Origin of the sequence: Novimethylophilus kurashikiensis (assembly GCF_003112435.1) — a bacterium.
In the GTDB taxonomy this organism is placed as follows: Bacteria; Pseudomonadota; Gammaproteobacteria; order Burkholderiales; family Methylophilaceae; genus Novimethylophilus; species Novimethylophilus kurashikiensis.
This window is the reverse complement of the sequence record NZ_BDOQ01000006.1, coordinates 115,343-171,861: the sequence shown is the minus strand read 5'-3', so window position 1 is coordinate 171,861 and position 56,519 is coordinate 115,343. Positions and strand designations below refer to the sequence as shown.

The window sequence follows — 56,519 nt, the reverse complement described above, 5'->3', positions numbered from 1 at the left end:
CAAGCCTTCCCCGGTTTTGGCGATGTAATGAGCCCCGACGAACTGGCAGGGCTGGCCTGCGAGGAGGATGCACAGTCGCGGCTGGTGCTGGAAAACAGCGGCAAATGGCAAGTGGAGAATGGGCCGTTCGAGGAAGCACGTTTCGCTTCCCTGCCCAAGAAAGGTTGGAGCTTGCTGGTGCAGGGCGTCAATCATTTTCTGGAGGATGGCCAGGAACTGCTGGGAAAGTTCGATTTTATTCCCACCGCCCGGCTCGACGACCTGATGGTGAGCTACGCGCCGGATGGCGGCGGGGTGGGGCCGCATTTCGATTCTTATGATGTGTTTTTGCTGCAAGGCTATGGGCAACGCACCTGGCGCGTCAGTGAACAGCAGGACCTGGAACTGGTCGAGGGCGCGCCGCTACGTATTCTCAAGCGCTTCGATACGTTGGATGAGTGGCTGCTGGAGCCGGGCGACATGCTCTACCTGCCGCCACGACTGGCTCATTGGGGCATCGCTGTCGGGCCATGCATGACGTGGTCGGTGGGTTTTCGTGCGCCTTCGGCGCAAGAACTGGGAAGCCAATTTCTCGGTTACATGCAGGAGCATATGAAGCTGGAAGGTATCTACGCCGACCCCGACCTTGAGTTGCAACTGCATCCCGCTGAAATATCGGACCAGATGGTGGATAAGGTCGAGGCAATGCTCAATGCCATCCGCTGGAACAAGGCTGACATCGCCAGTTTTCTCGGGGAGTATCTTACCGAGCCCAAGTCGCATATCGTATTTGATCCTCCGCGTCGCATGACGCTTGCCAAGTTCCGCGAGCAGTTCGCCAAGAAAGATCTGCGTCTGGATTTGCGTAGCCAGATGCTGACCCGGGAAAACCAGGTATTCATGAATGGCGAGAAGGTGTCCGTGGAAGGCGGCCTGGATTTGTTGAGGACATTGGCCGATCACCGGATGTTGCCGGCTAGTGATGCACTTCCCGATGCCTTGGTCGAACTGCTGTGGCCCTGGTACTCGGCCGGTTATCTACACTTCGATTGATCCTGGAGAACAGCATGAGCGAAACCAGGCAGCCGGTACACCGCAATCTGGAAGGCGAGCAGGAGTATGTGGCTGCGATTTCCGAAGTGATCGAAAAGGCGCAACGTACCTTGCATATTTTTGATATCGATCTCTCATCGGCAGGCTATCAGTCGGTTCAGCGCTACGAGGCGTTGCGTGACTTCATGGTGCGTAGCCGCAATTCCACGTTAGTGTTTGTATTGCACGATACGGCTTATTTTGAGCGGTACTGCCCCAGGTTGATGAATCTGCTCAAGCTGTACAGCCATCGTATCAGCGTGCTTCAAACCCAGGAGCAAGGCCGGTCGGCGAACGATCCTTTCTTGATCGCCGACGAGATGCATTATGTGCACCGATTTCATGCGGACGGCACGCGCAGCAAGGTGGGTTGGGACGATCATGCTGGCGCATCAGCGTTGGATGAGCGGTTTCAACAATTGCTCGAAACTGCGCAACCTGCTGTTTCTGCGACGACCTTGGGTTTATAGGTATTTGTGCCGGTAGTGCTGTTTTGCTTCTTAAAATCCAAAAAGTCCTTTAAAAATATAAACCACTGGTATTTTTATAAAGGCGTGTATAAAATATTGATGCTCGGAAAATCCTTGAACGCAAAGGAGGCCGATAATGATTTTTTGTGACTACTTCATAAGGGAAATAAAATGATCCGTTCCGCTCTGCTCGCTACCCTGCTGGCTCTGGCTCTGACCGCTTGCGGCAAGAAGGAAGAAGCTGCTGCTCCTGAAGCTGCACCCGCTGCTGCTCCTGAAGCTGCTGCTCCTGCTGCTCCCGCAGCACCGGCCGCTCCTGAAGCTGCTGCTCCGGCCGCTGCTCCTGAAGCCGCTGCTCCTGCTGCTGCTCCGGAAGCTGCTCCTGCAGCTCCTGCTGAAGAAAAGAAGTAATCAACGCTTCTTGAGCTTCACAAAAAAAGCCGGCGCAAGCCGGCTTTTTTATTGCCTATTCATTTCCTTTAACCCTTAATTTCTCAGTCTTGAGTGGTTACTCAAGATCAAGCCAGCCGGTACCCTCTGTCTGCGTTGCCACGTTAATCCAGTCTTCGCTGCAGTTAAGTGCCTCACTTAATGCAGCCCTTGCCAATTCTGGTCGATTGTTTTTCTCGCTCAAGTGAGCGGCTACTATATGGCGTAGGCTGCTGTTATCTAATCGCGATAGCAAGGCCTTGGATGTCATGTTGTCCAGATGGCCATAGTCGCCGCGGATCCGTTGCTTGAGCGGATACGGGTAACGCGGGTTGGTCATCAGCATGTCGATATCGTGGTTGCATTCCAGCACCAAGGCGTGACAACCGGTCAGCATGGATTCGATATGCGGCGTGCTGTTGCCGGTGTCGGTAAGCACACCTAATCTTGATTGGCCGTTGCTGAATACATATTGGGCTGGCTCTCTCGCGTCGTGAGGCACAGGATAGGGATGAACCTCAATGTCCTGTACGGTAAAGGTGTCATGCACGTCGATGATACGGAGATCGAGGTGGTCTGGTGGCGGCTCTAGCATGACGCGCGTGCCATGTGTTATGTAGAGGGGCGCCTTGAAGTGACCGGAGAAGCGGTAGGCACCGCGAGAATGGTCTACGTGCTCATGTGTGAGCAGAAGCCCGGATACTTGCTCCGGCTCCAGCCCAAGGCGTGCGAGGCGCAGAATAGTCTCGCGCAGGCTGAACCCGCAGTCTAACAATAGGGTGGTGTGACCTTCTTGCACCACCAGGCTGTTACCGGCGCTGCCGCTGCCTAATAAGGCGAATCGCATAAGGATAGAACGGCCTAGAAACAAAAAAGGCGAGGTGGCTTGTTGCCGACCTCGCCTGGGTGGTCATGCTTGTTACTTGAGTTGCTCGTAGAGCATGTTCAGGATGCGACCGGCCGTCGCGGTGCGGTCGGTCTTGTTGTTGCTGTCCAGGACCGAGACCGATGTGCCGTCGCCCGAGCGTTCCAGCTTGACACGATATTGAAGTTCGGTAGCAGGCTTGTCTTTCTCGCCGCTATCCCAGAACTTGAGCTTATCGACAACACCCTTGTCTTCCTTCTTGGGCTCGGGCTTGGGGGCTTCCTTCTTGTCTTCTTCGTCATCGCCCCAGAACTTGAGCTTGTCGAGCAAGCCCTTCTTCTTGCCGGAATCTTCCGGTCCAGAGTCTGTTGCCAGGTCCGAGTAGCGAACGTAGTAAATGCCTTGCGAGCGGTTGCGGTCTTCCACCACGAAACCGATACGGTCCAGGGCGAGGCCGACACGGCGCCAGGCGCGGTCGAATTGGTCGTTCATGGCAAGAGTGACAGTGCCGTCAGCCGACTTGCCAATGGTCGCGCGTTTTTCCTGCGATGGGTTGGCAATGACGTTACGAGACTGTTTCTCGGCTACGCCCAGTTTCACCATGAGGCGGCGCAGCAACTCAGCGTCGATATCCTCTGCCACAGCACGTGCATCCTGGCTCTTCTTCTTATCGAAGTCTTCACGCTTGTAGCCGGTTTCGACTTCACCGTAGATGGTACGAACCCGTACCTTGCCATCGTCCGGCACATTGTTGAGCGAGCGATGGCTCATATAGATTTCGGTCACACCTGTATCTTCGCCACGATCCAGACGGGTGCGGAATTTTTGACGATTATTAAGGCCTTCCAGCTTGTCGAGCCAGCCCTGGAATTTTTCCAGGTAATTGCCTTTCTCGTCTTTGGTCAAGGTGGAGGGGTCTACCCATTCGGTTTCCATCACGCCGGTCTTGGGGTCTTCCACTCGCACCGCAAAGCCGAGGTCAGTCCAGAATTCACGCACCACCGGCCAGATTTTTTCCGGCGGGGCCTTCACTACGAGCCAGCGCTGGGAGCCAGCACGCTCGTAACGTACGCTGTCCGGCTCTGGAAGTAGCACTTGCGTCTGGTCTTCCTGCTGGCCCTTGTCCTGACTGTATTCGGAGTAGGTCATGCTGCCCGGTACCGAATACGCATCGTCGGTCGAGAGTGCGGTCAGGTCCGGCGGGACTTCCAATGGCCGGCCGCGGCTAGCGCCCTTGTAATCGGAGGAGTTGTCGATGAAGGGGATGGAGTCGCAGCCGGTCAAGGTGGCTGCGAGCAGCATCAGCGCAACGGTTTTATGGGCGTTGAGTTTCAGCATGGAAGTCCTTATTGAATGTCAGCCGCTTGCATGGCGGCGCGCAGCGCTTCGTGATGTGCAGCGGAGAGCGGGGTGAGCGGCAGGCGGATACCGCCGCCGATGCGCCCCATTTGATGCAGAACCCACTTCACAGGAATCGGATTGGCTTCGATGAACAATTTCTTGTGCAAGGGGAAGAGCGCCTGATTGATCCTGCGAGCGGTGGTAAGTTCCCCAGCGAAAGCCGCCTCGCACATATCGTGCATCAGCTTGGGTGCCACATTGGCCGTGACGGAAATAACCCCGTGGCCACCCATCAGCATACAGGCTAGGGCGCTTGCGTCGTCGCCGGTGTAGATGGCGAAATCGGCGGGCGCACGCATAATTAAATCGGTGTTGCGCTCGATACTGCCGGTGGCATCCTTGATCCCGACGATGTTGGTGATTTCGGCGAGACGCAGGGCGGTATCGTTGGACAAGTCGCAGCCCGTACGTCCGGGTACGTTGTAGAGGATTTGGGGAATATCAACGGCTTCGGCAATCGCCTTGAAGTGCTGGTACAGGCCTTCCTGAGTGGGGCGATTGTAGTAGGGGGTGACCAGTAGCGTGGCGTCGGCACCCAGGTTCTTGGCATGCGCGGTGAGCTCGATAGCTTCCTGCGTGCTGTTGGCGCCGGTTCCGGCAATAACAGGGACACGTTCGGCGACTTGTTGCACAGTCACGCGGATGAGCTCGCAGTGCTCGTCTACATCTACAGTCGGGGATTCGCCAGTGGTGCCGACGATGACGATGCCGTCGGTGCCTTGGTCAATATGCCAATCAATCAAAGAACGGAGTGCTGCGAAATCCAGGGTGCCGTCGTCGTGCATGGGCGTCACGATGGCAACAAGACTACCTTTGAGCATGAAAGCGTCCAGAATCTAATTATTTAAATCAGATTATTCTACAGTAAAGCCGTATTTGGCGTGTATAGGATTAGCGCCTTTACATATAAGTCATAGGTATAAGCCATAACCATTTATTCTTTTTTTAATCGAACGTCTGCTGGTATATTCGCTCAAACTCGTTCCCGGGGCTCGTGAATGTTGCGTTGTGAGCCCTTGAAGGGGGATAATTTCGTCCTTTTAGCGAATTGCTCGGCAATGCTGGAAAACTACCTACTTATTCTTTTCGGCACGGTGTTCGTCAATAACATCGTACTGGTCAAAATCCTCGGCTTGTGCCCTTTCATGGGGGTTTCCAAGAAGCTCGAGGCCTCGATTGCCATGGGCGCGGCGACTGCTTTCGTGCTGACCATCGGTTCGGGGACTAGCTATCTGATCAACGAATACCTGCTCGGTACGGATCTCTTCTATCTGCGCACCTTGTCTTTTATCGTGGTCATCGCGGGCGTTGTGCAATTCACCGAAATGGCCATCGAGAAAACCAGTCCCGTGCTGCATCAGGTGCTCGGTATTTATTTGCCGTTGATCACGACCAATTGCGCGGTGCTGGGCATTCCGCTGCTTAACGTGCAGGCCAAGCACGGTTTTGCAGAATCCCTGCTGTTCGGTTTCGGTGGCGCGGTGGGCTTCTCGCTGGTGCTGGTGCTGTTCGCCTCCATCCGGGAACGCATGGAGGCTGCCGATGTGCCCGCGCCTTTTCAGGGGGCGGCGATTGCAATGGTGACGGCCGGCCTGATGAGCCTCGCGTTCATGGGTTTTGCGGGATTGGTACGCTAAATGTTGATCGCATTGTTAGTCATGGCTGGGCTGGCGCTGGCGCTGGGCGCGGTGCTGGGCTATTCGTCGATCAAATTCAAGGTCGATGGAGACCCCTTGGTCGACAAGATCGACGCTATCCTGCCCCAGACGCAGTGCGGCCAGTGCGGTTTTCCCGGGTGCAAACCTTATGCGCAGGCTATTGCCAGCGGTGAAGCCGATATCAATCAATGCCCGCCGGGAGGGGAGCCTGGCGTCAAGGCGCTGGCAGACCTGCTGGGCGTAGAACCCAAGCCGCTCAATGCCGAGCATGGTACGCCTAAGCCAAAATCAGTGGCGGTGATCGACGAAAATACCTGCATCGGCTGCACGCTTTGCATCCAGGCTTGCCCGGTCGATGCCATCCTCGGTGCGGCCAAGCACATGCATACCGTCATCGCTTCCGAATGCACGGGCTGTGAGCTTTGCGTGGCCCCGTGCCCTGTGGATTGCATCAGCATGCAGCCCATCGGCGAGCACGTCGATAATTGGAAGTGGCGCTATCCGGTGTTCGAAATCAAGCAGGCAGCCTAACCCAACATGCTTTCAAAAATCTTCAAGTTCAACGGCGGCGTTCATCCGCCGGAAAACAAGCTGGAATCGACCGGACGGCCGATCCAGAAGCTCGGCATTCCAGACCAACTGGTACTGCCGCTGCGCCAGCACATCGGCAATTTGCCCAAGTTGCGTGTGCAAGCGGGCGACCATGTGCTCAAGGGCCAATTGCTGGCCGAGGCCGAAGGTACGATTTCCGCTGCGGTGCATGCCCCGACTTCCGGCACGATTGTTTCCATTGAAGAACAGCTGATCCCTCACCCCTCCGGTTTGCCGGACGTGTCCATCACGCTCAAGACGGATGGCCAGGATCAATGGCTGCCGCACCAGGCTATCGATTGGCAGCAACTGGCGCCTGCCGATTTGGCGAAAAGCCTGCGCGAATCCGGCATCGTCGGTTTGGGCGGGGCCGCGTTTCCGACGCAGGTCAAGCTGCGTCCTGCCAGCGGTCCTGGACTTAAATACCTGATCGTCAACGGTGCCGAGTGTGAGCCGTATATCACTTGCGATGACTTGCTGATGCGCGAACGCGCCGACGAGATCGTCAAGGGCATCGAAATCGCCCAGCATCTGCTCAAGGCAGAAAACTGCATCGTCGGTATCGAGGACAACAAGCCCGAAGCCGAGCGTGCCATGCGCGAAGCCTGCGCCAAGAGCAGCCTCAAGATTACCGTGGCTGTCGTCCCAACGCTGTATCCGAGCGGCGATGCCCGTCGCTTGACGGCGCTGGTGACCGGCATTGAAGTGCCGAGCGGGAAGCGCTCTACCGATGTGGGCGTGCAGGTATTCAACGTTGCCACGCTGCTGTCCGTCTATCGCTACCTGACCTTCGGTGAAACGACGACTTCGCGCATTGTGACCGTGACGGGCAACGTGCGGAATCCCGGCAACTATGAGGTATTGCTGGGTACGCCAGTCGAGTTCCTGCTTGAAGCCGCTGGCGGTGCCTTATCCGACACCAACGGCTTGATCATGGGCGGCCCCATGATGGGCTTCCAGTTGCCTGCCGCCAAGGTGCCAGTCATCAAGGCGACCAACTGCATCATTGCTTCTGCACCGCGTCTTTTCCCAGAGCCGCCGCCGGCCATGCCGTGCATCCGTTGCGCACGCTGCGCCGATGCTTGCCCGGTTAGTTTGCAGCCGCAGGAGCTTTACTGGTTCTCGCGTGCCAAGAACCTGGAAAAGGCGCGGGATTACCAGTTGTTCGACTGCATCGAGTGCGGTTGCTGCAGCTATGTCTGCCCGAGCGATATTCCTCTGGTGCAGTATTACCGCTTCGCCAAGAGCGAGATCATCGCGCAGGACAAGGCCAAGGAAGCCGCCAATTTGGCGCGCGAACGCAACGAATTCCGTCTTTCCCGCATTGAGCGTGAGAAACAGGAACGTGCGGCCAAGCATGCCCAGAAGGCCGCTGGTGCCAAGGCTGACGCTGCGCCTGCGGACGATGCCAAGAAAGCTGCTATCCAGGCCGCCATGGCGCGTGCCCAGGCGCAAAAGACCGAAGTGACGCCGCAGAACACGGAAAACCTGAGCCCTAAGGTGCAGGCTGAAATCGCCGAAGCGGATGCTCGTCGTGCCGAGGCGGAGGGCGCCTCTGCCGTCGATGCGGCTAATCAAGAACAACAGGAAGGTTGATCGTGGATCGTTCCCCTTATGTGACCGAAAGTCCCAGTGTGAGCGTCATCATGCTCAAGGTGATGCTTGCGCTGGTGCCGGGCATCGTCGCTTATGTCTGGATGTTCGGCAGCGGCGTGTTGATCAGCCTGGCCCTGGCGAGTGTGACAGCGCTAGTGGCCGAAGCCGCCATGCTCAAGGTGCGCAGCCGTCCGGTGATGCCTTTTCTACTCGACGGCAGCGCCATGGTTACGGCCTGGTTGCTGGCCTTGGCCTTGCCGCCGCTCGCGCCGTGGTGGCTCATCGTCGTAGGTACTTTGTTTGCCATCGTCGTCGCCAAGCAGCTCTACGGGGGGTTGGGCTACAACCCGTTCAACCCGGCCATGGTGGGCTATGCCGTGCTGCTGATTTCCTTCCCGGTGCTGATGACGCAATGGCCTGCGCCGCTGGCCATTGCCGGTGCCAAGCTGTCGTTCATGGATCAGTGGAACTACATTTTTAATCGCGTGTTACCCGGCGGTATCGGCCTGGATGCCATCAGTAGCGCCACGCCGCTCGATACGCTGAAGACCCAGCTGCGCTTGCAACACAGCATGGAAAGCATTACCTCTGCACCGTTGTTCGGCCAGTTCGGTGGAAAAGGCGGCGAGGTGGTTGCTGGAGCGTACCTACTGGGAGGTCTCTACATGTGGCAGCAGCGCATCATCACTTGGCACATTCCGGTTGCGTTTCTCGGCGCGCTCGCCTTGATGTCCGGTGTGGCGCATGTGGTCAATCCCGAGCACTATGCCGGCCCACTGTTCCATTTGTTTAGTGGCGCTTCCATGCTGTGCGCGTTCTTTATCGCGACGGATCCGATCAGCGGACCCACCACGCCGCGGGGCAAGTTGATTTTTGCCGCGGCCATCGGTGTGCTGACATGGCTGGTCCGGGTCTACGGCGGCTATCCTGACGGCGTGGCCTTTGCGGTGCTGCTGCTCAATATTTGCGTGCCGCTGATCGACGCCAATACCCAACCGCGTGTTTTCGGTCATCCCAAATGAGCGAATCTTTAATTAAACATACGCTGAGCACGACTGGTGTGATGATCGGTTTCACCATCATCGGTACCGCCATCCTGGCTTTCACCTTCAGCACCACGCGTGCGCCTATCGCCAAGAGCGAGGCGGAAGCACGCATGGCTTTATTCCGCCAGATTCTGCCGGAGTCGATGCACGACAACGATTTGCTGAAAGACGTGAAGAAAATTCCCGCCGGTGGCGAACTCGGCAACCGCGATGAGACGGAAGCCGTGCGCGCTCGATTGAACGGCCAACCCTCGGCGGTGATCCTGGAAACCACGGCGCCGGACGGCTATAGCGGCGATATCAAGATGCTGGTAGCGCTCAAGGCCGATGGTGAGATTGTCGGCGTGCGTGTGTTGGCTCACAAGGAGACGCCGGGGCTAGGTGATTACATCGATATCGGTCATAGCGATTGGATCAAGAAGAACTTCGACGGCCAATCGCTTGCCAAAACGCCTGACGACGCATGGAAAGTGAAGAAGGACGGCGGCACCTTCGATTACATGACCGGCGCCACCATTACGCCGCGCGCAGTGGTCAAGGCCGTGCATAAGACCTTGCAGTATTTCGGCGCGCATCGTGACGAATTATTCGCCGCGGCCAAACAAGGAAACGCATCATGAGCCAGGGAACCAATCAGTATCAGGAAATCGTCCAAAACGGCCTGTGGCGGCAGAATCCCGGTGTCGTCCAGCTCTTGGGCCTGTGCCCCACGCTGGCGGTGACCACCAGTGTAGTCAACGGCTTCAGCCTGGGCCTGCTGACGGCACTGGTGATGGCGGCCAGCAATGCGTCGGTATCGCCGGTGCGCCGTTGGGTACCGAGCGAGATTCGGATTCCCGTATTCATCCTTATCATCGCCGCGCTGGTGACGGTGGGCGACTTGGCTATGCACGCCTACCTGCACGCGCTGCATCTGGTGCTGGGAATTTTCATCCCGCTCATCGTGACCAACTGCATTGTGCTGGCACGGGTGGAGGCCTTCGCGGCCAAGAACAATACGGCGCCTTCCGCATTGGATGGCTTGATGATGGGCCTGGGCCTGGCGTTGGTGCTGGCGATCCTGGGAGGTATCCGCGAAGTCATCGGCAAGGGGACGCTGTTCTCCGGCATCGATCTCGCACTCGGTCCGGCAGCCAAGCAGTTCGTGATTACCGTGGTGCCGCATTATCAAGGCTTCTTATTGGCCGTGTTGCCGCCCGGTGCCTTCATGGGCCTGGCATTGCTTGTTGCCACTCGCAACTGGCTGGAACAACGCCGGCAGGCAAAGGCCGGCAACGCGAGCTCTGCGCCGGTGGATACGGCGATGGCGCACGGCCACTAATCGCTGAATGAAGGCCGCCACCGTCCGCGAGATTTTCCGCCGGCTGGCGGTCGCCATTCCCAATCCCACCACCGAGCTTAACCACTCCAGCACGTTCGAGTTGCTGATTGCGGTGATCCTTTCCGCGCAGGCGACTGACAAGGGCGTCAACATCGCGACGGCCAAGCTGTTTCCGGTCGCCAATACCCCCGCTGCCATCCTGGCGCTGGGTGTAGAAGGGCTAGAACAATATATCCGTACCATCGGCTTGTATCGCAGCAAGGCCAAGAACGTCATCGAGACCTGCCGCATTCTGGTCGAACAACACGGCGGCGAAGTGCCGAATACACGGGAGGCGCTGGAAGCCTTGCCCGGCGTGGGGCGCAAGACCGCCAACGTCATCCTCAACACCGCCTTCGGCCAACCCACCATCGCCGTCGATACTCATATATTCCGCCTCGGCAATCGCATTGGTCTCGCGCCGGGAAAAACGCCGCTGGAGGTCGAGCAAAAACTGGTGAAAGTCGTGCCCAAGGAATATCTGCACGATGCCCATCACCTGCTTATCCTGCATGGGCGCTACGTTTGCATCGCTCGGCAACCCAAATGTCCGGAATGTGTGCTGGTCGAGCTTTGCGAATACAAGGCCAAAACGGGCTTCATGGCATGAACGTCGGCACGGGGCTGGCACTGGGGCGCGAGCACAAGCCGGAATTGGCGCGGCGCGCCGTCAGCGAGGCGCTGGCAAACGCCGATCTCCAGGTGGCCAACAGCGTCCTGCTGTTTTTAACTTCCGAATTCGCTCGCAACCCCGAACCTGCACTGATGGCCGCTGGGGCTGCCGCGAGTTGCGTGCAGGTTGTGGGGTGTTCCGCACCCGGAATCTTTACCGAGCAGGACTGGGTGCTCGACGCTCCTGCCGCTGCTGCCATGGTGTTCGGCAATGGCTACGGATTGGCGGCCGAGCCGCGCCCTGAGGCCCAGCAGTTATTGCTGTCGCTGGCTGCGCCCAATGCGGTCAATACGACTTGGTTGGCTACCCCCGGGCGCCGTTTCGGTGGCATTTCGGGCGATGCCACCGGGCAAGGGCCGTTTTCGATCTGGCGGAACGGTAAAGGCGTCGCCGACGGACATTGCGAACTGGCCATTCAGGGAGCGACAGGGGCGGTGGGGGCGGCACACGGCGTGCGCGTCTTGAGCGAACCCAAGCCGGTGACAGCTGCCGTCGGCCACGACATCGTATTTCTCGGCGGCAAGCCGGCACTGGATACCCTGCAACGCGCATATCCAGACCAACCGGACTTGCCTTTACACCGGCTGATGGCGGGTATTGCTGACTCCCTTGAGGCTTTCAAGCATGGCAACTATCGACTGGCGCCCCTGGTATGTGCAAACGAGACCGACCGAACGGTGACGTTGGCACGCTTGGTGGAACCGGAACAGTTGGTATTCTGGGCGCTGCGCGAGGCCGATGCAGCCGAGGCCGACCTCGCCCATACCATCGATAAGCTAGCAGCAGGATTAGGCGCAGCCCCGCAGTTCGGCCTGTTGTTTTCGTGCCTGGGGCGTGGGCCGTATCTCTACAGCGGCATCGACCGCGATCTGGAGCGCTTGCAACAACGCTTTCCGGGCATGCCTTTCATCGGGTTCTACGGCAACGGAGAAATCGCGCCGATTAATGGGACCAACGAGTTGCTGCAATATTCGGCCGTCTTAGGCCTGTTTCATTAGGATTTATGCATGGCCCTGTTCAACCCCAGTCGCGACGAAGTCCGCCAATTCTTCTTTGAAGCCTGGCGCAAATATCGCGTTTCCGAGCCCTTGACCGCATTGGAAGGCATGGCCGTCGAAGTGATTGCCTTGCATCCGGAATACCATGCCGTGCTGGATGCGCCGGATCGCTATCGGGACCAGGACTATTTCCCAGAAATGGGCGAGACCAATCCTTTCCTCCACATGAGCCTGCATCTTTCTATCCTCGAACAGCTTTCCATTGACCAGCCGCCCGGCATTGCCGCGGCCTACCGCGCCTTGCAGCAAAGGCTTGATGATCAGCACGAAGCGCTCCACGGACTGATGGAATGCCTTGCCGAAACAGTATGGCGTGCCCAGCGGGATAAGACTCCACCCGATGCCGGCGCATATCTGGAATGCATGCGCAAACGGGCTGCCGAGTAAGCTAGCCACTGGGCATTCGATGCGGCCCGCCTTGCTGGTATGCTTGCCGTATCTCGATCTCAGGTATTCACGGTGACCCACATTTCCGGAGACGCTTTGCTTGTCGAGCACGGCGATTATCTCTACCGCTACGCCTTGCTGCGCCTGCGCGATCCGCACCTCGCCGAAGACGCCGTGCAGGAAACCCTGCTTGCGGCATTGTCTGCGAAAAACGGCCAGGGTTTTGCCGCAAAATCCGCCGTTCGCACTTGGCTGACCGGCATCCTCAAACACAAGATCATCGACCACTTCCGCCGCGCTCAACGCGAAGCGCCCTTGCCCGATGGGGAATTTTCCGATGGTGACTTGCCGCCGGGCATGGATGATTTCTTTCTGGAAGACGGACATTGGACGGAGCCGCCGTCATCGTTGGGCAACCCGGCTGCGTTGCTGGAACAGCAGCAGTTCTGGGGCGTGCTGCAGACCTGCCTCGACCGGTTGCCCAAAGCGTTGGCGCGGATTTTCCTGCTGCGCGAGATCGAGGAAAAAGAAAATGAAGAAATTTGTAAGGAACTCGAAGTCAGCACGACCAATGCATGGGTGATGCTGTATCGCGCTCGGATGGGCCTGAGGAAATGTCTGGAAATGAACTGGCTGGGAGATCGTAATGCTGAGCTGTAAGGAAGCCAGCCGGCTCGTTTCGCAGTCGCAGGATCGACGGCTCGGCTGGCGTGAACGTATGGCGTTGCGGCTGCATCTGGCGGTGTGCGACGCCTGTCGCGAGTTTTCCCGGCAGATGGCGTGGTTGCGTCAGGCGCTGCGGCATTTTGCGCTGCGGGCTGAACAGGATGAAACAGTGAGGCTGCCGTCAGAAGCCGCAGAACGCATCCGTCGAGCCTTGCACGGGCATGATTGAGCGATTACCCGATCTTTTAACATCAACAAGGAGTTTGCAATGAAGGTACAGAAAAAGATGGTGGCAGTTGCATTGGGCGGAGCGGTCGCTGCATCACTGAGCATGGCGCCTGTCGCCCAGGCCGAACAGAATCCGTTCTCCATGCAACCGCTTGCCCATGGCTACATGGTGGCTGACGCAGAAAAGGCCATGGACAGCGCCGACGGCAAGATGAAGGACGGCAAGTGTTCCACCGGCAAGTGCGGCAGCAGCAAGAAAAAAGCAATGAAGGAAAAGCAGGCTGAAGCCGATGCCAAGGCCAAGGAAGGTAATTGCAGCGCCGACAAGAAAATGAAGGACGGCAACTGCAGTTCCGATATGAAGCACTAATCGGGGAATGCAATGAAACCCCGTGGACTCACGGGGGCTGGCCTTGGCTTGAAGCGGGAACTGATGAGCCCGCTTCAAGCGGGCGTTCCCCCTGTCATCGATTTCTTCGAAATCGCTCCCGAGAACTGGATCGGTGTAGGTGGGCGTCGAGCCGAGCAGTTAGCGTGGTTCATAGAACGTTATCCCTTCGTTGCGCATGGTCTATCGTTATCGCTGGGTGGGCCTGATCCGCTCAATGAAGCCTTTTTACGGCAGACCAAAGCGTTTCTCGATCGGCATGGGATTGCGCTCTACACCGAGCACCTGAGTTATTGCAGCGCCGGGGGGTATCTCTACGATCTGCTGCCTATTCCATTTACTGAAGAGGCTGTCCGTCATGTCGCCGCCCGTATTCGACGGACCCAAGACATCCTGGAGCGGCGCATTGCAGTCGAAAATGCTTCCTTCTATGTCGCGGCACCCATCGCTGAAATGAGCGAAATCGAATTCGTGCTGGCCGTGCTGACCGAAGCGGATTGCGATTTGCATCTGGACGTGAACAACGTCTACGTCAACAGCGTCAATTTCGATTTCGATCCTTATGAATTCCTGAATGCCATCCCTGCCGAGCGTGTCGTCTACATACATACCGCCGGGCATTGGCAAGAGGCGCCGGACCTCATCATAGACACCCATGGCGAACCGGTGATAGAGCCGGTGTGGGAGCTGTTGGCAGAGGCTTACCGCCTGTTCGGTGCAGTTCCGACCTTGCTTGAACGCGATATCAACATTCCGCCGCTCCCCGAGTTAATCGGCGAGGTCGGGCGGATTGCCAGTCTACTAACCGCTTCAGACCAATGGGCGAGCAGGGACGCGGCATGAGAACGCTCGACTTTCAACAATATCAACACGCCTTCACAGACTATATTCGCGATCCGCAGCAGGTCTGTCGACCGGCAGGGACAAAGGCACGTGGCATGAAAGTCTATGCCGAGATTGTCCATGCCAATTTCGACGAAACTTTATCAGCGTGTTTTCCGGTCTCGCGCAAAGTGCTTGGCAAGCGGGTGTGGACGAAGCTGGTACGTGCATTTATCGCCGAGCATCGGTGCGCCACGCCGCTGTTTCGGCAGATTCCGGAAGCGTTTCTGGATTATTTGCAGAGCGCACCGTGTGAGGATGCGCTTCCTCCATTTCTTGCTAACCTCGCCCATTACGAGTGGGTTGAATTGGCGTTGGCGCTTTCCGATGCCGTTTGTCCTGATGATGCATGGGAACCTTCCGGGAGCTTGCTGGATGGTATACCAGTCCTGGCATCGGCGCTCATGTTGTTGACTTACGATTTCCCCGTCCACCGCATCGGGCCGCGCTATAAACCTACGCAAGCCGATACTGAGCCTACGCATATCGTAGCGTTCCGTCGGCCGGATCATGAGGTCAAGTTTATTGTGCTGAACCAGCTAAGCATTGGTTTGTTGCAACGCATCCAGCAGGGCGAATCGGGTAGGAAGGCGCTTATGAATATTGCGGAGGAGCTGAATCATCCTCAGCCTGAGGTGATTCTCCGTGGAGGGCTCGCCATTCTTGAAAATCTGCGGGCAGAGCAGGCTATTTTAGGAGCAAGGACAACATGACGATGCCAAAAGTAATTTCATTTTATCTTGTGCTTGCTGCATGGATGCAGCGCATTGCCCCCGTGATTCCGCCCCTGGCCTTGCGCTTGATCCTCGCCTGGGAATTCGGGGAATCCGGCTATGAGAAGCTGATGGGGACAAACTGGTTTGCCGATGTGACGTTTCCCTTTCCTTTCAGCTTGCTGCCTGCCGATGTGAGTTGGCAGTTGTCGATGTGGTTCGAACTGGTCGGTGCATTGGCGCTGCTGTTGGGGGTGGCAACGCGATTTTTTGCGATTTCGCTGATGGTCCTGACGACAGTGGCAATCGCGGCTGTCCATTGGCCTGAGCATTGGCATACCGTGGGCGAGTTGCTCAAGGGCTATCGTATCGTCGATGAAGACGGGGACGGATTTGGAAATTACAAGTTGCCTGTTATTTATTTGGCGATGTTTCTGCCGTTATTGTTTGGAGGAGCGGGGTACTTGAGCCTGGATGGCTGGTTATCCCGTTATTTTTTAAAGGGGCATAGGGCATCGCTCGTGCAGTAACTGACGGTGTTTCCCGTCTTTTGGAACGAGTTTTGATGTCGGTCGAAAGCGCTTGTATTGTAAGGAAAAGCAGAGGCCAGCAAGAATCCGGTAAATGTGCTTTTTGTGCCCGTTTTCCCGTGTTAAACTTGCGCAGACATGGCGGCGCAAATTTCAACCACGTCCGATTTAACCCGTGAGCGTTCGTTGGTAACGCAACAGGGTCTTGTCCTCTCGAAAAAGGCCCTATGAACGTTAGAAAATTCTTCGGCTCCAATACTCGCGACGCGCTCAGGCAAGTGCGAGATGCCCTCGGGGCCGATGCGCTCATCCTCTCTAATCGCAAGGTGGACGGCGGTGTCGAGATCATGGCAGTGGCCGATGGTGAAGTTGCTGCACTCACCTATGAAAATCCCCGTCAACACTTGACGACCAAACAACCTTCCCAACCAACCCAGGTCAAACCTGCAGAGCCACGTTCATCTCAGCCGGTCCCGGCGATTGGTGCCGAAACCATTGCTGCGATTCTGCATCGTCGTCAATCCGAGTCGAACAGCAATATCGGTCCGGCGCAAACGATTCGTGCGCCGGTATTCGAGACCATACGCACGACGCCGCAACCAGCTGCAGCTGCTCCGGACCAGGAAGACGAGCCGCCGACCTATTCTCGCCCAACTATCGCCCGCGATTTCACGCCGCCCCCACAGGCCGAGCCTGAACCCGAACCGCAGCAGCGTCAGGAAGACCCTTTCCGGCTGAATCAGCGAGAGCCGTTGCGCGAGTTGGATTTCGATATCCCTGCCAATTCTTCCGAAGCCCTTGTCGCCGAAATGGCGCGAGAGCTGAAACGCATGCGCAACTTGCTTGAAGGGCAATTGTCCGGTTTTGCCTGGGGCGAACTCGCACGCAACGATCCGCTTAAGGCCGAGTTGCTGCGCGCCATGTTCTCGGCCGGATTTAGCCCGACCTTGTCGCGCAAGCTAACCGATGCAATGCCGCGCGGATTGGATTTCGAAAGGGGCATGAAGTGGCTGCGTGCCGCCGTTACACACAATCTTCGGGCAGTCGAACCAGGTGCTGATGTCATCGAGCGCGGCGGCATCATTGCCTTGGTTGGCCCTACCGGCGTAGGCAAGACCACCACGGTCGCCAAGCTCGCCGCGCGCGCCGTGCTGAAGTTCGGCGCACAAAACGTGGCCTTGCTGACGACTGACAGCTACCGGATCGGTGCTCACGAACAACTACGCATTTACGGCCGAATCCTCAACGTACCGGTCCATGCCGTGAAGGACGAAGCCGAGCTTGAATTGACCCTTGCCGATCTGCGCCGCAGTCATCTGGTGCTGATCGATACTGTCGGCATGAGCCAAAGGGACAGACGCATCGCAGAGCAGATCGAGTTCCTCTGTGGACGCGGCAATCGCGTGCAGCGACAACTGTTGTTGCCGGCAACGGCGCAGGGTGTGACGCTGGACGACATCGTACGGGCCTATCGCGGCGCCGGCATGGACGGTTGCATCCTGACCAAGATCGACGAGTCCGTATCCCTTGCACCGGCGCTGGATTGCCTCATCCGCTACGGACTCGACCTGCATTACGTCACCAACGGCCAGCGCGTGCCAGAAGACATGCACCTCGCTAACGCCGCGTATTTGGTCGATCGCGCATTCAAGGGCCGGGTGGGCGCTGCCGGACTGACGCCCGAGGAAATGGCCTTGCAGGATGCCTGGGCCGGAAGCGACGCGCCATGAACCGGACGGTCATCGATCAAGCCGAGGGATTGCGCCGCATGTTCGCAGCCGACGCTGCACACATGGTGGCCATGCTTGGCGATGACCAGGACGATATTGCCGCAGCCTTGGCAGTCGCGCTGTGCGGCCAGGGCAAAAAAGTCTTGTTGCTGGATGAAGCGCTACGCGCCGGCGACAATCACACCTTGCTCTCCTCGTTCGTCCGTCACGACATCAGTAGCGTGCTTCGCAGTGAAAAAAGCTTGCAGGAAATCGCCATTCCCACGGCGGGCATCACGCTACTTCCGGCGGGTATCACCCGTGCGGTGCAAAACGCAGACGCCGCCCGAGTTCGCTTGCTTGCCGCATTCCATGCCTTGATCGGCATGTTCGACGTGGTGCTCATCCACGCCGCACCCTCTGCGCTTAATCGTCCCAGCTTTGGTTTTGCCTTGGCGGCCCCCGAAGTGATCGTGCTGTGCAAGGGGACTTCCGAAGGTATTACTGCTGCTTACGCACAAATCAAGACGACGGCGGGAACGCCCGGGGATCGGCACTTTCGCTTGTTGTTCCAGGGGACGGAAGAGGCTATGGCGAAAATCCTGTTCCGTAATCTCGCCGCAGTATGTCGACAACATCTGAAACTGATGCCGGATTTTGCCGGCGTATTGCCTGAGCAGCGATTTGCTGCCGCCGATACGCTAGAGGCGTTGGCTGCCGGCATGACTGCCTGGCCTTTGCCGGAGCGCGACGATAGCCGCTTCGAAGCTTTTATGCGGCGACTGCTTAGCGTGACCGGTAGTCGTCGCCCAACAACAACAGAACATTAGGCGATTCCATGCTCATTCTACTGCCTTACAGCAGATTCACCGTGCCTGCGTCTTCAGTAATGTCGCAGGTGGCGGGCATGATTGCGAAAACGGCAGATTGACGATGCCCCTTCATTACGTAGAAAACCGCTCGGCCGTTGAATTTGCCCCGCTGGTCAAGAAAATAGCTTATCAATTGGCGGCCAAGTTGCCGGCTAGTGTGCAGGTTGAAGACCTCATGCAAGCCGGCATGATCGGTCTGCTGGACGCAATCGGCCACTTCGATGCCAACCAAGGCGCCCAATTCGAAACCTATGCATCACAACGCATCCGCGGTGCCATGCTGGACGAGTTGCGGGAAATCGACTGGGTGCCTCGTTCGGTGCGCAAGAATGCGCGCGGCATCGAACGTGCCATGACCGCACTGCAGCAAAACCTCGGGCGTGCGCCGACAGAGCAGGAAATCGCCGAGCATATGCAGGTTCCTCTGGCTGAATACCAGGACATGCTGGCTGATGCACGGGGGCATCAACTGGTTTATTACGAGGATTTTCACAACGACGATGGCGATCCGATCGAATTGAACTTAAGCGACGGACGGCCGAATCCTTTCGAAACGATTCAGGACGAGGGGATGCGCCGGGCGCTGATCGAGGCTATTGATGAATTGCCTGAGCGCGAGAAACTCATGATGGCGATGTATTATCAGGAGGATCTCAACCTCAAGGAAATCGGGGCTGTGCTCGGGGTCAGCGAATCGCGGGTGTGCCAGATACACTCCCAGGCCGTCATGCGGCTACGCAGCAAGCTCAGGGATTGGATAGGATAACAATTGAAAAATCTTCCGATCGAAATCACGACATTCGTCGGTATCGTTATTGCGCTGTCTGCCATCCTGGGTGGGCAAATGCTGGAGGGTGGACATGTCGGTACGCTGATGCAACTGACTGCGTTCATCATCGTCATCGGCGGGACGCTGGGTGCCGTGATGATCCAGTATTCGCTACCGGTTTTCCTGCTAGGGCTGAAACTCATCGGTTGGGGGTTCATCCCGCCCAAGATCGACCTTGAGGAGGTTGTCGATCTGATTATTAACTGGGGCAATACTGCCCGACGTGGTGGCCTGCTTTCGCTGGAACCTTTCCTGATGGAAATGGATGATCCATTCATCAAGAAAGGCTTGCAGATGCTGGTGGACGGAGCGGAGCCGGAAAAACTGCGTGAAGCGCTGGAGGTCGAAATGGACGCGTACGACGAACATTATCGTTTGGCTGCCAAGGTGTGGGAGTCAGCAGGCGGATACTCGCCGACCATTGGGATTATCGGCGCTGTCATGGGGCTGATCCATGTCATGGAGAACCTTTCCGATCCTTCCAAGCTGGGCGCAGGGATTGCGGTCGCTTTTGTCGCCACGATCTATGGCGTGGGTTCGGCCAACCTGTTTTTCCTGCCGATTTCCAGCAAGATCAAAACCATCGTCGGCCGAGAGATGGTAAAGCGCCAGATGGTGGTGGATGGCCTGGTGTCTATAGCCAACGGCGAGAATCCGCGTCTGATCGAGACCAAGCTGCGCGGCTTCATTGCCTGATCATCCCGTCCCATGGCGCGCAAACCCAAGCACGAAGAACACGAGAACCACGAGCGCTGGTTGGTTTCCTACGCCGATTTCATTACGCTGCTCTTCGCGTTTTTCGTGGTGATGTACGCCATTTCATCCATCAACGAAGGCAAGTACAAAATCCTCTCGGACTCCATCGTCGAGGCTTTCAAGAGCGCGCCTACGAGTGACAAGATCATCTACGTGCAATCTCCGATGCCGCAATCCGCCCTGGATACCGGCAAGCCTATTCCGCAAATCATTCCCATGCAGGTCGATCCGAGTTCTCCGGTAGAGACAGAGAAGCAACAACGCCGCGAGAATATGAAGTCCGTTGCCACGGATATCCTCAAGGTGATGGATCCCTTGGTTAAAGGTGGGCAAGTCAAGGTGACTGAAAGCAATCGCGGCATCGCGATTGAAATCAATGCCAGCTTGCTGTTCGACGTTGCCAAGGCTGAGCTCAACCGTAGTTCGATTTCCGTGCTGACTGCTGTCGCTAAGGTATTGGCCGGGGATAATCATCAGATCCAGGTCGAGGGTCATACGGATAATCAACCGATCAACTCGCCGGTCTTTCCCTCCAATTGGGAATTGTCCGCGGCGCGGGCCGGTAGCGTTATCCGCTTGTTTGCAAGCGCAGGGGTAAGTGGCGATCGTATGGTGGCGATCGGTTATGCCGACAATCGCCCTGTGGAAGATAACGCTACCCCCGAAGGTCGCGCCAGGAATCGCCGGGTAACAGTCATGATCCTGGCCGAAAACCAGGGCAATATCCAGGATGTGAAACTCGATCCGGATACCCGCCCTGCGCCAATTCAAACACCTCCGCCATTGCCCACTGGTACGGCCGTCCCTCAGCCGGTCTCGGCGACAACTACTCCTACAGCACCCATCGCTCCGGTGCGGTAACTTCCAGATAAAAGCAGGAATTAGAGTAAGAGGAAAGCAGGAAGAGCTGTTTAAGCTTTGCCGATGATGCTGCGCCCCGAGCTTGCAGGGTTGGCCGTCGTGGTTTTTTGGCCGTCGGGTCCGTATAGGCTGGCTTGATTCGCGGCGGCGAGCAGGGCCGCCAGCGCTTGCTGATTATGCTGCAGATGGGTTTGGATCAACGCGCCGTTAAAGCTGTTCGCTTGCTGCGCTTCCTCTGCTGCATGGAGGAGGGCGGTCCAGGCTTCACGCGCCTGATTGCCGGTATTATCTGCCCATTGCTGCATGCTGGCACGATCTGAGCCGATGCCAAGCGAAATGATGAATTGTTGCCGTTCGGCGGAGAAACGATTGAGCTGCTCGACAAGCTGTAGCTTGGATTGAGCAATGTTTTCCAAAGATTCGACTTCGCCCGCAAGGATAGCTTGCTGCTCGGAATTGAGCAGTGATTTGAACGACCGAAGGACTTCGGCTTCCGAAAGCAATGTGGCGATGAGCCGATCAGAAGCCGAATCGTGAGACTTCAATACGAGGCCTTATTGCTGGGAGACGAGGTCGCGGGAATAGGAAAGCAGACCGTCTGCGATGCGTTCCGGATTGATCTTGAAGCGGCCTTCGCTGATGGCCTGCTTGATCGCCTCGACCTTGGCGGTGTCGAAGCCGGATGATTGATTAACGCTGGTTTCGAGCGCGTTCAATTGTGAGGATGCATCGGAAAGACTGACGCTGTCCTGCTTAGTCGTGGTGGTCGTATTGCCTTTGGCGCGCGTGGCAGCCTGGTTGACACCGGTGCCGGCGAGGGGTGTTCCGCGTAGTGATCCGTCGATTTTCATGGCGTACCTCTTAATTTACCTGCATTCTAGCATACCCTGCTATCGGCATTGCCAGCGATAACTTTAAGAAAATTATGAAGTTTTATCAGTGCCCAACCGCTGGGAACAGCTTGCCCGGATTGAGGATGTTCGCCGGATCGAAAGTGCGCTTGATATTGCGCATGAAATCGAGCGTCACAGCATCGATCTCGCGATCCACGAACGGTCGTTTCGCCATGCCTACCCCGTGCTCGCCAGATAATGTGCCATCCAGGCCGAGCACCAGCGAGAACACTTCGTCCAGGCATTTCTCGGCGCGCTGCATTTCTTCCGGATTATCGGGGTTGACCAGCAGGTTGACGTGAATGTTCCCGTTGCCGGCATGGCCGAAATTGACGTTGGCGACTTGATATTGCGTCGCTAGTTTCTCGATACCACCCAACAGTTCCGGCAGTCGCGATACCGGCACGGCCACGTCCTCGTTGATCTTCTTCGGTGCGATGTCACGCAATAGCGGGGAAAGCGCCTTGCGTGCCGCCCACAGCGACTTGGTATCGTGCGCCTCTTTGGCTTCGATAAGCCCATCGACTTCGCATGCCTTCAAAATAGCAGCTCTAGCTTCTGCAATCTCCTGTTCCGAGCCGTCCACTTCGATCATCAGCAAAGCCCGCATATCCTCAGGCAGCATGCCGGGATGACGGTTGCGGATCAGGTTGAGGGCATTGTTGTCCAGGAACTCAAGTGCTGAGGGCACAAACGATTGTGCCATGATGGCGGCAATGGCATGGGCGCAACTCGTGGTATCGCGATATTGCGCAGTCAAACCGCCGACAGCACGCGGCAGCGGAGTGAGCTTCAAGGTCGCCTCGATAATCACTGCCAAAGTCCCTTCCGAACCAACGATGAGACGCGTCAGATCGTATCCGACGACCCCCTTGGTGGTGTAACAGCCGGTCTTGATCAAATCACCGCTGCCCGTGACAGCCTTCAGACCAAGGATGTGATCCCGAGCCACGCCGTATTTGACGGCATGCGGACCAGCCGCACAGGTAGCGAGGTTACCGCCCACGCTGCAATAAGGCGCGCTGGAAGGGTCTGGCGGCCAGAAAAAGCCTTGGGGGCGAATGGCGTCCTGCAACTCCTGGTTCAACACGCCTGGCTCGACAATCGCCATGCGATTGTCAGGATCGATGGAAAGAATGCGGTTCATGCGCTCCAGCGAGAGTGCCACGCCGCCTTGTTCGGGCACGCTGCCCCCCGCCGTTCCCGTGCCGCGACCACGCGGCACCAACGGGACTTTATGCTCATTGCACAGTCGCACTACCGCTTGCACTTCTTCCGCCGTCAGCGGAAACACCACTGCAATGGGCGGACGGAAATTACGGGAGTTATCATAGCTGTAGGCGTAGCAATCGACCGGGTCGGTAAACATACGATCGGAAGGGAAAAGAGCGCTTAATCGATCAAGAAGGTGAGAATCTAGCATCTCGTGAATCTAGCATATTGAGGCGGCTTATTACACCGCCTCCAGGATGAAAATTAAGGTTGAGGCTGTGCCTGTGTAGATGCTGTTTCCGTGGATTTTAACGGAGTAGCGCTTGCAGGGACGCCTGCCATTGGCTGGTTTTCCACTTCGACCTTACGGTCGAAAATCAAGGTTTCACCCATGATGATTCGAATCCAGGAGGGGTAAGTATATGCAGTACCCTTATTGTGATCGATGATGGCACCTATACCACCGCCGAATACGATGTTGCCAAACATGCCGCCGTTGGCGCGAGAGATTACCGTGCCTTTTCCTGGTTGTTCGCCATCTTTTTCACAATTGACGATGAGATTTTCTCCAGATCGATGAACGCTAATGGTTCCTGGCGCAGAAGTATTCCATTGACCGCGGTCGTTTTGAGCAACACATTTTGCACCTGAAACCGGCTGATTATCCTTGGAGTAAGTTTCAATCTGGACGCTTTGATTGGCATCCTTTGTGATGGTGGCACAGCCGGTTAAAGAAGCTGCAATCAGAAAAACCAGTGGAGACGTGCGAAAAATTATTTTCATTATTGTTCCTTATTAGTTTTGTTTTTACGAAATGCGGATAGCAGTCTACAGGATTGAGAACTTGGACTGGACATAAAAATCGGCGCCAAAGCGCCGATTTTTTCTTACCAAGAACAGAAGGATTTACCGCTTTTTAGGCGGCAGCAAATCGGTAATCGTACCTTCCGCCATTTCCGCCGCAAAACACACGGTTTCCGATAGCGTCGGATGGGCATGGATGGTGAGGCCGATGTCTTCGGCATCTGCGCCCATCTCGATGGCCAATACCGCTTCCGCAAGCAGTTCGCCCGCGTTCGGACCGACGATGCCGGCGCCGATGATGCGACGGGTGTCCTTCTCCATGATGAGCTTGGTCATGCCTTCGGTACGGGCAATAGAAAGTGCACGGCCGCTGGCGACCCATGGGAAGCTCGCTTTTTCGATCTCGATGCCTTTGGCCTTGGCGTCTGTCTCAGAAACACCAGCCCAGGCTACTTCCGGGTCGGTATAGGCCACGGACGGAATTGCCAGGGCCTGGAATTCCACCTTGTGGCCGTCGATGACTTCGGCTGCGACCTTGCCTTCGTGCACGGCCTTGTGGGCGAGCATGGGCTGGCCCACAATATCTCCAATCGCAAAGATGTGCGGCACGTTGGTGCGCATCTGCTTGTCGACCGGGATGAAACCGTATTCGTTGACGAATACGCCGGCCTTGTCGGCGCCGATGTTCTTGCCATTGGGGCGGCGGCCGATGGCCACGAGCACCTTATCGTAGACCTGCGGCTCGACGGCTTGTTCGCCTTCGAAGGTCACGTGGATGCCGTCCTTCTTGGGTTCCAGCTTGGAGACCTTGGTCTTGAGCATGATCTTCTCGAAACGCTTTTCCATGCGCTTGTGCAGCGGACGGACGAGGTCGCGGTCGCAGCCGGGGATCAGGCCGTCGGAAAGTTCTACCACGCTCACCTTGGCGCCGAAGGCGTCATACACCGTGCCCATTTCCAGGCCGATGATGCCACCGCCGACAACCAGCATGCGTTTGGGGATGCCTTCCAGGGCCAGGGCGCTAGTGGAATCCAGGATGCGCGGGTCGTTTTGATGTTCAGGAGCCAAGCCTGGCATCTTGGTGGCTTGCGAACCGGCGGCGATGATGGCGTAGTCGAAGGAAACTGTGGTGACTTTGCCGTCCGCACTGGTCACGGCAATCTGGTTCGGATTGGTAAATTCGCCGCGGCCGTTGACCACGGTCACATTGCGCTGCTTGGCCAAGCCGGAAAGACCACCGGTGAGCTTACCCACCACGTCTTTTTCTTTCCAGGCCGTGAGCTTCTCGATATCGATCTGCGGTTTGCCGAAGGAAATGCCGTGCTCGGCCATTTCTTCCGCTTCGGTAATTACCTTGGCCGCGTGCAGCAGGGCCTTGGACGGGATGCAACCCACGTTGAGGCAGACGCCGCCCAGTGAAGGATAGCGCTCGACCAGCACGACCTTCTTGCCGAGGTCTGCTGCGCGGAAAGCGGCGGTATAGCCACCGGGGCCGGCACCCAGTACAAGCACTTCGGCATGCAAGTCGGAAGAGCCGGAAGCGGCAGGCGCGGGCGTCGGTGCAGCAGGCGCGGGGCTAGGCGCAGGGGCTGCAGCAGCGCCTTCCATGGTCAGCGTCAGGATAGGGGAACCCTTGGCAACCTTATCGCCGACCTTCACTTTGACTTCCTTGACCGTACCGGCGTGAGTGGACGGAATGTCCATCGAGGCCTTGTCGGACTCCAGGGTGATCAGCGAATCGTCGACACCGATGCTGTCGCCGGGCTTCACGTGGACTTCGATGACGTCCACCGAATCGAAATTGCCGATATCCGGCACGTTAACTTCAATTATTTGGCTCATAACAACCTCTTGAACCACGGAGCTCATTCAGAACCACAGAGACAACACGGAGGCTCCGTGCGCTCCGTGTTCTCCGTGGAAAAATTACAGCAGCAGGCGGCGTACGTCGGACAGCATCATACGCAGGTGGCTGGTGAAGCGGGCTCCGTCGGCACCGTCGATCACGCGGTGGTCGTAGGACAACGACAGCGGCAGCATGAGGCGCGGCTCGAACGTCTTGCTCTTGGCATCCCACACTGGCTCGATGCTGGAGCGGGAAACGCCGAGGATGGCGACTTCCGGGCAATTGATGATGGGCGTGAACGCCGTACCACCGATGCCGCCCAGGCTGGAGATGGTGAAGCAGCCGCCTTGCATTTCTTCGAGCTTCAATTTCCGCTCGCGTGCCTTGGCCGAGAGTTCGCCCAGTTCGCGGGCAATGTCGAGTACATCTTTCTGGTTGACGTCGCGGATCACGGGCACAACTAGGCCGTCCGGCGTATCGCAGGCGAAGCCGACGTGGAAGTATTTCTTCGTGATCAGGCTTTCTCCGTCGGGCGACAGCGAGGCGTTGAAGTTGGGGTAGGCGCGCAGGGCGTTGACCACGGCCTTCATCAGGAAAGCCAGCATGGTCAGCTTGACGCCGCGCTTGGCCGCTTCGTCCTGCATGGACTTGCGGAAGTCTTCCAGGTCGGTGATGTCGGCGGCGTCGAACTGCGTGACATGCGGCGCGGTCACCCAGTTACGATGCAGGTTTGCACCCGAAATCTTCTTGATGCGTGCCAGCGGCTGGATTTCGGTGGCGCCGAATTGGCTGAAATCGATCACCGGCATTTGCAGCGCGCTCAAACCACCGCCGGTGGTCAAGGCTTCGCTGCGCGGCTTGGCGAGTTCGCCCTTGACGTAGGCCTGGATGTCTTCCTTGAGGATGCGGCCCTTGGGACCGGTACCCTTGACGAAAGCCAGGTTGGCGCCCAGTTCGCGGGCGAACTTGCGCACCGAGGGGCTGGCATGCGGCATCTTGCCGGGAGCGAATTCGGCACGCTCGCTGATGGGGTTGGGCGTGTGTTGCGGCGCGATGGGCTTGGGCACATCGGGCATCGGCTTCGACGGCGGCGGCACTTCTGCAGCGGCCACGGAAGTCACGACCGGTGCAGGGGCCGCGGATGCGACTGTCTGTTCTTTGCTGGTATCGGACTTGCCGGATTCTGCAGCTTCCAGCGTCAGGATCACGGTGCCTTGCGATGCCTTGTCGCCCACCTTGATCTGCACGTCCTTCACGGTGCCGGCGGCGGGCGCGGGAATATCCATCGAGGCCTTGTCGGATTCCAGCGTAATCAGGGAATCGTCCTTGGCGATCGTATCGCCGGCCTTCACCAGCACCTCGATGACGTCCACGCTATCGAAATTGCCGATATCGGGGACTTTGACTTCAATCACGTTGCTCATAGATAACGCCTTCTATATACCGCGAGGGCCGCTTACTGCTGGCGGCCCTCTTGGTTATTGATTTTTAAACGGTTACCGGATTCGGCTTGTTCGGGTCGATGCCGTACTTCTTGATGGCTTCTGCGGCCTTGGCGGCGGGTAGCTTACCTTCGTCGGCCAGCGCCTTCAGGGCGGCCAGGACGATGTAGTAACGGTCGACTTCGAAGTGGCGACGCAGGGCCTCGCGGGAATCCGAGCGGCCGAAACCATCGGTGCCCAGTACGACGAAACGCTGCTGGACGAACGGACGAATCTGGTCGGCGAACGCCTTCATATAGTCGGTAGAGGCGATGACCGGGCCTTCCGCCTTCTTGAGGCACTTCGCAACAAAGCTTTCCTTTTGCGGCTGGTCGGGGTGCAGCAGATTCCAGCGCTCGACGTCCAGGCCTTCGCGACGCAGTTCGTTGAAGCTCGGCGCGCTCCAGATATCGGCGGAAACGCCCCAGTCCTTCTCCAGCAACTCGGCGGCTGCAATAACTTCGCGCAGGATGACGCCGCTGCCCATGAGCTGAACCTTTGGACCCTTGGACTTGTTCTTAGAGAACGAATACAAGCCCTTGATGATGCCTTCCTCGGCGCCCTTGGGCATTTCCGGATGGCTGTAATTCTCGTTCATCAGGGTGAGGTAGTAGAACACGTCCTCCTGGTTCTGCACCATGCGGCGCAGACCGTCCTGGATGATGACCGCGACTTCGTAGGCGAAGGTCGGATCGTAGGAGATGCAATTCGGGATCGTCGCAGCCAGGAGGTGGCTATGACCGTCCTCGTGCTGCAAACCTTCGCCGTTCAGCGTGGTACGGCCGGCAGTGGCACCCAGCAGGAAGCCGCGGGCACGGCTGTCGCCGGCTGCCCAAGCCAGGTCGCCGATACGCTGGAAGCCGAACATCGAGTAGTAGATGTAGAACGGAATCATCTGCGTGCCGGTGACGCTGTAGGACGTCGCAGCAGCCAGCCAGGACGAGAACGCACCGGCTTCGTTGATGCCTTCTTCCAAAATCTGGCCGGTCTTGGATTCCTTGTAGAACATCACCTGGTCGGAGTCTACCGGCTCATACAACTGGCCGACGGAGGAGTAGATGCCCAACTGGCGGAACATGCCTTCCATGCCGAAGGTACGGGCTTCGTCAGGGACGATAGGCACCACGTACTTGCCGATTTGCTTGTCTTTGACCAGCGTCGAGAGGATGCGCACGAACGCCATCGTGGTCGAGATTTCGCGGTCGCCGGTGGCGCCCAGCATATTCTCGAACGCAGAGAGATCGGGCGTTTGCAGTTCGTTGCCCTTGCGGCGACGGGATGGCACGAAACCGCCCAGCGCATTACGGCGCTCGCGCAGGTATTGCATTTCGGGGCTGTCGTCGGCCGGACGGTAGAACGGCAGCTTCTCGATTTCAGCATCCGAGATCGGAATGTCGAAGCGGTCGCGGAATGCCTTGAGCGAGTCGAGATCCAGGCCCTTCTGCTGGTGCGTCGGGTTCTGTGCTTCGCCCGCGGCGCCCATGCCGTAGCCCTTGACGGTCTTCGCCAAAATTACGGTCGGTTGGCCGACGTGCTTGGTCGCAGCGTCATAGGCGGCAAATACCTTGTGCGGATCGTGACCGCCGCGGTTGAGGCGCCAGATGTCCTGGTCGGACATCGCTGCCACCATTTCTTTCAGCTCAGGATACTTGCCGAAGAAGTGTTCGCGGGTATACGCACCGCCCTTGGCCTTGAAGTTCTGGTACTCGCCGTCAACAGCTTCTTCCATGCGCTGGCGCAGCAGGCCGTCCTTGTCCATGGCGAGCAACGGATCCCAGTACGAACCCCAGATGACCTTGAGCACATTCCAGCCGGAGCCGCGGAAATCGGCTTCCAGTTCCTGGATGATCTTGCCGTTACCACGCACCGGGCCGTCCAGGCGCTGCAGGTTGCAGTTAATGACGAAAATCAGGTTGTCCAGTTTTTCGCGCGCAGCCAGGGAGATAGCACCCAGCGATTCCGGCTCGTCCATTTCGCCGTCGCCGCAGAACACCCAGACCTTGCGGTCAGACGTGTCGGCGATACCGCGGTCGTGCAGGTACTTGAGGAAGCGAGCAGTGTAGATGCCTTGCAACGGACCGAGGCCCATCGACACGGTGGGGAACTGCCAGAAATCCGGCATCAGCCACGGGTGCGGATAGGAAGACAAGCCGTTGCCGCCCGTTTCCTGGCGGAAATTCTCCATTTGCTCTTCGCTCAAGCGGCCTTCGACGAAGGCGCGGGCATAGATGCCGGGCGAGGAGTGGCCCTGGAACATGACCAGGTCGCCGCCGGACGGATGATCGGCGGAGCGGAAGAAATGGTTGAAACCGACATCGTACAAGGTCGCCGCGGACTGGAAGCTGGCGATGTGGCCGCCTACGCCCGGCGATTTCTCGTTGGCGCGCATCACGGTGACGATGGCGTTCCAGCGGATCAGCGCGCGAATGCGGCGTTCCATGGTCGGATCGCCCGGCAGCTTGGCTTGCTGGTGCGTCGGAATGGTGTTCAGATAGGCTGTCGTTGCGTTGAACGGCAGGTTGGCGCCGGAGCGACGCGATTTATCAATCAGCGCCTCCAGCAGGAAATGGGCGCGTTCAGTTCCCTCCTGTTCCAGCACCGCATCGATGGCGTCTAGCCATTCTTGAGTTTCTTGCGGGTCGATGTCAGGGCTATCGGGCACAAATGCCATGGGCTTGCTCTCCTGGATACTTTTGGGCTGGCCGCTCACGTATAATCTTTACGCATCGCGACCTTACGATTGCAGCGCCTGGCTGCTAGCGAAAGGCGCTATATTCGCCATTTTGACCGTCCCGGTCAAGTTAAAACTGCCTCCAGGACCCCGCGTATGACCGCAAAAATCATTCAAAATCAGTCTCCTATTGACGAAGCTTCGGCGTCACAAACACAGCATCTGCTCATGGTGCTGCCGCAGAAAAAAGCCGATGCACCGCTAAACCAGCTTCTTGAAGCCCGTTTGAAGCGTCGCGACGCCAAGTACGACGAGCTTGCAAAAGCGCCGGTGGCGGCTGATTTGGCGGGCGGCGGACGCGTGGTATGGGTGGTGGCGGATGAAAAGAAATCGGCCTTCGAACGCAATACGGCCTTGCGCAAGGCCGTGGCGTTGTTATTGGAGGAAGGCCCGTCGCAACTCACGATTGCCGTGTTCGGCGACGAAACCCAGCGTAAATCTGCTGCTGAAGCCGCAATCTATGTCGCGCTGGTCAACGCAGCCGAACTGCCGACGCGCAAGAAAAAATCCGATCACAAGCCGCTCAAGAAAATCGTGCTCCACGGCTGGCAGCAGGACGACGACTTCGTGCGCATCAAGGCCGTCGCCGAAGGCAACACGCTGACTCGCACGCTGTCGGTGCTGCCGCCCAACGAACTCACGCCGGGCATCTACCGCGACAAAATCAAGGAACTCGCCGAGCAACACGGTTGGCAGCACGAAGAATTCGACATGAAAAAGCTGCGTAAGCTGGGGGCGGGTGCTTTCGTCGCCGTGGCGCAAGGCTCCGACCCCGAAGACGCTGCCATCGTGCATCTCACTTATACGCCAGAGAAGGCCAAGAAGCACATCGCCCTGGTCGGCAAAGGCATCTGCTTCGATACCGGCGGACACAACCTCAAGCCGGCGCGGTACATGCAAGGCATGCATGAGGACATGAACGGCTCAGCCGTGGTGCTGGGCACGCTGCTCGCGGCGACGAAATCCAAACTTTCTATCAAGATCGATTGCTGGCTGGCACTGGCGCAGAACCATATCAGCGCCAAGGCCTACAAGCAGAACGACGTGGTGAAGGCGCTCAACGGCATGACCATTGAGGTGGTGCATACCGACGCCGAAGGCCGAATGGTGTTGTCCGATACCCTGACGCTAGCCTCCCGCGGCAAGCCCCAAGCTATGATCGACTACGCCACGCTTACCGGCAGCATGGTGACGGCGCTGGGCACCCGCTACAGCGGCGTCCTTGGCAATCGACAGGAATTGCTCCAGAAGGCGATCGCAGCAGGGCAGGCGACAGGCGAGCGGGTTTGCGCTTTCCCGTTCGACGAGGATTACGATCCGGAGCTGGATTCAAAGATCGCCGATATCAAGCAATGCACCCTGGACGGTGAGGCCGACCATATCCTCGCGGCGCGCTTTCTCTCCAAGTTCATCGAGAACGACGTGCCGTGGCTGCATGTGGATTTGTCCGCTGTGGTCAGCAAGGGCGGCTTGGGGGCCGTGGCAAGCGATACCACGGGCTTCGGCGTGGCGTTGAGCCTGGCCTTGTTGCAGGAGATTTAACGCTTTACTGGCCGGGGCGCGCTGCCTCGGCCAAGTTCGCGACGCCTACTTGCAGCCGTCGCACTTGCCCTTGATGGTGTCCATTCCCTTTACCTTGTCCCAGCCCTTGACGTCCTTCATCACGGTGCCGTCGAAGATAGCTTCGCCGACGTCGGCACCGGTGAGATCGGCACCCGTCATGTCGGCCTTGCTGAAATCGACGCGGAACAGATTAGTGCCGCGTAAGTTGGCACCGCGCAGGTCGGCAAAACTGAGGTTGGCGCGGTTGATGTCGGCGCCTTCGAAATTAGACCCCGCGAATTTGCCGCCCACGCTGTCGAACTTCATCTGGCCCATGGGCTGATTGCCGATATCCAGGCCGAAACGGCCCTTGCGGATATCCGCCTCGCTCATGTCGACTGCCCCAAGCGTCCCGATCACACGGGCGTTGACCAGCTTGGCGCCTTTGAAATTGTTCTTGTCGAAAATCGGCTGGAAGATCGTAGCGTCGGTGAGATTAGCGTTGCTGAAATTGGCGTTTTCGATGCGGGCGAGGTTGAGGTAGGCGTTGGTCATGTCCGTGCCGCTCAGGTTGGAGCCGCGCAGGTCGGCACCGAATAGATTAGTATCCACGAACTTGGCGTGGCGTAGGTCAAGCCCGCTCAAATCCTGGTAGCTCAAGTCCTTGCCGGAAAAATCAGCCAGTTTGTCTGCCGTGGCTTGCTTGAGCATCTCGCGAGCGCGTTCGGTACTGATTTTTTCTTGCGGCTGGTCGGCTTTCTTGGACATCATTTTCTGCTCGAACGACTCGGCCTTGCGCAGGTTTTCGTCCTTACTCATGAGGAACTGATCCTTGGCTTCCGGGCTGGAAAAGCAGTAGGTCTTGCCTGCGTTTTCCCAGCGCACCGAGCAATCGGTGGCGACTTCCATCCCCATCGCCATGCCCATGGAACAATTCTTGTTGAATTCCTCGGCATAGGCCGAGAATCCGAGCCCCATCATGAAAGCTAGCAGTAAGACACGCATGATAATCTCCCCTGAACATTCGGCAGTAAACCTGAGACAAATGCTCTGGTAATAGGTTCGGTAGCGTACAGAAACAGCTGTCAACCGCTGAACCCCAGGCCGCGTTGAATGACCAGCCGAAGTTTTCGGCGATTTACACCAAGGAGAAGAACGTGAAAGTTTTGAAGATGACCGTGGCAATGTTGATCGGCAGCGCAATTGCCGCCCCCGCCATGGCTGACGATACGTATTACGATACGGCGCGCGTGCTTTCCGTCGTTCCGCAAACCGAGCGCGTGAACATGCCGCGCCAGGATTGCCATACCGAATACGAGCAAGTCCCTTCCGCCAGTTCCGGCAGCCGCGATATCGGCGGTTCCATCATCGGCGGTATCGCCGGCGGCCTCATCGGCAGCCAGATCGGCAAGGGCAAGGGCCGCATCGCCGGTGCTGCGGTGGGTGCCGCGACCGGCGCCATCGTCGGCGACCGCATCGACAACAGCGACCGCGATCACGATACCTACAGCACGCAGCCGGTTGCCCGCTGCGTTACGGTAGACAACTGGCAGACCGTCAATCGCGGTTACCAGGTCACCTACCGTTACAACGGCCGTACCTATACGACCGTGATGCCCAACGACCCGGGCGATAGCATCAGCGTGCGCGTAGCCGTGGTGCCTGAAGTCAATCCGCGCGTGACCTACAACGATCGCCGCTACGACCGAGACTGGCATCGCGACGACGACCGCCGCGACTGGGGACGTCGCCACGACGGTCGCTGGGACGACTGATTCATTAGGTTAAAGTAGTGACGGTGCCGGCTCACAAGGCTGGACATCGCAAGCAACCGCCGGCGATCCCGGCGGTTTTTATTTTCAGCAGACGGGTGTCAGGACAAGGATTCAACGGCGAGCACCGCTTCGATCGCCGTGGCGACGGAAAACTTCGCGACGCAGCTATTGCCGACCTGAGCAGCATGCGCCCGCACCAGTTCGGACAACATCTCCAAATCGGCAGTTTGTCCGGTGGATCGAATTTTCGCCGGCCGGCCGGGCTTACCTGTCAGGTCGAAAATCTCGCCGTCTGAATCAATAAGTCGGTCACCTTGCTGAAAACCGAAACGGTGGAGGTCGGCGTCGTTTTCCCAGTCCGAACGCGTGGCTACGAACGCGAGTTCGGCGTCTCCCTGGTAATGAATGATAGCGGGCCAGTGGGGCATAAGCGGCTCAGTTCTGCGATTGGGAATGCGACACGGTTCGAACCTCGGCCAGGCGGGAAAGTTTGCCCGCCGCACAACTCTCGGGCCAGATTTCGACCGCCTGATGCAGCGAAGCCGTCATCGACGGCGGCAGTTCCGCCAGTTTATAGATCACCTTGCGCGAGGACCAGTAACTGACCTCCACGATACGCCCTGCCGCAATTTCAGATGGCGAAATATTTGCCAGACAAGGCGGGAGCGGCTGCGGCAAATCGTTCGTCGTGTAGATCGCGTCTATCCAGCCCTGCCTCGCTTCCTTCGTCGGATTTTCTGTCGTCCCAGTCGTCGCGCAAGCGGAGAGCCAAGCGACGCCGAGGGCGAGACTTAAGCGTTTCAACGTCATGATCATCACTCCTGTTCTTGGATTTTGTTGGATTCATGTCACTCAGCCGCCAGACGTTTGGCTTCCTCGCGTTGCTGCTTACCGGAGTCGTAGATGCGGTTGAACATCAGCGGCGCCAGCAGCAGGGTGAAAATGGTGGCGGAGACGATGCCGCCGACGATGACAACCGCGAACGGCCGTTGGGTTTCCGAGCCGATCCCGTGGGAGAGCGCGGCGGGCAACAGTCCCAGGCCGGCCATGAGCGCGGTCATCAGGATGGGGCGCAGGCGCGCGGCGGCGCCGTCCAGAACGGATTCCTGGATAGTCTTGCCATGACGCAATCCGCCCATGAACTGCTCGACCATGATCACGCCGTTCTGAACGGAGATGCCCGCCACGGCAATAAACCCCACGGCGGCCGAGACGGATAGATGCAGCCCGGCCAGCGCCAGCCCGCTCAAGCCGCCGATCCAGGTAAACGGAATTAACGCCAGCACCAGGGCCGCCATGCCCATGGAGCGGAAGGCCCAGAACAGCAGCACGAATATCCCCAGTACCGAGAGCGGCACGATCACGGCGAGACGCTTCATCGCGCGCTGCTGGTTCTCGAACTGGCCGCCCCAGGTCATGGTGTAGCCGGGCGGCAGCTTGACCTCGTCCTTCACCTTTTGCATGGCTTCGGTGATGAAGCCGCCTTGGTCGCGCCCGATGAGGTTAGCCTTCACGGCCACATTGCGTCCGCCGGCTTCGCGGCCGATGCGCGCCGGACCTTGCTTGACCTCGACATCGGCGATGGCGCCCAGCGGCAGGGTGCCCGCGCCGTTAGGCAACGCGATGGGAATCTCGGCCACGTCGTCTACCGCGTCGCGCGCTTCTTCCTTCAAGCGCACCGTTACATCGAATTGGCGGTCGCCCTCGTGGAAACTGGTGGCGGCGGTGCCTGCCATCGCGGCCTGGATGGTCGTGTTGACATCGTTCACCGTCAGCCCGTAACGCGCCATTTGGTCGCGCTTCAGCACAATGTCCAGTTCGGATTGCCCGCCGACCTTGATGGCTGCCACGTCGGTAGAGCCGCGAATACTGGAAAGCACTGCGGCGACTTGCTCCGCCTTGTCTTCGAGGATGTCCAAGTCGGGCCCGAAAATCTTGACCGCGATTTCGCCCTTGACCCCACTCAGCGATTCCTCGACGTTGTCCTCGATCACCTGCGAGAAATTGGTCGGCACACCGGGGATGGTGCGGATTTTCTTGGTCATGCTCTCGATCAGCGCGTCCTTGTCTTTAAAGCGCCAGGTCTCGTGCGGTTTGAGATCAGCAAGGATCTCCATGTTGTTGGGGCCCTTGGGGTCCGTCCCGTCGTCCGGTCGCCCGACGTGGCTGATCACGCTGGCGACTTCCGGGTAGCTTTGCAGGATGAAGCGCACCTGGCGTTCCACTTCCTTGCTCTTTTCCAGGTTGGTGGCTTGCGGCAGGGTGATAGTGAGCCAGATGTTGCCTTCGTCCAGCTTAGGCAGGAATTCGCTGCCCAGGCGCGTCCCCAGCCCGATGGCCGCAGCCAGCAGCAGTGCGGAAACGACGAAAATTGCCACGCTGCCGGGGATGGCGCGTGTCAGGAGACCGCGATAGCTCTCCTGCATGGCGTTCATCCACCCGCTATGTTTTTCCGACAGATCGTAACGGTTGATAATGTATGAGAGCACGGCCGGTACCAGCGTGAGCGTCAGCAGGATCGCACCCAGGATGGCGAAGCTCAGCGTATAGGTCATGGGCGTGAAGATTTTTCCTTCCACCCGCTCGAAGGTGAAAATGGGCAGGAAGGCCAGGATGATGATGGCCTTGGAAAACAGGATGGGATGGCCCATTTCGATGGCCGTGTGCTTCAGCGTATGGATGCGCCAGCTCGGCGTCGCGTGCTGCGGCAGCCCGTCCAGCTTGCCCACGGCGAGCCGCACCATGAGGGCTTCGACCAGCACCACGGCGCCGTCCACGATGATGCCGAAGTCCACCGCGCCGAGCGAGATCAGGTTGGCCGAGACCCCCTTGAGATGCATGAAGACAAAGGCGAACAGGAGCGCCAGCGGGATCACCAGCGCGACGATGACCGCCGAAATGGCCGAGCGCAGGAACAGGATGAGAATCCCCAATACCAGCGCCGCGCCCATGATCATGTTCTCTTCCACCGTATGCACGGTGTGGCCGACCAGTTGGGTGCGGTCGTAGATAGTCTTGAGATGCACGCCGGGCGGCAGGCGCTGCTCCAGCTTGGCGATGTTTTCCTTCAGCGCGGCGATGACCTTGGTGGGGTTCTGCCCCTTGGTCATCTGCACGATGCCTTCTACCACGTCGTCCTGGCCGTTGTAGGCGACGATGCCGGAGCGCGTGCGCTGGCCGAGGGCGACTTGGGCGACATCGCCCACCAGGATGGCCTTGCCGTCCTTGCTGGCGACGGCGACGTGGGCGATGTCGTCCATGTTCCTGAAGAGACCGATGGCGCGCAGCACCAGGGCTTCGTCGCCGCGGCGCACCGTGCCGCCGCCGGTGTTGGCGTTGGCGCTGCCCAGCGCCTGGGTGACCTGATCAAGCGTGACGCCGTATTTGCGCAGCAGGTAAGGATCGACCTTGACCTGGTATTCCTTGATCGCACCGCCGAAGCTCACCACGTCGGCGACGCCGGATACGGTACGAATGGCGGGGCGCACCGTCCAATCCTGGATTTCGCGGATTTGCTCCAGCGGCGTGCCGGGAGGCGCTTCGATCACGTAGCGGTAGATTTCGCCCACTGCAGTCGAAAGCGGTGCGAGCGATGGCTGTACGCCGGGCGGCAGTGTGACGTTTTGCAGCTTCTCCATCACCTGCTGGCGGGCAAAGTAATCGTCGGTGTTGTCCTGGAATGTGAGCGTGACCACCGAGAGCCCGAAGATGGATACCGAGCGCAACTGCGTCATGTGCGGCACGCCGCTCATCTCGCGCTCGATGGGCAGGCTGATGCTGCGTTCCATCTCCTCCGGCGCGAGGCCGGGCGCTTGGGTGACGATCTGCACCTGCACGTCCTGCACGTCGGGAAAGGCTTCCACCGGCAGGTTGGCGACGGCGTACCAGCCCGTGGCGATCAAGGCCAGCACTCCGGCCAGCACGAAGGCGCGCTGTTGCAGGGCGAATGTAACGAGACGATCCAGCATCCGCTTATTCCCCTGCCATTTCAGCGTTGAGCAGCAAGGCGCCGCGCACGGCAATGCGTTCGCCCGCGTTGAGGCCGGAAGCGATGTAGCTTTCCTCGTGGCCGCGGTAGTTGAGGATCACGCGGCGTTTTTCCAGCACGCCGGGCGAGCGTTCGACAAAGATGAAACTTTGCAGGCCTTCGGTAATCAGGGCTTCGTTCGGCACGTGCGGCTCGGTTTGATTGCTGCCGAGCGGTGTGGCATGCACGTACATTTCTGGCTTCAGTTTCTCGTCGCGATCTTCCACGCTGCAACGTACGATGATGCGGCGGCTGGTGGGGTCGAGGACCTTGCCGATCATCTGGGCGACGGCATCGAAGTTTTCGCCGGGATAACCGTCGGCCTCGATCTTGAAGTGCTGGCCTTCATGCACCTTGCCGAGGTCTTTTTCCGGCACCTCGACGTTGATCCACAAATGCGTGGGGTCGCTTACCACGAAGAGTGGACCCGGGGCGTCCGGACGGACCTCGCTGCCCGGATTGACCTGGCGCTCGGTGACGATACCGCCGATGCGTGAGGTCAGCACATAGCCGTTCGCGTTGACCGGCCCCAGGTTGCGCAGCCTGGCACGGGCCCGGTCGAGCTCGATTTCGGATTGCTGCATGTCGGCCTGCGCCGATTCGAAATCCTTGCGCGCCAGCACATTGCCGTCGAACAAGGTATGGGCGCGATCGAACGCGGCTTTTTTCAGCATCAGGTCGGATTCGGCCTTGCGCGCATCGGCGCTGGCTTGGGCGAAATCCGGCGAATCGATGGTGACGAGCGGCTGGCCGGGTTTGACGCGGTCGCCCGGCTCGGCGTGGATTTTCAGCACACGTCCGGCGATCGGCGTGCTGATACGCGAGGTTCGATCCGCGTCGTAGGCGACATGCCCTTGCAGCGGCTCGATGGCGGGCACAGGGCCGGACTCGGCCGGGGCGATCTTGAGATAAGCGAGTTGCGGGGCGTCCGGTGCGTAGCGCAGCACATTAGGTTCGCGCGGCGGCGTGACGTGGGCAGCTGGGGCGGCAGCCGCATCTGCGGGCGCTTTCACGGTGTACCAGCCTACGGCGAGGATGCCGCAAGCCGCGAGGGCGACGAGTAGTTTCTTCATTGGGGTTCTCCTTCACCGGTTGCGTAGCGCCAGGCGACCAGTGCTTTGGCGAAATCGGCGCGTGCAGTGACGGCATCGATCTGGGTGGCTTTGAAAGTGCGGCGAGCGTCGAGCAGGTCCATGACGGACAAGGCGCCATGGCGATAGGCGAACTCAGCCGCGTCGAGTGCATGTTGGGATTCGGCGAGCAAACTGCCGTCGTAGCGCTGCACGCGTTCTGCTGCGGCTTCGAGGTCGGCGCGTGCCTTGTTGATGTCGGTGAGGGCCTGGGCGCGAACGCGTTCCAGATCGTCGCGGGCGGTCATCAGGTCGGCTTCGGATCGGCCGATTTCCCCCTGGTATTCGTAGCCGGTCATAAGCGGCACACTGACGCCGAAGCCGACCGTATTGGATTGCTGGTCCATGCCGTTGTGCTCGACCTGCACGCCGACGGTGACGTCGCGGGTCTTCAGCGATTGTGCGAGGTCGCGTGCGGATTCGGCGGCCTGGACGCGGAGGACGGCGGACCGTACGTCCGGACGGTTATCGATATTTCCGGCGGTCGCCACCGGTACGGTGTTGCCTGGCCATGCATCGTCGGCATGAATGGCACGGGCGTCAGCTTCGGCGCCGATCAGGTAGGCAAGTGCAGCTTGGGCTTGCTGCTCGTCGTTGATGGCTTGGCGCACGTCGTTCTGGGCGCGCAATGCATCCACCTGGATACGCGACAGCTCGGACGGGGCAATATCGCCGGCCTTGAGCCGCAACTGCGATGCCTCGACCGTCTGGCCGAACAGACGGGCGTTATCCTCGGCGATGCGGTGTTTTTCCTGGGCCAGCACGAGGTCGAAATAAGCCTGTTGCAGGGCGATGCGGCCTTGGCGCATTGCGTCCTGCATGTCTTGCTTGGCGGCGGCGTGGCGCAGGTCGGCGCCGCGCATGCGCAGCTCACGCTTGCCGCCGCGCTCGAAAGTTTGGTCTAGTCGCAACACGGTATCCGAGCCGCCCAGGTAGCGGTGATCGCGTCCTGTGCCGATGCCCGTGGTATTCATCGATAATTGGGGATTAGGCCGCTGGGCCGCGCCGAGCTTGTCGGCAGCGGTGGCTTCGACCTGGTCTCGCGCCAGCTGCAATTCGCGGTTATGCTGCGACCACAGCTGTTCTGCCTGTTGCAAGGTCAGGTGCGGCAGCATGACAGTATCCGGCGGTGCCGCGAGGGCGGTCCGGGCCGAGATGCAGAGAACGAGAAGAATTAGAAATTTCTTCATTTTTTCCTGGTATATGTAGGAATAATGCTTAAGTGGCCGCGCATCTTGCGCGAGCCAGCTGACGGGAAACTGACGGATGCGGGTATTGATCATCGAAGACGATCAGGCGCTGGCCGAGGCGATGCGGCAGTCGCTGACGCTTGCCGGCTACGCGGTGGATGCGGTGGGCAGCGCAGGGGCCGCCTTGCATGCGTTGTCGGTCGAGCATTTCGACGCCGCCGTGCTCGATCTCGGTCTGCCGGACCGCGACGGTTACGACGTGGTCCGGCATTTGCGGGAGCACGGGAAATCGCTGCCGCTGCTGATCCTGACCGCACGTGACGCCGTGGAGGATCGCGTGCAAGGGCTGGACCTCGGCGCCGACGACTACGTGGTCAAGCCCATCGCCATGGCCGAATTGCACGCACGGGTTCGGGCGCTGATTCGCCGCAGCTCAGGCAAGGCCGAGCAGCGCGTGCAGCTGGGCAAGCTCGAACTCGATACGCCGGGCAAGCGTGCTTATCTGGATGGACAGCCGCTGGACTTGTCCGGGCGGGAGTGGGCGGTGCTGGAATACCTGGTGTTCAATGCACGCCGCATTATTTCCAAGGAGCAGCTGATCCAGGCCATCGCCGGTTGGGATACCGAATTGAGCGGCAACGCCATCGAGGCGTATGTCTACCGGATTCGCAACAAGCTGACGGATGCCGGGGTGGCGATTCGTACGGTGCGCGGCCTGGGGTATATGCTGGAGGAGACCAAAAATCCGGAATAGCCTGCGCCACCAGTTCCTGCGCAACCTGCTGTGGCCGCTCATCGGCATCCTGTTGCTGGGCGCCGTGGTGGCTTATCTCTTCGCCCTGCGCGCCGCCACCGATGCTTACGACCTGGGCTTGCTCGATGATGCGCTCGACCTTGATAAACAAGTGAGCCTGCACCAGGGCGGCCTCGCCCTGGAACTGCCTCCTGCCGCCCGGCAAATGCTGGCGAGCAACAACGAAGATCGGGTGCGTTATGCGGCTTGGGACGAGCAGGGGCGCATGTTTTCCGGGGATGCCGGACTCAAGCAGTTGGATATCCCGCAGGGAGAGGAAAACCATGTGTTCCAGGATGTGCAGTTGCAGGATGGCGCGAGTAGAGCCGTCGTGCTGCGGGGAAGCCTTTATGGCCGCACCATTTTCGTGGCCGTGGCGCAAACGGTGCATGGCCGGAATCGGCTAACGCGCAATATCTTTTTCAAGCTGCTGTTTCCCGAGGCATTGCTGGCCGTGGTGGCCATGAGCATCGTGCTGCTGGGCGTGCGCCGTGGGTTGTCTCCGGTGAATGCATTGAGCGAGGAGATTCTCAAGCGTTCGCCGCAGGATTTGAGTCGGATCGACGAGAATCGCGCGCCTGCCGAGCTGCAGCCCATCATCCACGGCGTGAACGAACTATTGGAAAAGCTTTCGGCCTCGTTCGCGGGCCATCGTCGTTTCATCGCCGATGCGGCGCATCAGCTGCGTACGCCGCTGGCGGTGCTGGGCAGCCAGATCGAGGTCGGCCTGCAACAGCCGCCGCAGAATGTCCGTGCGCTGCTCCAGCAACTGTTGGCAACGACGAATCGCACCTCGCATCTCGCCAATCAATTGCTGTCCATGGCACGGCTGGAGCATACGGAGCAGGACGTATTTACCCACGGGCCGGTGGAGCTGAGCGAGGTGGTGCGGGCTGCCGCGGCGGATTTTATCGGGCGGGCGGCGGATAAGAACCTCGACCTGGAGTTTCGGTTGGTGCCCTGCACCGTCCAGGGCAATGCCTTGCTGCTGCGCGAATTGATCATGAACTTGCTCGATAACGCGGTGCGGTATACGCCGGAAGACGGCCATGTGTGGCTAACGCTGGAACAGGAGGGCAAGCAGTGCGCGCTTGCCGTCAACGATAGCGGTCCCGGGGTGCCCGAATCAGCGTTGACTACCTTGGGCAAGCCCTTTCATCGCTTGGCTAGCGACGAGAGCGGTTGCGGGCTGGGCCTGGCCATCGTGCGAGAAATCGCCAGGCTGCATCAAGCCGAGGTGATGTTCGGGCGTTCAAGCGAGGGCGGGTTGAGCGTCAGGATCGTGCTGAACGCCTTGCCGACTTCCAGGACCTGAGCAATGCCTGCTGGGTTCCGGCTTTACTCAAGGCCCGGTTTTACTCCATCAGAAGCTGGAGACCAGCATGAATCCCACCGCCAGCGCCATCACTCCCGTCGCAGCCCAGCCTAGAAACCGGTGACGCGCGGCGATGATGAAATCGCCCATGATGGTCTCCGACTGACCGATTTTCATCATCACGAACATGATCGGCACCGAGATCACGCCGTTGATCACGGCACTCCACAGCAAGGCCCGGATCGGGTCGACCTCGCGGGAGCCCATGATAGTGCCCAGTGCGGTAGCGGCAATGATGATGGCGTAGAAGCCGCGCGCCTCGTGGAAACCATGCGATAACCCAGCTTTCCAGCCGAAGACTTCGCTCACTGCAAACGCCGCAGAGCCTGCCAGTACCGGCACTGCCAACATACCGGTGCCCACGATGCCCAGTGCAAACAAGACGAAAGCGAATTCCCCGGCGATGGGTTTCAGGGCTTCCGCTGCCTGAGCCGCAGTAAGGATGTTGGTGACGCCGTGGGTGTTGAGCGTGACCGCCGTCGCCAGGACGATGCACAAGGCGATGCCGTTAGAAAACAGCATGCCGATGACCGTATCCTGCTTGATGCGCGCCAAGTGCTCCGCGGCGTATTCCGGGTTGTCGTGCAAGGCTGCAGCCTCGGGGCGTCGTGCGTTGTCTTCCACCTCTTGCGAGGCCTGCCAGAAGAACAGATACGGGCTGATGGTGGTGCCCAGCACAGCGACGACGATCTCGGCGTAGTCGCTCAACGAGATGCCCTTGGGCAGGTACGCCCAGGGCTGCAGTGATTCAATAGTGACGTGCTTCCACGGGACGTTGACCGACAAAATCACCGCGACATAGGAAAACAAGGCTAGCGTCAGCCATTTGAGGATACTCACCGTGCCTTCGTAGGAGAAAAAGACTTGTCCCGCCATCGACAGCAGACCCAAGCCGATGATGTAAGGCGCAACGTGGCCGCCGCCCAGCAGGCGACAGGCTTCGCCCATGGCGCCCAGGTCGGCCGCGATGTTGATGGTATTGGCGACGACCAGCAGCAGGACCAGCGATAACGTAAGCCAGCGCGGGCAGACCTTGGCGATGTTGGCGGCGAGCCCCTGCCGCGTCACCCAGCCGATGCGCGCCGAGAGCATCTGGATGCCGATCATGAGAGGGGTCGTGAGGCAGAGCGTCCACACCAGGCCGAAGCGGAATTGCGAACCGGCCTGGGAGTAGGTGGCGATGCCGCTGGGATCGTCATCCGCTGCGCCGGTGATGAGGCCGGGTCCGAGCTTGCGCGCGAGTTGGTTGATTTGTGCGTTCATGACGACTCCTTGGTGCTAAGGCGAGACCGATGCAGCGCGGCCACGCGGCTCAGGTGGGCCTGAGCGGTTTTTCTAAGGAGCAAGAGAGTGTGCAACGAGGCTCACGGCTTGCCCGCTGGGTGTTTCGGTTTTAAAGCCTTGACGCCCAACGACAGCCGGGACGGCACGAGGTGCCGGGGAAGTCTTTTAGACGCAAGGCCTGTAACTAGGGCCTGGGTTCATGTTCGTTTCTAAAAAATGGAACGGCGCGGATTATGCACTGTTATTGCATGGCGGCAAAGTGTTTTTCGCCGTAGGTTACAGAAATCCTCAATCCCATGTTTTCCTTGCGTTTTCAAGCAGGTGGGTTGAGGCCGTAGGAATAATCCCGCACACACGGGGTGTGCGGGAGGCTGGATCGTATTAGCGGTTTGCTTCCTTTTTCGTTTCCACGACGGGCACGTGCGGAATGCCGTAATCGTCGAGAATCTTGTTGATCTCGTCCTTATGGCGTTCAAGCGCCTCGTTGATCATGGCGATGCGGTCTTTTTCCTTCTTGCGCACACCGACGGAGATATTCCAGTACTCCTTACCGTGCGGGTTTTCCGCCTCGTATTCAGGCGCCAGGTTGACCACCAGTTCTTCCTTGGCTTGCTTGGCGAAGTACCCGGCGATCGGACCCCAGACGATGGCTACATCGATGTCGCCCTTGACCAGATCGTCGATCAGGAAGCTGGGTGGCAAGTTGAGGTCGCGCTGGATGCGGTAGGGGCGGGAGTTGTCCAGCAGGCCCTTGTCGAACAGCGGACGGGTCGGAGGCGATTCCATGATCACGCCGATCTTGGCTTTGCGCAGATCGGGGGAATCGTAATCCTTGATGTTGTAGCCGCTGCTCTTTTTATACACGAATGCATAGCCGGAACGGTAATAGGGCTTGGAGTTGAGCGTCATATCGACATCAGATGCGGTGCCGATGACGACGTCGCAGCGGTGAGCGTTCAGCGAGTTCCGGTAGAAACCTTGGCGGTCATACCAGAAGAAATACTGGAGTTTTTTGCCCAGATCCTTGGCGAGGACTTCTGCAATCTTGTTCTCGTAACCTTGGCCGGCTTCATTGGAAAACGGCAAGTTATCCTTGGGTGCACAAACGCGGAATACGCCGGGGTCTTCGGTTTGCGTCGGCAGGCCGGGTGCGCCGTTGCCGAGAAATTCTTCAACTTCATCCGCCATCACGGGTGCGGCGGCCGAGGCCAGCATCAACGCTGCCACTAACTGGATTTTGTGAGCCTTCATAATGTCCCCAATGAGTTTTATTTTTGCATGGTCATCCATGCAACGTGAATTGTGACACTAGGGCAGCTGGATTAGTTCGGCTGCGCTTGTGCTATTTGGCCTCTCGGCCGTGAGAATTGATGAATCAGCCCCAGAACGGTTTATGGTGGACGAAGCGATGCCAGGCCTCATCCATGTGGGCCAGGCTGTGCTCGATATTGCAGGCGTTCCAGCCTTTGAACAGCAGCAAGGCTTCGGCCACGGGTTTATCGGGACGTGAACCGGCGAGTCTACGCAACAGTTGTTCGGTGACGGCGATGTCGTTGAGTACGCCGAGGCGATCTTGCAATTGGGCCAGCCGATGGATGAAAGCGTGGGATTTTCCTCCGGAATACAGGCTCAGGAAAAACTCGGCGGTATAGCGCAGTTTTTTGGCGGCTATGCGGGTTTGATGACGTTCTTCCGCCGGCATCTCCTGAAGCCGTTTGCCGTGGCGGCGCAGTTGTTTGTGGCGATTGGCGAGCGTCGCGTCGGCGAGGGCGGCAACGTCCGGATCGAGCGTGCCCTCGGTTTTCCAGCGCTCGTTTTCCAGCCACGCAGCCAGGGATAGCAGGAGCCGATGATAACGCTGGGAATTCAATGCGGCACGGACGTCGCGGTAAGCACGGGTTTGCAGCAACGCGGCTTTTTCGCCGAGCTTGACGAGGCCTGCATGCTGCTCGAAGCGCTCCTGCAGCGGCGGCAGCGTTTGCGTGACGAAGACGTCGAGGTCGCGTGCCGCGCCGAGAATGTCGGTAATCCAGCGCAGTTCTTCAATGATCGGATCGGTCGTCTCGCGCCCCAGCAAGCCGCGGAACACGGAAAACGCCGAACGCAGACGGCGCAATGACACGCGCATCTGGTGCACACCCTCTACGTCGTTGCCGTGCAGCACAACGTCCTGATTGCCCTGCAGGTGGGTGATACATTCCCAGGCGATTTTCCTGAATGCGACGGATGCTTTTTCCTGGCGGCTCAGCTGCGGCAGCTTGGCCTTGAATACGGTAGGCGGTTGCGGACGGTAATGCGCATAGCCGCGTTGGGCCTTGCTGACGTTTTCCAGCGAGAGTGGGATGTCTTGTTGCAGGATCAGTGCGAGGTCGAACAGTCGAGCTGCATTGCCGCTCTTGAGTTCCAGCTCGATTTCCGTGATCGGCTCGCGTTTTTTACCGGCGACGAGATGGCCGAGGTCGAGGGCGAGTTCGACGGCGTCGCCGTTGTCGAACTTAAGCTGCCATTCGGTGCGTTGGACTTCAGTCCTGAAAATCGGCGCGAGGGCCGCGCGCAAGGCTTCATCCCCGAAAATCCTGACCAGTTGCGGGTCGAGAATCCGGGTGAAATCTGGCTGGCCGCTGGCAATGATGTCTTCCCACTCCATGCGCTGGTGCAGGCCGGCGAGTGAACTCCCGGCTGCTTTCACCGCCTGGAACCATCCGCCCGACATGCGCCGCACGCGCAGGCTGATTTCGGCATCGAGCAACTGGAGATCGGGCGTGTCGTAATAAATGCTGGTGAGCTTGCGCGTGACCGGTTTATCGACCGTGGCCGCGAGAATGGCGGGGTGCTTGCGTAATCGGGCCGCGTCCTTGCGGGCGATTCGCAGCTTCAGTTCGACTTCATTCGGCAAGGTCGTTTACTTTCATAATCCAATGCAGCAGCGGAGCCCATTGCTGCAAATCGCGCGCAACTTGCGAGGGGCGGATATCGAACAGGCTGGCACCTTGCTCTGCGGCGAGGGCATAGACCTGGGAATCGCGCAGGCAGGTCAGCACGGGAAACCCGGCTTGCTTCATGAAATCGTTGAGCAGCGCGGCAGAGCGGGTGCGGCTATCCACCCGCATGCCGACCATCGCGACAAAGGTTTTCTGCTTGCGCACCGCTTTTTCCTCGGCGAGTACTTCCAGAAAAGTACGGGTGGCGCCGATGTCGAAGGCGGAAGGCTGTACCGGCACGATGACGCAATCGGCACGTTTCACCGCGTTCGATAACTTTTCTTCGCGCAATCCTGCTGGGGAATCGGCGATGAGCCACTCGGGATCGAACACCGAGGATTTCCGATCGGGCTGGTGCTGGTGAATCAGCGGCAACTTGTAGGGGCGGCGTTGCAGCCATTGCACGGCGGATTGCTGGCGATCGAGATCGGCCAGCACGACGCGGCGTCCGCGCGTGGCAAAGTAGCCTGCCAGATTGGTGGCGAGCGTGGTCTTGCCGCTACCGCCCTTTGGATTGGCAATGAGGATGGTTTTCATGGCAATCCTGCTCCGGCACGGATGAGGCTGATAGCGGGCATTTACAGCAGGTCTGGCGCAATCGAGGCGCGCAGGATGGTTTCCGAGGTATTGCCGCGTTTGCGGTTGCACAGCCACCAGACTGCGCCTTTTTTTACGCTCCAGCTTTCGTTTTCTTGCGTGAGCAATTGGCCGATGACGCGTCCTAAGGTCGGCTGATGGCCGACGATGAGCACGGTGCCGCCGGCGCGCGGCCAGCCTGCCGCCTTCAGCACGGCTTGCGGCGTTGCCTCCGGGGCGATCTCGTCCACCGTGATAAAATCCTGCATCAAGGCCGAAGCCGTTTGCTGAGCGCGCACTGCTGGACTCACCAGGATGCGGGCGTCTTCCGGCAAGCGCGCCTTGAGCCATTGCGCCATTTTTTTAGCCTGCTTGTGGCCTTTTTCCGTCAATGCGCGCTGGATGTCGGGAGAGCCTTCTTCCGCTTCCGCATGACGCCAGAGAATGAGGTCCATAAGTGCGATCGTGGTTGACTGATTTGGAATGGCAAATCTTAACTCCGGCCGCACTCACTTGAAAGTAAAACCTTTGTTGCAATGCCATGTTTTGCTGACCGGATTGTTGCCGGAGCTGATTCCGCCAGGCCTCGATTTGCCTGGGTTGACGCGATTGTTGGCACTCACCGGCAAGCCGTCGGTAGATGACTTCGGTGCGGAAACCTGGCTCTGTCAGCAGTTCGGTCTCGCCACCTGTACGGCCGCACCGTTTGCGGCAGTAGGAGAGGGTTTGCAGCTTGCCGAGAATGAAGCCTGGCTGCGCGTCGACCCGGTACACCTGCAATTGATGCGGGATAGCCTCATCGTCGCGGATGCCCAGCTAGCAGATTTATCCGAAGGCGAGGCGGCTGACTTGCTGGAAACCCTCAATGGACACTTTGCCGCCGACGATATTGCGCTGCACGCCCCTGTGCCAAATCGCTGGTATGCACGATTGCCGAGTTTGCCGCAGATATCGACGACCCCGGCGGCAGAAGCCATTGGTCGCGACGTCGATTCGTTGTTGCCGCAGGGCGATGCGGCAATGGCATGGCACCGCTGGGTCAACGAGGCGCAGATGCTGTTGCACGATCACCCCGTTAATCAGGCGCGGGAAGCCAACGGGCAGAGAACGATCAACAGCCTGTGGCCCTGGGGCGGAGGAGTGTTGTCGAGGTTGGCTAGTCCTGCTTTCAATTATCTCGTGGCAAATGATACGCTGGCCCGAGGCCTGGGCATGCAAGCCGGGGCTGAGCTTCAACCGCTACCCAAGGATTTCAGCGCTTGTTCACCTCGAGGCAATGCTCTGATCGTGCTGGATGAGTTGAATGCTTCGGCGTTGCGGCAACACCCAGAACGTTGGGTGCAAGCCTTGCAGTGCCTTGATCGGGATTGGTTGCAGCCGCTCGCGGAAGCGGTATCTGCGGGACAAATACCTACATTGACCTTGCATCTCGCCAATTTCCGTCAGATACGCACTTTTAAAGTTGAGCGTCGGCGGCGCTGGTATTTCTGGCGCCGCCCGCAGCCTTTGGAGACCCATTTGCATGGCTAATATCGTTGCCCGGTCCTATCCCGAGGAGATTGCCGCAAGCCTGGCGGCCGAGGGCATGCATCCGGTGCTGGCTCGAATTTATGCGGCGCGCGGTATCACGCGTGCTGAACAGTTGCAGACTTCCTTGTCCGGTCTCATTCCGCCTTCTCAGCTCCGAAATGCCGACAAGATGGCCGCCTTGTTGGCCGACGCCATCGCGCAAGGCAAGCGGTTGCTGATCGTGGCGGATTACGACTCGGATGGTGCGACAGCGTGTGCCGTCGGGGTCAGAGGCTTGCGCATGTTCGGGGCGAAGGTCGAGTATCTCGTGCCCAACCGTTTCGATCATGGCTATGGGTTGACGCCTGAAATCGTACGGCTGGCGGCTGAACGTCAGCCCGATATCATCGTAACGGTTGATAACGGCATCGCCAGCGTCGAAGGCGTGGCAGAGGCCACGCGGTTGGGGATCGACGTGTTGGTGACTGACCACCATTTGCAGGGTGACGCCGTTCCGGACGCAGCTTGTATCGTAAATCCCAACGCGCGCGGCTGCACTTTCCCCAGCAAGAATCTGGCGGGGGTAGGCGTGATTTTTTACGTGATGATGGCGTTGCGGGCAGAGCTTCGCAGTCGCGGCGCTTTTGCCGATAAGCCCGAACCTAACCTCACTGAATTGCTCGACCTGGTGGCTTTAGGCACCGTAGCCGACGTGGTCCGGCTGGACGACAACAACCGTATTCTGGTCGACCAGGGCTTGCGCCGCATCCGGGCGGGCAAGGCCAGTCCCGGCGTGACGGCCTTGTTGCGTGTTGCCGGACGCGATCCGCGTCGGGCTTCGACTTACGATCTGGGCTTTGTCGCTGGGCCGAGGCTTAATGCGGCGGGGCGATTGGAAGACATGGCGTTAGGCATCGAATGTCTGCTGGCTCAGGACGAGGCGCAAGCACAGACACTAGCTGCACAACTCGATTCCATGAACCGCAGCCGTCGCGAAATCGAGGCAGATATGCAGCAAACCGCCCTGGCGGCGTTGGAGGACATGACGGCCGGGGAGAATTTCAGCCTGAGTCTGTTTGATCCAGAATGGCATCAGGGGGTGATCGGTATCCTGGCTTCGCGCCTCAAGGAAAAATTTCATCGTCCGGTCATTACATTTGCCCCCGCCAGCGACGGCAAGATCAAGGGCTCGGGGCGGTCTATCCCAGGTTTACATTTGCGCGATGCGCTTGATCTAGTATCCAAGCGCGAGCCGGATTTGCTGCTGAGTTTCGGCGGCCATGCGATGGCGGCGGGGTTGTCGCTGATGCTGGAAAACTTCCCCCGTTTCTGCAAAGCCTTCGAGGAGGTCGCGAGCCAGCAGCTTACGCCTGCGGACCTAGAACAGATGATCGAGACGGATGGGCGATTGGATACGGCGGATCATACGCTGGATGCCGCCCACGCTATCGATTGCGGCATTTGGGGGCAGGGTTTTGCTGCTCCGGCGTTTCATGGGGAGTTTGCGGTGGCAGAACAGCGTGTTGTGGGCGAACGCCACCTGAAACTCAAGCTGCGACGCGACCGGCAAGTGCTGGATGCGATGCTGTTCTTCCACGCCGATCCGCTACCGGCGGCCGTCAATGCGGTGTATCAGCTCGGCGTCAACGAATACAACGGGCAGCAAAGCGTGCAACTCACGCTGCGCCATTGGAGCCCTGCCTAAACGTCCTTGTGGATGCAGTGAGCGTCGAGCGCGTCGTGGAAGACCTTGTCTACGTCGTCGTCCTCGAGTGGCTGGGAAAGCTTGTCCTTGAATGCCTTGCATTGCGGAGCGGTGCTGATGAGCTCTGAGACCAGACGCTCCTTCTTGGCTGCCTCCAGCGGCTTGCGGTGATGCGAGCAGGCGGTCAGGGCGATCACGGCAAACAATAAAGCCAGAGTTTTTTTCATGAATTCTTTCATGGTGCGGTATTTGTCCAAAATATCCCGCACATCATATCCCTAAAGACCTTACAACTTTCTTTCGCGCTGGCTAGTGCGTTTTGACCCTGCGAAAGTTCGCGGGTACAATGCGCCCCCTCGAAAGACGGAGCCCAGGCGCCTTCCAGCAGAAAGCGATGTTTCGTTGTGACCCAGAATAAGCCCTCATCAAGGCGCAAGCTGGTCGTCGGCAATTGGAAAATGTACGGCAATCTTGCTTGGAACAAGACGCTGCTGGAATCCCTGGTCGAAGGCTTGCGCGATTATCGCAACGCCGATTACGCCGTGTGTGTGCCGACGCCGTACCTATTTCAGGCCCAGGCTGTCTTGGCCGGCTCCAATATTGCATGGGGCGGGCAGAACATGCACCAGTTCGAAGGTGGAGCGTTTACCGGTTCGGTGGCACCGCACATGCTGGTGGATTTCGGTTGCAGCTACGTGATCATCGGACATTCGGAGCGTCGCGAGTTGTGCTACGAAAGCGATCCGGTGGTGGCAGCCAAGTTCGAGGTGGCCGTGAAGGTAGGCATCAAGCCGATCTTCTGCCTGGGGGAAACCCGTGAGGAATACGAAGCCGGCATCACGGAAGAAGTGGTGGCCCGGCAGTTGGATGCAGTACTTAGCCGAGTCGGCCCTGATGGGCTGGCCGAGGGCGTGCTGGCGTACGAGCCGGTTTGGGCCATCGGAACAGGTCGTGGTGCCTCGCCGGCACAAGCTCAGGCGGTACACGCGTTCATTCGCGAACGTATTGCCGAGCAGGATTTTGAGGTCGCATCTCATATCAAAATCCTACATGGGGGTAGCGTAAGAGTCGCAAATGCGGCACAATTGCTGTCTATGCCCGATATCGACGGTGCTCTGGTTGGGAACGCTTCTTTGGTGGCGGACCAGTTTATCGCGATATGTCGAGCGGCAAATTGAACATTGAGAATTTAAGTTAGAGCCTGATGGAAACGATTGTTTGGATTGTGCATGCGCTGGCCTGTCTGGGCGTGATCGGCCTCGTGCTGTTGCAGCACGGTAAGGGTGCCGATATGGGCGCTGCCTTCGGTAGCGGTGCATCGGGCAGCCTGTTCGGCGTGACGGGATCTACCAACTTCCTGAGTCGCGCAACGGCAATTCTGGTGGCGGTGTTCTTTACCACCAGCCTGACCCTGGCGTACATGTCCAGCCATCGGACAAAGGCCTCTAGCGTGATGGACGCACATAAGACGGTTCTGGTACCCGCTGCAGATGCTAACAAGGCAGCAACGCCTGCTCCTGCCGCTCCGGCAAAATCGCAGGAGGTTCCGAAGTAATTCCGTATCAGCCTTTCTGGCTGGTGCAACAATTTAAGCCGACGTGGTGAAATTGGTAGACACGCTATCTTGAGGGGGTAGTGGCGAAAGCTGTGCGAGTTCGAGTCTCGCCGTCGGCACCAAGGTTTAGTTTCAAAAATATCAAAGCCCTTATGAAGACAGCCCCTAGCGGGCTGTTTTTGTTTCAAGCTGTTCCATTTCGTTCACTGACAAGCCAAGCACAACATTTATGCCCGTTTTGTTTCAGTATCGACAGATAATTTCGTATCGCACTTGTGGCGAAAAGTATTCAGAGCTTTATAGGCTTAAAAGCCCTGGCACAGCTATGAAATTAGCTGTTACCATGATTCAGTCGAAAAATTAAATCGACAACCATGAGAGTGGGGCATGATGAACCTGTCGGGGGACTACAGTTCAGGGAATGCACCTTCGGAAGTTAACGAGGGACGCTATCGTGCACTTTTCGAATATGCCCCCGATGGAATCCTTATCGCCGATACAGACGGCTATTATCTCGACGCAAATCCCAGCATGTGCGCAATGCTAGGGTATACCCGAGACGAGTTAATCGGCCTTCATTCCAAACAAATCATTTCCATCGACGAGCATTCTTGTATTGAACCAGTGCTGGATGAGTTGCGCACTGGTAGTCGTCACCATCGCCAGTGGAGTTTTCGTCGCAAGGATGGCAGTGTGTTCGAGGCGGAGGTTTTTGCCACTACCATGCCGGACGGTAAGGTGCTGGGCATGGTTCGCGATATCAGTCTTGCTAGAGCCCATGAACAAGAGATTCTGCGACTTTCACACCTTTACGAAGCACTCAGCCAGATTAATCATGCGTTGATAACGCATGCCACACGTGACGCTTTGTTACAGCGTATTTGCCAAATTCTGACCGTGTCAGGCGGAATGAGGATCGCCTGGGTTGGCTGGCACAATCCTGTGACACATCAACTCGAACCCATTGCTGTATACGGAGAAGATGCGGATTATATTCGCGTCATCAAGGTTTATGGTGATGAGCGCCTCAATGGAATGGGACCGTCAGGTATTGCATTTCGGACCGGGCTCCCATTCGTATGCAATGATATGCAGAACGATCCCATCACCTTGCCATGGCGCAAGGAAATCTTACGCCGAAACTTCTGCGCATCAGCTGTCATTCCAATCCGCGAAAACGATAGTGTCTGTGGCACGCTCAGCGTCTACGCTGACAAAGCATTTTTTTTCCACGACAAGGAAATCGCCCTGTTGGAGGAGGCTGGCAAAAACATTTCTTTCGCTCTAAATAATATTTTGCGGGAAGAGGCTCGCAAACAGGCCGAAACTATTGTCAGCAGTGAACGTCGCTTTTCCTCCACCATGCTCGACAGCATGCCAGGCATTATGTATTTCTACGATGCGGAGGGACGGTTCCTAAGATGGAACAAGAATTTCGAGAACGTTTCTGGCTATACCTCGGAAGAGATCGCCAGGATGCACCCATTGGATTTTTTCCAAGATGAGCATAAGGAAATATTAAAGAAACGAATCTTGGAAGTATTTACCAACGGAGAGTCTTCAATTGAAGCCCCCTTCCGATGCAAGGATGGAACGCTTAGGCCTCACTTCTTTACGGGACGAAAACTGCATTTCAATGGTATGGATTGCTTAGTTGGGGTAGGCATCGATATCAGTGCTCGGCAGGAAGCCGAAGCTAAACTTGCTGAAAGTGAGCAAAAGTACCGAGAACTGGTAGAGCTTGCTAACAGCATCATCCTACGCTGGGATGCACAGGGCCGTATCACCTTTCTCAACGAATACGGTCAGCAATTCTTCGGTTACAGCAGTGAGGAAATCGTCGGGCGTCACGTAATGGAAACCTTGGTGCCGCAAGTCGACAGCGAGGGACATGATCTCAAGGCCCTTATGGATCGGATATGTGCTAATCCAAAAGCTTATGAATACAACGTTAACGAAAATATCCGACGTAGTGGCGAACGTGTATGGATATCTTGGACCAACAGATTCGTCAAAGATGAGGCTGGTAATGTCACTGAGATTTTGAGTATAGGGACCAACATTACTGAACAGCGTCAGGCAGAGTTGGCAATCCATCAACTGAATAATACGCTAGAGCAGCGTGTCATTCAGCGTACCGAAGAGCTTAATTCAGCATTGATCAGGGCTGAGTCTGCAGACAAGCTTAAGTCGGCTTTTCTGGCCACCATGTCACATGAATTTCGTACGCCGCTTAATTCCATTATCGGTTTCACCGGCATCATCCTGAAAGGGTTGGCCGGACCGCTTAATGAGGAACAGACCAAGCAGCTTAACATGGTCCGCGGAAGCGCCCGGCATCTCCTTGAATTGATAAACGATGTGCTGGATATTTCCAAGATCGAGGCCGGTCAGGTGGAAGTGCATCCAGAGTCCTTTGACCTATTAGAATCACTGGAGCGTGTCGTTGCCACCATTCAGCCGTTGGCAAAAAAGAAGGGGCTACTGCTTACCTGGGATGTGGCCACTGACATCAAGGAAATGACTAGTGATCGGCGGAGGTTGGAGCAAATCCTGCTGAACCTACTCAACAATGCAATCAAGTTTACTGAGCACGGTAACGTGAACTTGACGGTAGAAGCGGGGCGGTTGCAATCCCTCCAAAACGATGACGTTCCAGCCGTGCGTTTCTCCATACGAGATACAGGCATCGGTATCAAATCCGAAGATTTAGAGACTCTGTTCCAGCCTTTCCATCAGATCGATTCCGGCCTCACTCGGCAACATGAGGGGACAGGTCTTGGTCTCGCCATTTGTCGCAAGCTAGCCATCATGCTTGGGGGTGATGTTACAGCCAACAGTAAATGGGGCGTGGGTAGTGAATTTGTGGTCGTCCTACCTTTGACAACGGTGAGGGCTGCGGTATGAACAAAATTCTGATGATCGAAGATAACGAACAGAATCGCTATCTCGCAACCTTTCTGCTTGAACAGCATGGATATGTGGTGATGTCAGCATACGACGGTCCGAGTGGAATCAGGATGGCGCAGGAGGCCTTGCCAGACTTGATATTGCTTGATATCCAGCTACCAGCGATGGATGGTTATGATGTAGCGCGGGCGCTTCGCAAAATTACGGCATTGCATGCTACCCCTATCGTTGCAGTCACATCCTATGCCATGGTGGGGGATCGCGAAAAAGCTCTAGGTGCGGGGTGCAACGGCTATATCGAAAAGCCAATTAATCCCGATACCTTCGTAAGTGAAATCGCCAGATTCCTCGACTAATTGAGTATTCCGGGAACTCTTATGACATCCGTGTTGATCGTAGATGATAAGGAGGACAACCGCTACTACCTGCAGATGCTGCTTCAAGGGTCCGGTTATGAGGTTATAGAAGCTTGCCATGGTGCAGAGGCGCTGGTTAAAGCAAGGCAGCAATCGCCTGATGTGGTGATTTCGGATCTACTCATGCCGGTGATGGATGGTTATACCCTATTGCGTCACTGGAAAAATGACAATCTACTCAAACGGATTCCTTTTATTGTCTATACCGCTACCTATACCGAGCCGGAGGATGAGCAATTGGCGCTCAGTCTAGGTGCTGATGCTTTTATCCTCAAACCCGCAGAACCGGAGGATTTTATTGCTAGGCTCCGGGATGTTGAAATGCACGTTGCCCGTGGAATTCCCTCACAAGTTGGGGCAACTTCAGAGGATAACTTGCTCAAGGTCTACAGCGAGACATTGATTCGAAAGCTGGAAGAAAAAACCTTGCAGCTTGAACAGGCTAACCGTGAGCTTGAGCGCGACATTGCGCGACGTAAGGAAGCGGAAGACAAAATTGAGCATCTGGCCTTCTATGATCCTCTGACCAACTTACCTAACCGCCGCCTTATGCTAGACCGGCTGCAGCACAGCTTTGCAGCTAATGCCCGCCATCCCATGCATAGCGCATTGTTGTTTATCGATCTGGATCATTTCAAAAATCTTAACGATACCAAAGGCCATAACTGTGGCGACGAGTTACTAAAGATGGTTGGGGTGCGTCTTCAATCCTGCGTACGTGAGGGAGATACGGTGGCACGATTGGGAGGGGACGAGTTCGTAGTAATTCTGGAGAACCTAAGCGAGAGTGTTGAACCTGCGGCTGCGCAGGCAGAAGCTGTTGGTGAGAAAATTCTAAACGCGATTAAGCAACCATTTCATCTGCTTGGCGAAGATTACTACTGCACTGCAAGCATCGGTGCGAGTCTTTATTACAAGCAAGATATGACGGCGGAAGAGCTGATCAGGCGTGCAGATACCGCCATGTATGAGGCTAAAGCCAAGGGCCGTAATACATTACGTTTCTTTGACCCCGTCATGCAGGCAACCTTGCAGGCGCGGTTACAGCTTGAGAACGACCTTCACAAGGCGCTGGCGGAGGGGCAGTTTAAGCTTCACCTGCAGCCACAGGTCAATGCTGCAGGAGAGGTGCTCGGAGCCGAAGCCTTGATCCGCTGGCTTTCACCTAATGGTTTGGTGTCGCCACTACAGTTCATTCCATTGGCGGAGGAAACCGGATTAATCGTTCCGATTGGCTGTTGGGTAATAGAAGCGGCTTGCGATCTGTTGCTGGAATGGGCTCAAGATCCGAGAATGGCCCATTTGCAATTGGCCGTTAATGTAAGCGCCAAGCAGTTCCGGCAGCACGATTTCATTGAGCAAATTCTGGGAACAATAATCAGCAAACAGGTTAATCCTGAACGTCTTAAGCTCGAGTTGACCGAAAGCGTAGTGCTAGACGATATCGAAGACACTATTAACAAGATGAACGTGCTGAAAGAGGCCGGGCTTAGTTTTTCTATGGACGATTTTGGTACCGGCTATTCTTCGCTATCTTATCTTGCTGAGCTGCCGCTCCAACAGCTCAAGATCGACCAGTCGTTTGTTCGTGGCATTAGCAGTAATCCCATTAATGCCATTATTGTGCAGACCGTAATTGGCATGGCAAATAATTTGGATATCGAATCTATAGCGGAGGGTGTGGAGACGGAAACACAGTTCCAATTCCTTAAGGCGCATGGTTGCAAATTGTTTCAGGGATATTA

General features: G+C 57.9%; 56 protein-coding genes and 1 tRNA gene (2 of these 57 running past the window's edge). 35 read left to right on the top strand and 22 right to left on the bottom strand.

Going from position 1 to position 56,519, the window contains the following annotated elements; translation table 11 throughout:
• From NMK_RS08380 to NMK_RS08370, 3 genes are all read left to right on the top strand, one after another.
• Positions 1 to 1,032, top strand: the 3' portion of a protein-coding gene (locus NMK_RS08380) for a cupin domain-containing protein (protein ID WP_109015323.1). It extends 90 nt beyond the left edge of the window; the window shows 1,032 of its 1,122 coding nt (coding positions 91-1,122); the start codon falls outside the window, past its left edge; the stop codon is at positions 1,030 to 1,032.
• Between the two features lie 14 nt (positions 1,033 to 1,046).
• Positions 1,047 to 1,541 (top strand): DUF7931 domain-containing protein, encoded by a 495-nt coding sequence (locus tag NMK_RS08375; protein ID WP_109015322.1) that lies wholly within the window; start codon positions 1,047 to 1,049, stop codon positions 1,539 to 1,541.
• Positions 1,542 to 1,712: 171 nt separating this feature from the next.
• Positions 1,713 to 1,952: a hypothetical protein gene (locus tag NMK_RS08370; protein WP_109015321.1), complete on the top strand. Its 240-nt coding sequence runs from the start codon at positions 1,713 to 1,715 to the stop codon at positions 1,950 to 1,952.
• A 97-nt stretch (positions 1,953 to 2,049) separates the two neighbouring features.
• Here the strand turns inward: NMK_RS08370 and NMK_RS08365 are convergent, their stop codons facing one another.
• The 3 genes from NMK_RS08365 to dapA form a co-directional block, all read right to left on the bottom strand.
• The gene (locus NMK_RS08365; protein ID WP_109015320.1) at positions 2,050 to 2,817 is read right to left on the bottom strand and encodes an MBL fold metallo-hydrolase; all 768 of its coding nucleotides are present in this window, start codon (positions 2,815 to 2,817) and stop codon (positions 2,050 to 2,052) included.
• 72 nt (positions 2,818 to 2,889) lie between these two features.
• Positions 2,890 to 4,173 (bottom strand): NlpB/DapX family lipoprotein, encoded by a 1,284-nt coding sequence (gene bamC, locus NMK_RS08360; protein ID WP_109015319.1) that lies wholly within the window; start codon positions 4,171 to 4,173, stop codon positions 2,890 to 2,892.
• A gap of 8 nt (positions 4,174 to 4,181) precedes the next feature.
• Positions 4,182 to 5,057, bottom strand: coding sequence for a 4-hydroxy-tetrahydrodipicolinate synthase (gene dapA / locus NMK_RS08355; protein WP_109015318.1), 876 nt, complete (start codon positions 5,055 to 5,057; stop codon positions 4,182 to 4,184).
• Positions 5,058 to 5,297: 240 nt separating this feature from the next.
• Here dapA and rsxA point away from each other — a divergent pair, with 240 nt between their 5' ends.
• The 20 genes from rsxA to motD all read left to right on the top strand — a co-directional run bounded on the left by rsxA (position 5,298) and on the right by motD (position 21,039).
• The gene (gene rsxA / locus NMK_RS08350; protein WP_109015440.1) at positions 5,298 to 5,873 is read left to right on the top strand and encodes an electron transport complex subunit RsxA; all 576 of its coding nucleotides are present in this window, start codon (positions 5,298 to 5,300) and stop codon (positions 5,871 to 5,873) included.
• Positions 5,874 to 6,425 (top strand): electron transport complex subunit RsxB, encoded by a 552-nt coding sequence (rsxB, locus tag NMK_RS08345; RefSeq protein WP_109015317.1) that lies wholly within the window; start codon positions 5,874 to 5,876, stop codon positions 6,423 to 6,425.
• 6 nt (positions 6,426 to 6,431) lie between these two features.
• Positions 6,432 to 8,081 carry an electron transport complex subunit RsxC gene (gene rsxC / locus NMK_RS08340; RefSeq protein WP_109015316.1) on the top strand — a complete coding sequence of 550 codons (1,650 nt, stop codon included), beginning with the start codon at positions 6,432 to 6,434 and terminating at the stop codon, positions 8,079 to 8,081.
• Between the two features lie 2 nt (positions 8,082 to 8,083).
• The gene (rsxD, locus tag NMK_RS08335; protein ID WP_109015439.1) at positions 8,084 to 9,103 is read left to right on the top strand and encodes an electron transport complex subunit RsxD; all 1,020 of its coding nucleotides are present in this window, start codon (positions 8,084 to 8,086) and stop codon (positions 9,101 to 9,103) included.
• On the top strand, positions 9,100 to 9,747 hold the full coding sequence (gene rsxG / locus NMK_RS08330; RefSeq protein ID WP_109015315.1) for an electron transport complex subunit RsxG: 648 nt from the start codon (positions 9,100 to 9,102) through the stop codon (positions 9,745 to 9,747). The genes rsxD and rsxG overlap by 4 nt, the downstream gene beginning before the upstream one ends.
• Positions 9,744 to 10,448, top strand: coding sequence for an electron transport complex subunit E (locus tag NMK_RS08325; RefSeq protein WP_109015314.1), 705 nt, complete (start codon positions 9,744 to 9,746; stop codon positions 10,446 to 10,448). The genes rsxG and NMK_RS08325 overlap by 4 nt, the downstream gene beginning before the upstream one ends.
• 7 nt (positions 10,449 to 10,455) lie before the next feature.
• Entirely contained in the window at positions 10,456 to 11,097 is a 642-nt protein-coding gene (gene nth / locus NMK_RS08320) for an endonuclease III (protein ID WP_109015313.1), read from the top strand.
• On the top strand, positions 11,094 to 12,158 hold the full coding sequence (locus NMK_RS08315) for an FIST C-terminal domain-containing protein (protein ID WP_109015312.1): 1,065 nt from the start codon (positions 11,094 to 11,096) through the stop codon (positions 12,156 to 12,158). Before nth ends, NMK_RS08315 begins: the two co-directional genes overlap by 4 nt.
• A gap of 9 nt (positions 12,159 to 12,167) precedes the next feature.
• Entirely contained in the window at positions 12,168 to 12,605 is a 438-nt protein-coding gene (locus NMK_RS08310; RefSeq protein ID WP_109015311.1) for a DUF1841 family protein, read from the top strand.
• 72 nt (positions 12,606 to 12,677) lie between these two features.
• Positions 12,678 to 13,265, top strand: coding sequence for a sigma-70 family RNA polymerase sigma factor (locus NMK_RS08305; protein WP_227871425.1), 588 nt, complete (start codon positions 12,678 to 12,680; stop codon positions 13,263 to 13,265).
• Entirely contained in the window at positions 13,252 to 13,500 is a 249-nt protein-coding gene (locus NMK_RS08300) for a zf-HC2 domain-containing protein (RefSeq protein WP_109015309.1), read from the top strand. The genes NMK_RS08305 and NMK_RS08300 overlap by 14 nt, the downstream gene beginning before the upstream one ends.
• A 39-nt stretch (positions 13,501 to 13,539) precedes the next feature.
• The gene (locus tag NMK_RS08295; RefSeq protein WP_109015308.1) at positions 13,540 to 13,869 is read left to right on the top strand and encodes a hypothetical protein; all 330 of its coding nucleotides are present in this window, start codon (positions 13,540 to 13,542) and stop codon (positions 13,867 to 13,869) included.
• A gap of 12 nt (positions 13,870 to 13,881) precedes the next feature.
• Positions 13,882 to 14,730: an HvfB family MNIO-type RiPP peptide maturase gene (locus NMK_RS08290; protein WP_109015307.1), complete on the top strand. Its 849-nt coding sequence runs from the start codon at positions 13,882 to 13,884 to the stop codon at positions 14,728 to 14,730.
• Entirely contained in the window at positions 14,727 to 15,482 is a 756-nt protein-coding gene (locus NMK_RS08285; RefSeq protein ID WP_181376205.1) for an HvfC family RiPP maturation protein, read from the top strand. Before NMK_RS08290 ends, NMK_RS08285 begins: the two co-directional genes overlap by 4 nt.
• Positions 15,479 to 16,012 (top strand): HvfX family Cu-binding RiPP maturation protein, encoded by a 534-nt coding sequence (locus tag NMK_RS08280; RefSeq protein WP_109015305.1) that lies wholly within the window; start codon positions 15,479 to 15,481, stop codon positions 16,010 to 16,012. Before NMK_RS08285 ends, NMK_RS08280 begins: the two co-directional genes overlap by 4 nt.
• A 227-nt stretch (positions 16,013 to 16,239) precedes the next feature.
• Positions 16,240 to 17,742, top strand: coding sequence for a flagellar biosynthesis GTPase FlhF (flhF, locus tag NMK_RS08275; RefSeq protein ID WP_109015304.1), 1,503 nt, complete (start codon positions 16,240 to 16,242; stop codon positions 17,740 to 17,742).
• Positions 17,739 to 18,551: a MinD/ParA family ATP-binding protein gene (locus tag NMK_RS08270; RefSeq protein WP_109015303.1), complete on the top strand. Its 813-nt coding sequence runs from the start codon at positions 17,739 to 17,741 to the stop codon at positions 18,549 to 18,551. Before flhF ends, NMK_RS08270 begins: the two co-directional genes overlap by 4 nt.
• 103 nt (positions 18,552 to 18,654) lie before the next feature.
• Positions 18,655 to 19,359: an RNA polymerase sigma factor FliA gene (locus NMK_RS08265; protein WP_109015302.1), complete on the top strand. Its 705-nt coding sequence runs from the start codon at positions 18,655 to 18,657 to the stop codon at positions 19,357 to 19,359.
• Positions 19,360 to 19,362: 3 nt separating this feature from the next.
• On the top strand, positions 19,363 to 20,118 hold the full coding sequence (locus NMK_RS08260) for a flagellar motor protein (protein WP_265415764.1): 756 nt from the start codon (positions 19,363 to 19,365) through the stop codon (positions 20,116 to 20,118).
• A 12-nt stretch (positions 20,119 to 20,130) separates the two neighbouring features.
• Positions 20,131 to 21,039: a flagellar motor protein MotD gene (gene motD, locus NMK_RS08255; RefSeq protein ID WP_109015301.1), complete on the top strand. Its 909-nt coding sequence runs from the start codon at positions 20,131 to 20,133 to the stop codon at positions 21,037 to 21,039.
• A 50-nt stretch (positions 21,040 to 21,089) separates the two neighbouring features.
• Here motD and NMK_RS08250 read toward each other — a convergent pair whose 3' ends face one another.
• The 7 genes from NMK_RS08250 to aceE form a co-directional block, all read right to left on the bottom strand.
• Positions 21,090 to 21,584 carry a flagella synthesis protein FlgN gene (locus NMK_RS08250; protein WP_109015300.1) on the bottom strand — a complete coding sequence of 165 codons (495 nt, stop codon included), beginning with the start codon at positions 21,582 to 21,584 and terminating at the stop codon, positions 21,090 to 21,092.
• A 9-nt stretch (positions 21,585 to 21,593) separates the two neighbouring features.
• Entirely contained in the window at positions 21,594 to 21,890 is a 297-nt protein-coding gene (gene flgM, locus NMK_RS08245; protein WP_109015299.1) for a flagellar biosynthesis anti-sigma factor FlgM, read from the bottom strand.
• A gap of 85 nt (positions 21,891 to 21,975) precedes the next feature.
• Positions 21,976 to 23,355 (bottom strand): FAD-binding oxidoreductase, encoded by a 1,380-nt coding sequence (locus NMK_RS08240; RefSeq protein ID WP_109015298.1) that lies wholly within the window; start codon positions 23,353 to 23,355, stop codon positions 21,976 to 21,978.
• Between the two features lie 53 nt (positions 23,356 to 23,408).
• Entirely contained in the window at positions 23,409 to 23,927 is a 519-nt protein-coding gene (locus NMK_RS08235) for a hypothetical protein (protein ID WP_181376203.1), read from the bottom strand.
• Between the two features lie 123 nt (positions 23,928 to 24,050).
• The gene (gene lpdA, locus NMK_RS08230) at positions 24,051 to 25,790 is read right to left on the bottom strand and encodes a dihydrolipoyl dehydrogenase (RefSeq protein WP_109015297.1); all 1,740 of its coding nucleotides are present in this window, start codon (positions 25,788 to 25,790) and stop codon (positions 24,051 to 24,053) included.
• A gap of 84 nt (positions 25,791 to 25,874) precedes the next feature.
• A complete protein-coding gene (aceF, locus tag NMK_RS08225) occupies positions 25,875 to 27,218 on the bottom strand; it encodes a dihydrolipoyllysine-residue acetyltransferase (protein WP_109015296.1) in 1,344 nt (447 codons plus the stop codon).
• Between the two features lie 64 nt (positions 27,219 to 27,282).
• The gene (gene aceE / locus NMK_RS08220) at positions 27,283 to 29,946 is read right to left on the bottom strand and encodes a pyruvate dehydrogenase (acetyl-transferring), homodimeric type (protein WP_109015295.1); all 2,664 of its coding nucleotides are present in this window, start codon (positions 29,944 to 29,946) and stop codon (positions 27,283 to 27,285) included.
• A 156-nt stretch (positions 29,947 to 30,102) separates the two neighbouring features.
• Here aceE and NMK_RS08215 point away from each other — a divergent pair, with 156 nt between their 5' ends.
• Positions 30,103 to 31,548 (top strand): M17 family metallopeptidase, encoded by a 1,446-nt coding sequence (locus NMK_RS08215; protein WP_109015294.1) that lies wholly within the window; start codon positions 30,103 to 30,105, stop codon positions 31,546 to 31,548.
• A 45-nt stretch (positions 31,549 to 31,593) separates the two neighbouring features.
• On the opposite strand, the gene NMK_RS08210 is transcribed toward NMK_RS08215, so the two are convergent.
• Entirely contained in the window at positions 31,594 to 32,553 is a 960-nt protein-coding gene (locus NMK_RS08210; protein WP_227871424.1) for a pentapeptide repeat-containing protein, read from the bottom strand.
• 152 nt (positions 32,554 to 32,705) lie between these two features.
• On the opposite strand from NMK_RS08210, the gene NMK_RS08205 reads away from it, so the two are divergent.
• Complete coding sequence (locus NMK_RS08205) at positions 32,706 to 33,323, top strand: glycine zipper 2TM domain-containing protein (RefSeq protein ID WP_227871423.1); 618 nt, start codon at positions 32,706 to 32,708, stop codon at positions 33,321 to 33,323.
• A gap of 98 nt (positions 33,324 to 33,421) precedes the next feature.
• On the opposite strand, the gene NMK_RS08200 is transcribed toward NMK_RS08205, so the two are convergent.
• The 5 genes from NMK_RS08200 to NMK_RS08180 are packed head-to-tail and all read right to left on the bottom strand — an operon-like array spanning position 33,422 to position 39,670.
• On the bottom strand, positions 33,422 to 33,751 hold the full coding sequence (locus NMK_RS08200; RefSeq protein ID WP_109015293.1) for a DUF4144 family protein: 330 nt from the start codon (positions 33,749 to 33,751) through the stop codon (positions 33,422 to 33,424).
• Between the two features lie 7 nt (positions 33,752 to 33,758).
• Positions 33,759 to 34,133: a hypothetical protein gene (locus tag NMK_RS08195; RefSeq protein WP_146187146.1), complete on the bottom strand. Its 375-nt coding sequence runs from the start codon at positions 34,131 to 34,133 to the stop codon at positions 33,759 to 33,761.
• A 38-nt stretch (positions 34,134 to 34,171) separates the two neighbouring features.
• A complete protein-coding gene (locus NMK_RS08190) occupies positions 34,172 to 37,291 on the bottom strand; it encodes an efflux RND transporter permease subunit (protein ID WP_109015291.1) in 3,120 nt (1,039 codons plus the stop codon).
• 4 nt (positions 37,292 to 37,295) lie between these two features.
• Positions 37,296 to 38,423 carry an efflux RND transporter periplasmic adaptor subunit gene (locus tag NMK_RS08185; protein WP_109015290.1) on the bottom strand — a complete coding sequence of 376 codons (1,128 nt, stop codon included), beginning with the start codon at positions 38,421 to 38,423 and terminating at the stop codon, positions 37,296 to 37,298.
• Positions 38,420 to 39,670 carry a TolC family protein gene (locus tag NMK_RS08180; protein ID WP_181376202.1) on the bottom strand — a complete coding sequence of 417 codons (1,251 nt, stop codon included), beginning with the start codon at positions 39,668 to 39,670 and terminating at the stop codon, positions 38,420 to 38,422. Before NMK_RS08180 ends, NMK_RS08185 begins: the two co-directional genes overlap by 4 nt.
• Before the next feature lie 76 nt (positions 39,671 to 39,746).
• Here NMK_RS08180 and NMK_RS08175 point away from each other — a divergent pair, with 76 nt between their 5' ends.
• Together NMK_RS08175 and NMK_RS08170 are read left to right on the top strand one after the other, a co-directional pair.
• Entirely contained in the window at positions 39,747 to 40,424 is a 678-nt protein-coding gene (locus NMK_RS08175; protein ID WP_109015435.1) for a response regulator, read from the top strand.
• Positions 40,354 to 41,778, top strand: a complete 1,425-nt coding sequence (locus NMK_RS08170) for a sensor histidine kinase N-terminal domain-containing protein (protein WP_109015288.1) — start codon at positions 40,354 to 40,356, stop codon at positions 41,776 to 41,778. Before NMK_RS08175 ends, NMK_RS08170 begins: the two co-directional genes overlap by 71 nt.
• A 48-nt stretch (positions 41,779 to 41,826) precedes the next feature.
• Here NMK_RS08170 and NMK_RS08165 read toward each other — a convergent pair whose 3' ends face one another.
• From NMK_RS08165 to sixA, 5 genes are all read right to left on the bottom strand, one after another.
• Positions 41,827 to 43,101, bottom strand: coding sequence for an NRAMP family divalent metal transporter (locus tag NMK_RS08165; protein ID WP_109015287.1), 1,275 nt, complete (start codon positions 43,099 to 43,101; stop codon positions 41,827 to 41,829).
• Positions 43,102 to 43,503: 402 nt separating this feature from the next.
• Positions 43,504 to 44,373, bottom strand: a complete 870-nt coding sequence (locus NMK_RS08160; protein WP_227871422.1) for a substrate-binding domain-containing protein — start codon at positions 44,371 to 44,373, stop codon at positions 43,504 to 43,506.
• 124 nt (positions 44,374 to 44,497) lie between these two features.
• Entirely contained in the window at positions 44,498 to 46,018 is a 1,521-nt protein-coding gene (locus tag NMK_RS08155) for a CYTH and CHAD domain-containing protein (RefSeq protein WP_109015286.1), read from the bottom strand.
• Positions 46,008 to 46,640 carry a nucleotide-binding protein gene (locus NMK_RS08150; RefSeq protein WP_109015285.1) on the bottom strand — a complete coding sequence of 211 codons (633 nt, stop codon included), beginning with the start codon at positions 46,638 to 46,640 and terminating at the stop codon, positions 46,008 to 46,010. The genes NMK_RS08155 and NMK_RS08150 overlap by 11 nt, the downstream gene beginning before the upstream one ends.
• A 41-nt stretch (positions 46,641 to 46,681) precedes the next feature.
• A complete protein-coding gene (sixA, locus tag NMK_RS08145; protein WP_109015284.1) occupies positions 46,682 to 47,134 on the bottom strand; it encodes a phosphohistidine phosphatase SixA in 453 nt (150 codons plus the stop codon).
• 28 nt (positions 47,135 to 47,162) lie between these two features.
• Here sixA and NMK_RS08140 point away from each other — a divergent pair, with 28 nt between their 5' ends.
• Positions 47,163 to 48,209: a hypothetical protein gene (locus tag NMK_RS08140; protein WP_109015283.1), complete on the top strand. Its 1,047-nt coding sequence runs from the start codon at positions 47,163 to 47,165 to the stop codon at positions 48,207 to 48,209.
• Positions 48,202 to 49,893, top strand: a complete 1,692-nt coding sequence (gene recJ / locus NMK_RS08135; RefSeq protein ID WP_109015282.1) for a single-stranded-DNA-specific exonuclease RecJ — start codon at positions 48,202 to 48,204, stop codon at positions 49,891 to 49,893. The genes NMK_RS08140 and recJ overlap by 8 nt, the downstream gene beginning before the upstream one ends.
• Here recJ and NMK_RS08130 read toward each other — a convergent pair.
• A complete protein-coding gene (locus NMK_RS08130) occupies positions 49,890 to 50,120 on the bottom strand; it encodes a putative periplasmic lipoprotein (protein WP_146187145.1) in 231 nt (76 codons plus the stop codon). The genes recJ and NMK_RS08130 overlap by 4 nt on opposite strands.
• 177 nt (positions 50,121 to 50,297) lie before the next feature.
• Between NMK_RS08130 and tpiA the strand changes: the two genes are divergently transcribed.
• From tpiA to NMK_RS08100, 6 genes are all read left to right on the top strand, one after another.
• Positions 50,298 to 51,071: a triose-phosphate isomerase gene (gene tpiA, locus NMK_RS08125; protein WP_227871421.1), complete on the top strand. Its 774-nt coding sequence runs from the start codon at positions 50,298 to 50,300 to the stop codon at positions 51,069 to 51,071.
• Positions 51,072 to 51,097: 26 nt separating this feature from the next.
• On the top strand, positions 51,098 to 51,448 hold the full coding sequence (gene secG / locus NMK_RS08120) for a preprotein translocase subunit SecG (RefSeq protein WP_109015279.1): 351 nt from the start codon (positions 51,098 to 51,100) through the stop codon (positions 51,446 to 51,448).
• A gap of 37 nt (positions 51,449 to 51,485) precedes the next feature.
• Positions 51,486 to 51,570: transfer RNA gene (locus NMK_RS08115), tRNA-Leu, on the top strand.
• A gap of 265 nt (positions 51,571 to 51,835) precedes the next feature.
• Positions 51,836 to 54,355 (top strand): PAS domain S-box protein, encoded by a 2,520-nt coding sequence (locus NMK_RS08110; protein ID WP_109015278.1) that lies wholly within the window; start codon positions 51,836 to 51,838, stop codon positions 54,353 to 54,355.
• Positions 54,352 to 54,714, top strand: a complete 363-nt coding sequence (locus NMK_RS08105) for a response regulator (protein WP_109015277.1) — start codon at positions 54,352 to 54,354, stop codon at positions 54,712 to 54,714. The genes NMK_RS08110 and NMK_RS08105 overlap by 4 nt, the downstream gene beginning before the upstream one ends.
• 21 nt (positions 54,715 to 54,735) lie before the next feature.
• Positions 54,736 to 56,519 carry the 5' portion of a two-component system response regulator gene (locus tag NMK_RS08100; protein WP_109015276.1) on the top strand. It continues 76 nt past the right edge of the window, so only the first 1,784 of its 1,860 coding nucleotides appear in the window; its start codon is at positions 54,736 to 54,738; the stop codon falls past the right edge of the window.

Excerpts from the sequence above, each read along its gene's own strand:
- NMK_RS08375 (WP_109015322.1), top strand. The coding sequence starts at position 1,047 with ATGAGCGAAACCAGGCAGCCGGTACACCGCAATCTGGAAGGCGAGCAG.
- NMK_RS08370 (WP_109015321.1), top strand. The coding sequence starts at position 1,713 with ATGATCCGTTCCGCTCTGCTCGCTACCCTGCTGGCTCTGGCTCTGACC.
- NMK_RS08365 (WP_109015320.1), bottom strand. The coding sequence starts at position 2,817 with ATGCGATTCGCCTTATTAGGCAGCGGCAGCGCCGGTAACAGCCTGGTG.
- bamC (WP_109015319.1), bottom strand. The coding sequence starts at position 4,173 with ATGCTGAAACTCAACGCCCATAAAACCGTTGCGCTGATGCTGCTCGCA.
- dapA (WP_109015318.1), bottom strand. The coding sequence starts at position 5,057 with ATGCTCAAAGGTAGTCTTGTTGCCATCGTGACGCCCATGCACGACGAC.
- rsxB (WP_109015317.1), top strand. The coding sequence starts at position 5,874 with ATGTTGATCGCATTGTTAGTCATGGCTGGGCTGGCGCTGGCGCTGGGC.
- rsxC (WP_109015316.1), top strand. The coding sequence starts at position 6,432 with ATGCTTTCAAAAATCTTCAAGTTCAACGGCGGCGTTCATCCGCCGGAA.
- rsxG (WP_109015315.1), top strand. The coding sequence starts at position 9,100 with ATGAGCGAATCTTTAATTAAACATACGCTGAGCACGACTGGTGTGATG.
- NMK_RS08325 (WP_109015314.1), top strand. The coding sequence starts at position 9,744 with ATGAGCCAGGGAACCAATCAGTATCAGGAAATCGTCCAAAACGGCCTG.
- nth (WP_109015313.1), top strand. The coding sequence starts at position 10,456 with ATGAAGGCCGCCACCGTCCGCGAGATTTTCCGCCGGCTGGCGGTCGCC.
- NMK_RS08315 (WP_109015312.1), top strand. The coding sequence starts at position 11,094 with ATGAACGTCGGCACGGGGCTGGCACTGGGGCGCGAGCACAAGCCGGAA.
- NMK_RS08310 (WP_109015311.1), top strand. The coding sequence starts at position 12,168 with ATGGCCCTGTTCAACCCCAGTCGCGACGAAGTCCGCCAATTCTTCTTT.
- NMK_RS08300 (WP_109015309.1), top strand. The coding sequence starts at position 13,252 with ATGCTGAGCTGTAAGGAAGCCAGCCGGCTCGTTTCGCAGTCGCAGGAT.
- NMK_RS08295 (WP_109015308.1), top strand. The coding sequence starts at position 13,540 with ATGAAGGTACAGAAAAAGATGGTGGCAGTTGCATTGGGCGGAGCGGTC.
- NMK_RS08290 (WP_109015307.1), top strand. The coding sequence starts at position 13,882 with ATGAAACCCCGTGGACTCACGGGGGCTGGCCTTGGCTTGAAGCGGGAA.
- NMK_RS08285 (WP_181376205.1), top strand. The coding sequence starts at position 14,727 with ATGAGAACGCTCGACTTTCAACAATATCAACACGCCTTCACAGACTAT.
- NMK_RS08280 (WP_109015305.1), top strand. The coding sequence starts at position 15,479 with ATGACGATGCCAAAAGTAATTTCATTTTATCTTGTGCTTGCTGCATGG.
- flhF (WP_109015304.1), top strand. The coding sequence starts at position 16,240 with ATGAACGTTAGAAAATTCTTCGGCTCCAATACTCGCGACGCGCTCAGG.
- NMK_RS08270 (WP_109015303.1), top strand. The coding sequence starts at position 17,739 with ATGAACCGGACGGTCATCGATCAAGCCGAGGGATTGCGCCGCATGTTC.
- NMK_RS08265 (WP_109015302.1), top strand. The coding sequence starts at position 18,655 with ATGCCCCTTCATTACGTAGAAAACCGCTCGGCCGTTGAATTTGCCCCG.
- motD (WP_109015301.1), top strand. The coding sequence starts at position 20,131 with ATGGCGCGCAAACCCAAGCACGAAGAACACGAGAACCACGAGCGCTGG.
- flgM (WP_109015299.1), bottom strand. The coding sequence starts at position 21,890 with ATGAAAATCGACGGATCACTACGCGGAACACCCCTCGCCGGCACCGGT.
- NMK_RS08240 (WP_109015298.1), bottom strand. The coding sequence starts at position 23,355 with ATGCTAGATTCTCACCTTCTTGATCGATTAAGCGCTCTTTTCCCTTCC.
- NMK_RS08235 (WP_181376203.1), bottom strand. The coding sequence starts at position 23,927 with ATGAAAATAATTTTTCGCACGTCTCCACTGGTTTTTCTGATTGCAGCT.
- lpdA (WP_109015297.1), bottom strand. The coding sequence starts at position 25,790 with ATGAGCCAAATAATTGAAGTTAACGTGCCGGATATCGGCAATTTCGAT.
- aceF (WP_109015296.1), bottom strand. The coding sequence starts at position 27,218 with ATGAGCAACGTGATTGAAGTCAAAGTCCCCGATATCGGCAATTTCGAT.
- aceE (WP_109015295.1), bottom strand. The coding sequence starts at position 29,946 with ATGGCATTTGTGCCCGATAGCCCTGACATCGACCCGCAAGAAACTCAA.
- NMK_RS08215 (WP_109015294.1), top strand. The coding sequence starts at position 30,103 with ATGACCGCAAAAATCATTCAAAATCAGTCTCCTATTGACGAAGCTTCG.
- NMK_RS08210 (WP_227871424.1), bottom strand. The coding sequence starts at position 32,553 with ATGCGTGTCTTACTGCTAGCTTTCATGATGGGGCTCGGATTCTCGGCC.
- NMK_RS08200 (WP_109015293.1), bottom strand. The coding sequence starts at position 33,751 with ATGCCCCACTGGCCCGCTATCATTCATTACCAGGGAGACGCCGAACTC.
- NMK_RS08195 (WP_146187146.1), bottom strand. The coding sequence starts at position 34,133 with ATGACGTTGAAACGCTTAAGTCTCGCCCTCGGCGTCGCTTGGCTCTCC.
- NMK_RS08190 (WP_109015291.1), bottom strand. The coding sequence starts at position 37,291 with ATGCTGGATCGTCTCGTTACATTCGCCCTGCAACAGCGCGCCTTCGTG.
- NMK_RS08185 (WP_109015290.1), bottom strand. The coding sequence starts at position 38,423 with ATGAAGAAACTACTCGTCGCCCTCGCGGCTTGCGGCATCCTCGCCGTA.
- NMK_RS08180 (WP_181376202.1), bottom strand. The coding sequence starts at position 39,670 with ATGAAGAAATTTCTAATTCTTCTCGTTCTCTGCATCTCGGCCCGGACC.
- NMK_RS08175 (WP_109015435.1), top strand. The coding sequence starts at position 39,747 with ATGCGGGTATTGATCATCGAAGACGATCAGGCGCTGGCCGAGGCGATG.
- NMK_RS08170 (WP_109015288.1), top strand. The coding sequence starts at position 40,354 with ATGCCGGGGTGGCGATTCGTACGGTGCGCGGCCTGGGGTATATGCTGG.
- NMK_RS08165 (WP_109015287.1), bottom strand. The coding sequence starts at position 43,101 with ATGAACGCACAAATCAACCAACTCGCGCGCAAGCTCGGACCCGGCCTC.
- NMK_RS08160 (WP_227871422.1), bottom strand. The coding sequence starts at position 44,373 with ATGAAGGCTCACAAAATCCAGTTAGTGGCAGCGTTGATGCTGGCCTCG.
- NMK_RS08150 (WP_109015285.1), bottom strand. The coding sequence starts at position 46,640 with ATGAAAACCATCCTCATTGCCAATCCAAAGGGCGGTAGCGGCAAGACC.
- sixA (WP_109015284.1), bottom strand. The coding sequence starts at position 47,134 with ATGGACCTCATTCTCTGGCGTCATGCGGAAGCGGAAGAAGGCTCTCCC.
- NMK_RS08140 (WP_109015283.1), top strand. The coding sequence starts at position 47,163 with ATGGCAAATCTTAACTCCGGCCGCACTCACTTGAAAGTAAAACCTTTG.
- recJ (WP_109015282.1), top strand. The coding sequence starts at position 48,202 with ATGGCTAATATCGTTGCCCGGTCCTATCCCGAGGAGATTGCCGCAAGC.
- NMK_RS08130 (WP_146187145.1), bottom strand. The coding sequence starts at position 50,120 with ATGAAAAAAACTCTGGCTTTATTGTTTGCCGTGATCGCCCTGACCGCC.
- secG (WP_109015279.1), top strand. The coding sequence starts at position 51,098 with ATGGAAACGATTGTTTGGATTGTGCATGCGCTGGCCTGTCTGGGCGTG.
- NMK_RS08110 (WP_109015278.1), top strand. The coding sequence starts at position 51,836 with ATGATGAACCTGTCGGGGGACTACAGTTCAGGGAATGCACCTTCGGAA.
- NMK_RS08105 (WP_109015277.1), top strand. The coding sequence starts at position 54,352 with ATGAACAAAATTCTGATGATCGAAGATAACGAACAGAATCGCTATCTC.